Source organism: Psychrobacter halotolerans (assembly GCF_039680845.1).
Lineage (GTDB): Bacteria > Pseudomonadota > Gammaproteobacteria > Pseudomonadales > Moraxellaceae > Psychrobacter.
In genome coordinates this window covers 1-57,671 of the sequence record NZ_JBDKWD010000008.1, presented here as the reverse complement: position 1 = coordinate 57,671, position 57,671 = coordinate 1, and the positions used below count along the sequence as shown (strand labels likewise).

The following is a 57,671-nucleotide window of genomic DNA, read 5'->3' as shown; positions in this document are numbered from 1 at the left end:
CCTTGATCCGTTTCGGTATCGATGATCAGCGCCGTGTTTAGAGTATTAAAAACATCAGTCATAAAGTATGAACCATAAATAATCGCGCTTATGTTTAACAATCAAATTTATAAGAAACAATGCCATTATGGGGTTAAAACGCTGATATAACAATGCGATACATACGTAAGCCGTTAAGCCCCCTATACTAATATAAAGACCATATAACAAAAGTAAGAGGTATCGATGCAACCGAATATGAACAACCAGCCACCCCGTCCCACGTTTATAAGCCGTGTGCTCAGTGTGTTGATTAAGGCAGCTGTCCTCATGGCACTGTTGTTTGTATTCGATAAATTACTGCCCGATCTTAGCCAACAAACCCAAACGTTTGTGACCGCAAAATGGCAACAGTTAAGCCTATTACAACAAGAGCCACCCACAGAAAACAGCTTACCCAATCCGCTACCAGAACAGGGGTTGACTGATACATGGGGCGCTGCGCGTAGTCAAGGTCGCAGCCATGAAGGTATTGATATTTTTGCGCCGCGAGGCACGCCCATACAATCAACGACGCAAGGCATCGTCAGTAAAGTCGGTAACAATAATTTAGGCGGCCGCGTGGTGGTGGTGGTTGGGCCAGGTGGTGCAGGACACTACTATGCGCATTTAGAAGATTACGCCGATATCTCGCCCAATGACTGGGTCAATGCTGGTGATGTCATCGGCTACGTTGGTGATAGCGGTAACGCCAAGGGCACTCCGCCCCATCTACATTATGGAATTTATATTAATGGCAGCGCCGTCAACCCCTACCCATTGATGCAAAAAGACTAGCATTCAACAGGCTAACATCAAACAGGCTAGCATCAAACAGATTAGTATCTAGCAGGTCAAGTAGGCACAGATGAGCACACGCCCATATCCGTATTAGCCCGTAGATGCCGAGCGAACATAAGCCGCTGGAAACACCATACTGAATGTCGAACCGACGCCTTCTACCGACTCAATCTGTAAGTTGGCTTCGTGCTGATACAAGACGTGTTTGACAATAGCAAGCCCCAACCCTGTACCACCTGTGGCACGGCTGCGCCCTTTATCAATACGATAAAAACGTTCGGTCAAACGCGCAATATGCTCTGGTGCAATACCGATACCGTTATCTTCCACGGCAAATCGGCAGCCTTCTGCGGTTCTCGTCCAGCTAATGGCTATTTTGCCGCCTTTTGGGGTGTACTTGATGGCATTGATTACCAGATTGGATAACGCGCTATTTAGGTACATCTCTGAGCCATACAGCCCATCATAAGTGTCTATCTGCAAGTGAATGGTATGCTTGTATTCTTGGTTATAAGCTTGGGCATCATCATAGACATTGGTCAATAGACGGGTCATATCAATGTAGTTAAGCTCATGCGTCTCTTCGATCTCAATGCGCGACAATAATAATAAATCATTCACAATTCGATTCATGCGCGCAGTCTGCTGCGTCATCAGCTCAAAACCACGTCGCCAATGCGGCGGCATATCGGGTTGATCGGAGAAATTCTCCAGATAACCCATCATAACCGTCAATGGCGTGCGTAGTTCGTGCGAGACGTTTGCCACAAAGTCGCGGCGCATCTCTTCTAAATGCTGCAAGCGCGTCACATCATAAATAATCAACAACTTCTCATCGCCAAAGGGCGTGAGCTCACACTTTAAATAACGCTTAGGATCTTGCCACGACTCTATATGCACGCCATCGTTGAAGGCGGTTGTCGCATGATAATACTGACGAAACTCAGGCACTCGAATAAAGTCAAAAATGCTTTTACCAGCATCATCTCCTTGCAATGACAATAAATCTTGGGCAGCCTGATTCCACCACTCCACATTGTCATCTTCATTGAGCAAAATCACAGCGTCTCGTAGGGCCAATAAAGCACTTCTAATCTTGGTCAATTGGTCTGAGGCATCCTGATGAGAAACGGGTTCTGATTGATTTTGTTGATCCTGTTTTGTTGTCATTATTTTGCTCATTGATCATCCTTACCACTATTCGCTGTGTTACGTTAGGTTGCGACTGCCATGAGACTGCTTATTATCAATGTCATCAGTTACGTCAATTATATGGGTTCAACAAGACTGGAAAACCGGTAGCCTGTCCCGCGAACCGTTTGGATTAAGGTGTCACACTCATAAGGCCGCAGTAGTGTGCGCAAACGCTTAATATGTACATCAATGGTTCTGTCTTCGATATAAACATTGCCGCCCCACACTTGATCTAGCAGCTGTGTACGCGTATAAGCACGCTCTGGGTGACTCATAAAAAATGCCAACAATCGATATTCAGTAGGGCCAACCTCAACCACTTTACCAGCGGCGGTCACGCGTTGGCTTTTTGGGTCCAGACTAAGTTTGCCAATGTCGATAGACTTGTCACCGCTCAGCGCATTACTACGGCGTAGTACCGCTTTGATTCGTGATATCAATTCACGCGTCGAAAAAGGCTTGGTCATATAATCATCGGCACCGGCATCGAGACCATGAACCTTACTGTCTTCTTCGCTTTTGGCCGTCAGCATAATGACCGGTATTTCAGAGAGCAGCTCATCGTTCTTTAACATGCGGCAAAAATCCACGCCACTTTTGTCACCAGGCAACATCCAGTCTAATAAAATAAGCGCAGGTCTATGATCCACCACTTGTTGATGCGCCTCTGACACATCTGCTGCCTGTAGACTGTCAAATCCAGCCATCTCTAGGGTCATCACCACCATTTCACGAATCGCAGGTTCATCTTCAACAATTAAAATTTGCTCATGATACATAACGCATTCTCAGTCTTAGAGTACAAAGTTTGGCAGGTAAAAAAGGCGATAAACATTCGCCAGCCTTTACTCATTAAACGAATTAATTGTGACAACTTAATGACAGTCATCTATTAAATGTGACAAAGCTTACTGCACTTCTAACAAAAAGTTTAGTGGGCCATCATTGATACTTTCAACTTGCATATTAGCACCAAACTGACCAGTAGCAATAATCGGATACTGGGTTTTTGCATACTCGATCAACTGAGCAAACAATGCTTGCGCTGCCTCAGGTGCCATGGCGTCACCAAAGTCAGGACGACGGCCTTTGTCTGTCTTCGCCATCAACGTAAATTGAGAAACCAATAATAACCCACCTCCTATTTGCTGGACATTGTTATCCAGTTTGCCATATTTGGCCGGATCATCGTTATTTTCAAAAACACGGTACGTAAGGATTTTATCAATCAGGCGCTTAGCTGTTTGTAGATTGTCATCATGCCCTAAGCCAATATATGCCAGCAACCCCTGCTCGATGCGACCCACGCCCTGCTCATCAACGCTAACGCTGGCACTACGTACGCGTTGTATAAGTGCTCTCATTTATAGACTCCTTTTTATTTGTAAATGGCTTACAGATTATGGTCATACAATCGGATGCTGTCCATGATAAAATAGCGTTATACACTTGCCTATTTGTGAATGTGCAACACGCCCTATATTAAAACTTTTTTTGGTAGCCTTACTATGAATTTATTCACCACCTTACAACAGTTTGTCCCGCAGCAGCAGCTGAGTAAAGTCGCTGGTCGTTTGGCCGCCAGCCGTCATCCTTATGTCAAACGCACCTTTATTCGCAGCTTTGCCAAAGCCTATAACGTCAGCTTGGATGAGTATGAGCGCCAAAGCCTTAATGCCTATGAAAGCTTTAATGACTTCTTTACCCGTGAGCTAAAAGAAGACGCGCGTCCTATCGATACGACGACTAATGGCATTGTCAGTCCTGCTGATGGTGTTATCTCTCAGTTAGGTCAGATTAATGACCACAAAGTCCTGCAAGCAAAAGGTCGCCACTATGACGTTGGGCAATTACTTGCTGACAACGAAGAGGGTCGTTATTTTGCCGATGGTAGTTTTGCAACCGTTTATCTAGCGCCCAGTAACTACCACCGTGTGCACATGCCGTTCGCTGGCACATTGACCAAAACCCGCTACGTGCCTGGTACGCTATTTTCTGTCAATACGGTCACAGCAGCCAACGTGCCTGACTTGTTCGCGCGCAATGAGCGTCTCGTATGTATGTTCGATACGCAGTACGGCAAAGCAGCGGTCGTCATGGTTGGCGCGATGATTGTGGCTGGTATCGAAACCGTCGCGACTGGGAAAATTGCGCGCACAGAGGGCATACAAGAAGCAGAACATAATATGTCCTTTGAAAAAGGTGATGAGCTTGGCCGTTTTTATCTAGGATCTACTGCCATTATCGTCTTACCAAAAGCGGCAAAAGCTGACTGGGAAAATACCATGCAAGCCACTAGTTTTGTAAAAATGGGTCAGTTATTGGGTGTCACTAATCCGTAATAAGTCTCTGTCATAATAAAAAATAAAAGCCCAGTTAAACGTGAATGGTGACGATTAACTGGGCTTTTTGTTGGCTATTAATTTGCATAAAAAGAACGGCGTGATATAGTCGATTCATCCTAAAAAAGTACGGTTCTACGGGTGTGAATTTTGCGAAACCTCTGTCCCGCACCGAACAGCCAGCGAGGAAAATTTATACCCGTAGAACATGATGACTTTATGTACCACTTTTATTTTGGATTAATTATAACTATCACGGCTAGATGACGGACAGCAATTAATACCGATAATGACCTTTGATAGGATAAGTGTACAAGATATTTTCTTCTTGCGTGCCACTGCCAATATTATGAATAATCAACGGCGTACCATCAGCGGCAACTTTGTCAGAGACAATACCAATATGGGGTAAGTTGCCGTTCGGTAGTCGCCACGTCACCACATCCCCTGCTTGAAAACTGTCTTTATCCGTAATCGATAACGTTTTTCCATTCCGCGCAAAAAACACTTCAAGATTGGGTACACGGCGATGGTCGATGTTTTTGTCGGTTGATTTGAGTCCCCAGTTTTTGGGATAAGCCGACCAGTTAGACTTCATGTCATGATTGACCAGCTGCTGTAGATCGATATTTTGCAAGCGATAGGCGCGAATAATGACATCGGTACAGACGCCCGTTTCTATGGGTACATCGCCACGCGGAAACTCCAGCTTACGATAAGCAGGATCATAGCTTGTGGTGACCCCGATTTGTTTTTTAGCATCGTACGCCAATTTATCACCATCACTCATGGGCGTTTCAGCATGAGCAATGTGTGCCAAGCTTAGTACGCTCACAAGCAACAGCGACTTGTACCATGTCTTATAAGTTACGGACACTTTCATATAATACTCTCTCTTATTCAGTAACCGTCACAGCATTAGTGCAGGCACACTCAGTATACGCTATAAAATATCTATAAAAGCAAGCTGCTGTTTTATAAGTCAATCAACCACTCTTGCTGGGCGGCGTACTCAATATTTTTTGTCAGCCAGTCATGAATCGTAGGAAAGCTGTCCTTGATAAAGGCCAATGCCCCTGCCACTTGCGAGCGCGTGACATCCGACTCAATCCACGTTTTTCCCTCAGTATTTACATTGAGCAAAAACGGCAACAAACGATCAACCACTCTAAGCAATTGAGCCTCTTTGCTACTACCAGTTTCTTGCTCTTCCCAAATATCGCTCAAAGCCTTGATACCATTGCCCCGCTCCGCTTGCAATCGCGCGATACCTACCCGCTCTTCAACGTGCGCCGCGCTACGAGTGCTTGCGAATAAAAACGTATCGCCCGCATCAACCTCGCCCAAGTCATGCACTAGCGACATTTTTAGCAATTTTTCATGATTGACGTCCAATTCAAACAACTCAGCGATCGACCAACAGGCCATCGCCAAATGCCAAGAATGCTCGGCTGAGTTCTCGCGGCGTGTGGTCTGCGTCACATAACTGCGACGGTTCACGCGTTTGAGCGCATCGAGTTCTAATAAAAAATGAGTGACATCATCGATATCGATATTTTTGGCAAGCGCTGGGTTGGTCAATGGCGTTGAGGATAAGGGCGTGTTGAGGGACATAGTTCTCTCTGATAAAAAATAAGATAGCGCTTATTGTATAAAGCGCTATCTTTTAGAAATTTAGGTAATAGCATTAAAGCTTGCTCAAGATAAAACCGATGGATGGACAGGTACGTGCTACTGAGCTAATTTTTTATTGCATCAACTATTTAATCAAATTACTAATGGTCTTAAACGCAGGGTCTTGGCTGCTACGGCACAGCTCAAATAAGATAGACTCGACAGTAGTGATTACCCCGCCTGCCCGGCGGATACGGCGAATCGCTTGCTTTTTATCATAAGGATAACGCGAGCCGACCGCATCACCGATGATGACAGGCTGCATGCCATTATCGAGTAGATCAAGTGCCGTTTGCATCACGCAGACATGCACCTCAACCCCAAATAATAAAACGACGCTACGATTCTGCTGCGCCAAATGATGCCATGCTTCATCATTATCGCAAGCGCTAAAAGTGACTTTTTCAAAACTTTTGGTGTTGCTGTCATCTAATACCTCCCGAATTTCGGGTAAGGTATCGCCAAGCCCTTTCTTATATTGCTCATTGAGCATGATGGGAACATTCAGCGCTTGCAGTCCTTTGATTAAGGTGACGGTTTTTTTGACAATATTTTCATGGTCATAAATGTGCGGCGTTAAGCGCTCTTGGACATCAATGACCATCGCTTGGGTATTTTCGCGAGCAATTCGATAAGTACGATCGGTAATCATAGTAGACATGGCACACTCCTTGTACAACTGACGTTTATCATTAAAAACTATTGTGCATTTACCAATAGTATTATGGTTCCACTCACTCTTATTTAGTCATAGTTTGGTTGATGCGTCAATGGAGATAATTTTTTGTTAGGCCTTGAATCCGATTTTCCAGTACTGCCTTGATATGGATTTTTGATTGAAAGTAGCTGACCCCTATAGATTTTGGCGTCTAGCATTACGTAATAAAGACTGTTTTTGAGTCATAACCATGACCATACCGAAAACAACACCAAAACATAAGGTTAAAAGATAATACGCCATATAACTGAGCGTGTTTATGAAAGCAACAAACATACTGGATAAAAGTATGGTCAGTATGACAATCACGGTAGCACCATATATTTCTCTATATTTTTTATTAAAGATCTTATACGTAATCAACATCATCACAATACCAAACAAGCCAAATATAGCGCCCCAAGCACCCGCCATTTCCATATCATAATAGAAAACACCTAAAACATTAGAAAAGATTCCACATATAAAGAAGGAAATCGTAAAACGTATAGGACCTAAGACTTTTTCCAAAATAGAACCTACTGCAAATAGCATCCCCAGACTCATTGCTAGATGCATAATTCCTGCGTGTACAAAAAGTGATGTAACTACACGCCAATACTTACCAGCTTGCAACGCGTCCGTCGTCAACCCCCCTACTTTATTTACCTGCCTAGATAAAGGCATTATGATATCCATACCCATGAATATGGTGAGTATAAATGCGCTTATACAAGTCAGCATCAATACTAACGTTATAGGTTGTTTTTTATTACTTCTAAACAGAGCTACTAGACTTTTTGATGGATCACTCACTGGCGCTCGTTTTTTTACGTGCTTTTGTTTTTTGATAGGTATCTGTTTTCGTGTGCCCTTATTTTCTTGATTATCAATATCTGCTGCAAGAATAAGCAACAAGCACACACCTATACCAATAATAAATGAACCAAGCCCCCAGACGAAATCACGATCTAAGCTATCAGCAAGCAATCCTGTTTCTGGCTCTAATATCAAAGGTGGCAAATTAGATTGCCTATGAGCCGTAGAAATCGTGTGTAAGTAAGCACTTTTGCTATTTGATGATTTAAGTTTATTAAAGTATCTGATATTGGAGAAGTCTTTGGCTTCGTAACTATAGCGCGAGTCATTGATAAACGCTGCGTATTGACTGTCTTTAATACTTTGGTCTTCACGATTGTCGTAGCTGGTATGATATGAAGACCCTAACCAAATATTCTCGGCGGCTATAAATGGCGTAGTAATGTAATAATCAATATGCAATGTTGAGTCAAAATGTCGTCCACTGATTACTTGTGTTTCTATATAAGAAACCTGCTCTGATTTTAGGGGTTCAAAATCATTTACGCTAAAATATTTTTGCTTTGGATAGTGACGAATATCATTCAGATTATTTACTTCAATAACCTCATAAGCAGCTTTAGACAAATAGTTTTGACTGAGAACAAGCGGTACTACTAATGCTAAAACCATCGTTATAAAAAAGTAGCCTGAACTACTACGCTTAACCCACTTTAAGGTCAAAAGCTCGTACCTCGGCCACATCCAAATACTAACAACCAAGACGGATAAAAAACAAGGAATACCAAAATCCCAGTAGCTTTCTTTTAAAGGTAAAACGTCTAAATAAATATCAAATACCCAACGGAAAGCATTGAAAAGCAGAATGGTTAAAATACTTAAACCCAAATAAGGGAAAAATATCTGCTTTAGTTTTAATTTAGTCGATCCTTTAGTGCGTTGGGTTTTCTGCTCCTTATACCTAGTAATTTTACGCCTGTCCTGTTTGCCTACTCTATTTTTGCTTCTATTTTTATTCTTATACCTATACTGACTTTGCTTATTATTATCTCGCATGCACTTTCACCACCACTCTAACGCACCTTAAACTGTTGAAGTGCTTTTTTATCAATCTTTGCTTTTAAGATTAATAGTAAGCAAATAAACATACCAATGATAAAAAACCTAAAGAATTTTGCTAACTCTTTATCTGCTTTTTCCTTAAGTGTACCCAACTGAGATATAAGTATTATTGGGTCATTAATATATTGCTGACCTGACAATTTGATGGCTTCTAAATAACCCTGCTTAGTATCTGAGTTTTGCAATTTTTCAAAATAATCAGCAGTAGATATCTCTTTATTTGCATATTGTTGTGTAGATATCTTTATAAAACCTTCTATCTGTTGGATCTTCTCTTTTTCGACGAGATTATTATCAATAGTCTTAGTAAAAACCTGTCCCCACCAGATATCTTTATCTCCATAAAAAGGCGTAGCGGAATACAGGTCTATTTTTAACTCTTGTCTAGATTTTCCCATCTCTCTAGTACTGATGTGAGAAACAGTACCTTGCCTTTCAACGCTTTTGTTATCTACTTGGAAATACTTTTGTTTTGGATGCAATTTAATATCGCTTATGTTCCTTATACCAACCGTGTCATATATTGCTTTATACAAGTAAGATTGGCTGATTGATATAGACGGAAATAAAGCAAGTATCATCACCAAATAAAATATATTAGCGCTATTATCGGCAAACAATTCAAATCGTAGAAATTGAATCCTTGCTCGCATTATGACAAGTACCAAAATAATACTAATAATTATTGGAAGAATTAAATTCCAGACCGTATCTTTTAAAGGCCATATACCTAGATATATGTCCAGTATCCATCTTACTATGTTGTAGAATAAAATAGCGCCAATACTAAAACCTAAAAAGGGAAGAAAGACATAACGCAGTTTTAACTGAATCTCCTCTAATTCTAAGCTCCTCTTTTCTAAAGATTTATAATGTGGCATTTGCGCTCTACCCTTATTTTTATGATTTTAAACAAAAAAAACGCCTCTAACGTTAAGTTAGAGGCGCTTATTTTACAATATACTAAGATAAATAAATAAACAAATATCAGCTTTTAAAAACTTTTAAAACTTAAACACGCTCAATGACAGTGGCGATACCTTGACCAAGACCGATACACATCGTTGCTAGACCGATTTCAGTATCTGATTGCTCCATGGCATTTAGCAATGTCACGGTAATACGCGCACCTGAACATCCGAGTGGATGACCCAAGGCAATTGCGCCACCATTGATGTTGACGATGTCTTGCTTATCAGTCAAGTTCAATGCTTTTAGTACAGACAAGCCTTGCGCGGCGAATGCTTCGTTCAGCTCGATGGTTTGCATGTCATCGATGCTCATGCCAGCACGTTTTAGGGCTTTTTGCGTGGCAGGTACAGGACCGTAACCCATGATAGCGGCATCACAACCAGCAACAGCCATGCTACGAATACGAGCGCGTGGCTTTAGACCTAGGTCTTTGGCTTTTTGCGCGCTCATGACCAGCATTGCTGCTGCACCATCTGATAATGCTGATGAAGTAGCCGCCGTCACCGTGCCGCCTTTTGGATCAAAGGCTGGACGTAGATTTTGCATTTGCTCCATGGTCGCATCAGGACGAATCACTTCATCGACCGTACACAGTTGCAAGCGACCATTCGCATCATGGCCTTCGATACCGATGATTTCATTGTCAAAACGACCTTCAGTAGTCGCCGCCCAAGCACGGCGATGTGACTCGAGACCAAAAGCGTCTTGCTCTTCGCGCGTAATGCCATTCATGCGGCCTAGCATCTCAGCGGTCAAGCCCATCATGTTTGAAGCTTTGGCATAGTGCTTTGACGCTTCAGGGTTAAGATCAACGCCGTGCATCATACCCACATGACCCATATGCTCAACACCACCAATGACGAAAACTTCACCTTGGTTGGTCATGATTTGAGCAGCAGCGGTGTGTAGCGCCTGCATAGAAGAGCCGCACAGACGGTTGACGGTTTGGCCGCCAGCAGTTTTTGGAATACCCGCTAACAAACCGATGTTGCGACCAATGTTTAGGCCTTGCTCTAGCGTCTGATTGACACAGCCCCAGATAACGTCTTCTACGTCACGTGGGTCAAAGTCGTTACGTTCAACCAGCGCACGTACCAATTCAGCAGAGAGGCTATCAGCGCGAACATGGCGGAACATACCATTTTTAGATCTGCCCATCGCTGAGCGTACGCCATCTACGATGACCACATCTTTTGGACTTAAAGTTGTCATACTATCTTCCTTTTCAATTTTTATTGTCAGTGTCGCCAGCGCATCTCAATAGTGTTACATCATCAATTTTGCTTAACGGATAATATATCCACGCTCAATTTTCTTGTACTCATATCGAATTGAACTGGCTTTAATCGTACGTTCGCTATTGAAATCTATTGATAAAGCAGTGTCTATCATGATCAAAAGCAAACGTACTTCACTTCATCCTAGTAATGACTGCCCATTACGCAGTCGCGTAAAAGGTCTCGCCTGCTGCGGCCATATCGCGAATCTTTTGCGGGGCTTCATAGGCTTTGCCAAGGTATGCGTATTTTTCACACAGTGCCAAGTAGTTATCTAGACCCATCTGGTCGATATAACGGCAAGGGCCACCGCGGAATGGCGGGAAACCAACGCCCATAATCATCGCCATGTCGGCTTCGGCAGGTGTGCTTACGATGTTGTCTTCTAGGCAGCGAACGGTTTCGTTGCAGAATGCAATCATTGTGCGATCGATGATGGCTTGATCATCAAATTCCTGCTTGTCGCTATCCGTTGTGGTTTTTAGCAGCTCGTAAGTGGCTTCATCAGCGACTTTCTTTGGCTTGCCGCGCTTATCGGTTTCGTATTTGTAGAAACCAACGCCATTTTTCTGACCCAAACGCTCGTTCTCATAAAGATGCTGAATGGCGCCTTTATAGTCAGGCTTCATGCGATCAGGGAAACCTTCTGCCATCACTTCTGCACCATGAACCCCTGTGTCTAAACCGACAACGTCGATTAAGTAAGCAGGGCCCATTGGCCAGCCGAATTTTTCCATGACTTTATCGACATGAGCAAAGTCAGCACCTTGCTTAAGCAATAAATCAAATGCGCCAAAGTATGGGAACAAGACACGGTTCACAAGGAAACCTGGGCAGTCATTAACCACAACTGGTACTTTGCCCATTTTAGAGGCAAGCGCCACGGTGGTAGCAATCGCTTCTTCAGAAGATTTCTCTCCGCGGATCACTTCTACCAATGGCATACGGTGTACTGGGTTAAAGAAATGCATACCAACGAAGTTTTCTGGACGCTCAAGTGCTTCTGCTAAGAAAGTAATAGAAATGGTTGAGGTATTTGATGCCAGGATGCAATCATCCTTGACCAAACCTTCCACTTCTTTTAGTACGCTACGCTTAACGTTTGGATTTTCTACGACCGCTTCGATGACGATATCGGTTTCGCTAAATTCACCGTAGCTTAAAGTAGGACGGATGCGGCTTAACGTCTCACCCATTTTTGCTGGGGTCATTTTGCCCCGTTCGACCATTTTACCAAGCAATTTGCTGGCTTCGCCCATACCAAGGTCTAATTGCTCAGACTTGATGTCTTTCATGATGATTGGCAAGCCTTTGCTGGCTGCCTGATACGCGATACCGCCGCCCATGATACCAGCGCCTAGTACAGCCGCTTCATTGATGTCATGCGCCAGTTTGCTGTGTTTTTTCGCCAGTTTTTTGACCAACTGATCGTTTAAGAACAAACCAACCAAGCTCTCTGCTTGCGGGGTTTTCGCCGCTTTTGCAAAGCCGGCGGCTTCTACTTCAATCGCTTTATCGCGTGGCAAATTCACATGTTTTTCGATGGCTTCGATAGCAAGCGCTGGTGCTGGGTATTGCTTAGGATTGGCTTTGGCAAAGATCATGCCTTTTGCACTGTTAAACGCCATGGTCTGCTCAAGCTGATTTAGCTTAACCGGCACCAGTTTTTCTTCACGTTTGGCTTGCCAATCAAGCTCACCTGAGATACATTTTTTGACCAAATCAATGGCCGCATCTTGCAAGTCATCAGCCGGTACGGTTGCATCAACCAAGCCCAGTTTTAGCGCATCGAGTGGTTTTTTAGGTGTGCCCGTGGCGATAAGCTCAAGCGCATTGTCGATACCAATGATACGCGTACTACGAACCGTACCACCGAAACCTGGGAAGATACCCAATTGAGTTTCTGGCAGACCAATAGTCGCTTTGTCGCTCATGACACGGTATTCACACACCAACGTCATCTCACAACCGCCGCCCATTGCCGCACCATTAATGGCAGCAACTTTTGGGAATGGCAGATCTTCAAAACGATTGAAAGCGTCATTAACATGAACGACCCAGTCTTTGATCTCGCTTTCTGATTTTTTGAAAGAACCCACAAATTCTGTGATATCAGCACCAGCGATAAAGACGCCTTTGGCTGAGGTGACGATAAGACCTTTTACGTCGTCAGCTTTTTCTAATGCGCTGACGGCTTCGGCAAACTGTTTATTGGTTTCAGCATCAAACTTATTCACGCTCTCGTTTTCGGCGTTGTACTGCATGTTGGCGATGCCATCCTCTAGCATTGTCACCGTAATGCGATTTCCTTGGTATACCATTTGGAACTCCTTGCTATGTCATAAAGACTATGTAATAAAAGCTATGTGATAAGCATTACATTATAAAAACGAGGTTTTAGAATATAAAATACACAGCCCGTTATTGTTGGTAAAATGGTTTATAGCACTTTTAACCTGCGTTTTTATCACGGTGAGCACCGCCCACCATGATAAATGTTCGTCAGATTAGTCAGTGAAAATATCTTTATTATCCAGCGCTCATGATTTGTGTTAATTACCTTGTCTTGATGGCTTGGTATTCACTGCTATGTACGTGTTTTTCAGTTTTTCGCACAAAGTCATACGGCGCTTTATTTATATACTATTATTACTATCGATCTTAATATTGCAAACACAGATTGAGATTTGATCTGCTAAAGTGTTGGTTAATGTATGCATGCAAAACTCGCACTCTAAACCACTTTCACGCTATTTAGTGTAGGGGATTATGCCCCTGACTGTCACAAGCTAATACCATACTCGCAAGTCACTCTTAAATGGCCAGCAACCCTTTACCTCATTGCTTACGTCCTTTAAGTGGCTGTTTGTATCTAGTCAGGTCAAAATAAACGCTATGTTGGTATAAGGTTTTTTCTCTTCCATCTTTATCAAAGCACATTCAATCATCAAATTAAATCCCTAATACGTAACGAGGGCTTGTTGCATTATTGCATAGCATTGCATAGCGTTTTTAACATTAAACCGTTAAAAACAAGCCGTGGATCATACATGCCGCGTAAGGAATATAATCTATCATGCTACACTAACGATATTTTTATTATTCCTCTTATGTATGGTTCGGTTATGACTGTTTCTTCTATGCCTTCTTCTACGCTTTCTTCTACAATAGGTATTAAGTCCTCTAGCTTTATATCCTTTGATAATACCGAGCAGTTTCACAGCGCAGTACGCACCCAGCTGGCACGTGACATTGAGATGTTGTTTGCTTATGCCGAGCTGCCAAGCCCTCTGCTTGATGCCTGTCGCTATGTCATGACGGGTCAAGGCAAAATGGTGCGTCCGTTACTAGTGGCTAGCGCCTTTGCCAGTGTCAACAGTCAGCATAATATCGATAATGACAGTTTTGATAACGAAAGTATGGATAATGGCAGTCTTGATAATGAAAGTGCTGAAAGTCAGGATAGCATCAGTTTTGACGCTCTGTCTGATGAGGATTCAAACATCACGAATGATGAGTTCAGCGATGACTTGGCATCATTGTTAGAAACCGACTCAGATTATGATATGTGTCGCCGTGCCGCATTGGCGGTGGAGCTACTGCATACCTACTCACTCGTGCACGATGATTTGCCCTGTATGGATGATGATGAGCTGCGCCGTGGTCAACCGACCTGTCATATTGCTTTTGATGAAGCGACCGCCTTACTGGCAGGAGATGTGTTGCAGACCTTGGCGTTTGAGGTTTTGACCGCAGAGATACCGACTTTTGCGCCTTTTGACTCAGATATTGCAAGCCAGCTGTTCGCTATATTTGCCCCGCGTGCACGGCGTATGGTGGCGGGTCAAATGCTAGATCTGAATGCGGAAGCCAGTACGGATATTTCGCAAGAAACTCTAGAAGCCATCCACCGTGATAAAACAGGGGCGCTGATTGAAGCGGCCATGCTAATGGGCGGCATCTGTGCTGGCGCGACTGCGCTGCAACGTATTGCTTTGCAAGATTGCGCGCAGCATATTGGTCTTGCCTTTCAGGTTCAAGACGACGTATTGGACGTCACGATGTCGACCGATGCGCTTGGCAAACCTGCTGGTAGCGATGAAAAGCTGGACAAATCCACTTATGTAAAATTGATGGGTGTCGAGAATGCAACGGCGTACGCACAATCGCTGTTTAATGAAGGTCGCACCGCGATCATTCGTGAACTGGGTAGTGATAAAGAAAATGATGCACTGCTGGCACTGATTGAGTGGCTATGGTTACGTAAAAAGTAGCCAAAAGGAAATAGACTGATAGGCGCTACAATTGATCCTAAATAAAAGAATTACCATCATTAAAACGTACTGCTAGGACGATTTTCTTGCTTGCTGTGCCGTTGCAGACAGAGGCTGCGAAAAATCATCCTAGCAGCGCGGTATTCGCTTGGTAGTGAATGGACTATAAGCCTTTAAAAAGTAAAAAATAAACGCTAAAACTGAATCATTAAAAACAGCAATGAGTGGTCAACATGGACAGTACCCCCAGTAACTCTAGTACCTCTACCCCGCGTATTTATCTTGGCACTGGCGGCTATAGCGATACCGACCTGCTCGGCACGCTGTACCCAACGGGCACCAAAAAGACAGACTTTTTGCGTGAGTATGCCAAACAGTACGGCGCGGTAGAGATAAATAGCACCTTTTATGCGCCCATTGGTCAAAAAGCCTTTGCAGGCATGGTCGATAAAGCCTACGCGCAAGCCGACAGTCAGCTAAGATTTGCCGTTAAACTGCATCAAGATTTTACTCATGCGCGTAAAGGCACAAGCGAGCATGCCGAGGCCTTTCTTACCGCACTTACGCCACTTATCGAAGCGAATGCTTTAGCCCCTTTACTTTTACAGTTTCCGCACGGCTTTGACCGTACTCGCGAGCATCGTCTGTATCTTGCCAATCTTGTCAGTTGGTTTAAAGACTTTCCGCTTGCCGTTGAGTTTCGTCATAACGGCTGGCATACGCCGCAAGTGGTCGATAGCTTTCGCGAGCAAGGACTGATTTGGTGCAGCGTCGATTATCCAAAAGTGAGTGGACTACCGCCATCGCGCCTGATATTTACCGAGCGCACAGGGTATCTGCGCATGCATGGCAACAATCTGAACTGGTGGGATGCGATGAGCGCGAGTGACCGTCATGATTACCGCTATAACGAGGCGGAAATGCAGGACTGGGCGCAAGCGATTGCCAATCAGCGTCAGCATTTCGATACGCTCTATATCTTCTTCCAAAACACCGTCAATGCGCATGCGTATTATAATATTGCGATGCTGAGAGAAGCACTGGGCAAGTTTGGGTTTGAAGTGTTGTAGCTAAAAGAGTAATCCACTATGAAAAATTATCAAGAAACACAGAATGACATTGTATTAGCTATCCGAGAATTTACTCATTCAATTGATTCTAGTAACGATTATAGAGGGGACATGTCCTCGCTTATTCAAGCTACTTCAAACATGCCGTTGATAAAATTAGGTTACTGGGAACGTCTTATTCGTAGTGAACTTGATAATAATCTGCACGCTGCTACTCGTTCAATATGGGCGCGTTGGTTTCAACCTGCTCCAAAATTGACTTGGCTAGATATCGTCAATGCAAATGGGTATAAACGAGAAAACAGTCTACGCGCGCTATCAAAATACGGTGCACCAAATGCTTTTGCTATTGCTCTATCCGTGCGCAGATTGAATGATTGGGTGCCGCAAGTTCGCACTGCTGCAAAGGAAACGCTTCCTTCACTGCTTGCAAACACAAAACCTGAATACGTTGTTGAAGTATTAAGTATGCTTCTAATTGATTGGGATTCGTGGGGAAGAATTGAAGAAGCTGACAAGCAAATATTTTTAGATATGATTATTTCTGAAGAAATGGCCTTACTACTTAAAGCTCGTCTGATATTCTCGACATCAGGACCGATGCCATCATTACTTTCACAAATTGGTCGTACAGACATTCTCGATAATTATCTTAATGAGATTGCTAGCGATGCTGTCCAACCTTACGTTAGAGCAAAAGCCTATCGCAGCCTATTTGAAGGACGTGTGACGTGGTTTAAAGGCCGAGAATGGCAAAAGACTAGTAAAGCGTATGAGCCACAAAAGTTAGTACCCATTATTGCTGAAAGAAAAATTGAGGTACAACCCACTTTTATTGAACTATTGAATAGATCAGCTGCTGACCGCTCTCCTATTGTCAGACAAATTTCAGCCGAATTTCTTATTAGAAATATTGAAAGTTTAGGTATTCAGACAAGAGCTTTTGCAGAAAGATTTGCAGCCGATAAATCCGCTAACGTCGCAGAGCAAGGCAGATTTATATTAAAGAAGTTGGATGAGAAAACCACCAAGTAACAGTATAAAAAGTAAGTAATCAAACTAAACACGATAACGGAGAAAAACCTCATGACAACCCTAAAAAATAAAGTCGCCATAGTAACCGGCTCATCAAAAGGCATTGGTGCTCAAATAGCGATCCTACTGGCAGAAGCGGGCGCAAAAACGGTCATTAATTACGCGAACGATGACGCAGCTGCCAATGAGATTGTCGATAAAATCAAAGCGGCTGGCGGAGAAGCCATTGCCGTTCAGGCAGACGTCAGCGATACTCAGCAAGTCGAAACACTGTTTGACACCACCCTCAATGCGTTTGGCAAGCCAGATATTCTGGTGAACAATGCAGGCATTATCATGTACAAAAAAATTGCAGAAACCACAGATGAAGATTTTGACCGTATTTTTTCTATCAACGTAAAAGGTACGTTCAATACACTGCGCGAAGCCGCCACCAAACTTAACGACGGTGGTCGTGTGATCAACCTATCAAGCACGACCACTCGTATGATGTTGCCCACTTATGGCTCATATTGTGCGACCAAAGGTGCGGTAGAACAGCTAACCAGAATCTTCGCAAAAGAAGTTGGCGCACGTAACATCACTGTTAATGCGGTATCTCCCGGCCCTACTGACACCGAGCTGTTTCATCAAGGCAAAACGGATGAGACCGTAGAAAAACTTGCCAGCATGTCGGCGTTCAATCGTATTGGTGAACCAACCGATATTGCTCGTGTGGTGTTGTTCCTTGCTAGTGAAGAAGCGGCTTGGATCACAGGACAAAATATTGGTGCCAACGGCGGTGTGGCTTAATAGCATCCCTCCATTAATTATCCAACAGCAAAACGAAAAAAAGGACACCTCGAGGTGTCCTTTTTCTTAATCAAAAGCTTGGTTAAAGATTACTCTTCAACGCCAGCATCTTGACCTTTATATTTTGCGTTTGCGTAGTCCCAGTTCACTAGCTTGTCTAGGAAAGTGTCTACATAGTCAGGACGACGGTTGCGATAGTCAACATAGTACGCATGTTCCCATACATCACAGGTCAATACTGCTACTTGGTCATGTGCCAATGGCGTGTCAGCGTTGGCTGTTTTAGCGATTGACAGTTTGCCGCCAACTTTATCAGCAACAAGCCATGCCCAACCTGAACCGAACTGAGTCAATGCTGCGTTTTTGAACTCTTCACGGAACTTATCGTAGCTACCGAAGTCTTCTTCGATTTTGCCTTTTAGATCACCAGTAGGTTCGCCGCCGCCGTTGTTTGGCGTCATGCAGTTCCAGTAGAACGTGTGGTTCCATACTTGCGCTGCTTGGTTAAACAAGTTTTGCGTGCTGGTGCTTTTTGACGAAGCTTCGATAATTTCTGGCAACGTTTTGTCTTCTAGACCAGAACCTGGTAATAGCTCTTTTAGCTTGTTTACGTATGCTGCATGATGCTTATCATGATGATACTCTAGCGTCTCGGCACTGATATGCGGCTCTAGTGCATCTTTTGCATAAGGAAGATCTGGTAGTTTAATATTTGACATAATTATTTTATCCTTGCTGTTTTTGACCGTGGAATAATAGCAGCTATATTTTACACAGCGCTTACGCTACAAACTAGCGGTCTAAAGTGGCTGAGTTTATTGTTTGGATTGAAATTTGGTGCTTAATACCTATTATTTATCACTTGATACAATATCACGTATTATTATGAATCCAAAACTGACTTAATTGTTATTTTTCTGCCGTCAAGCCAAGTGTTTGACTTGATATGCGTTTATTAACTTAATATGCATAAGCCATAAGATATAATTCACTGTAGCTTGTGACCTAGTATAGCAACAGCGATTGAAAATATCAGTTACCAAATGTTATAGACCGTACACACTAGATAGCAGCAAACCCTCCTCCCCCATATAACGGAATGATACTATGAGCGCCTTCCACACCTCGATACCAACCAGCCAAGCACAATCTAATAATCAATGGGTACTCGCCAGCAATAATAAAGGCAAGTTGGCTGAGTTTCAAAGGTTGTTTGCCCAGGCAAACTTGAATGTGAGTATCGTACCGCAAGGTCAGCTGGGTATCGAAGATGCTATTGAAGATGGATTAAGCTTTGTCGAAAATGCCATTATCAAAGCACGCCATGCCAGCCGTATCAGCGGTTTACCTGCCATTGCTGACGATTCAGGCTTGTGCGTTCCTGTACTCGGCAATGCGCCCGGTATTTACTCTGCCCGCTATGCAGGCGAACATGGCAACGATGACAAAAACAATGCCAAGCTCGTCACCGATTTACAGTCTTTTCGAGGTGAGCAGCCTATTCAAGGCATGTTCGTTTGCGTCCTAGCCATGGTACGCCACGCTGATGATTCGCTACCAATTATTGCCCAAGGTCTATGGCAGGGTGAGATTTTAGAAGCACCGCACGGTGATGGCGGTTTTGGCTATGATCCGCTGTTTTGGCTACCTGACTTAGAGGCTACTGCTGCCAGCTTAAGCGCAGCTGATAAGAATCGCATCAGTCATCGTGGTCAGGCCATTAAACAGCTATTGGCGCAGCTGGCGTTATAGGTTTTTTCTGTTGGCTCTAATCAGTTCAAAGCAAAATCAATACGTTTCTGATCACGTGCTACTGATATAAATTTTCCTTGCTTGCTGCTAAACAGAGGCTACGAAAAATTCATCTCAGTAGCACGTCGTTAGCCTTAGAGTAAACTGACTGTATCTTGCCTGTCTACAAGCGATTCATATAAAAATAAAACGACTTTAAATCTGTTTCTGTTTTGAACCAATAATTTTGAACTGACCATAGCAAACAGATAATTTTTACTTTAATAAGCAGATAGATTATACTGTTCTACTTTTAAAATTTTGTTGAAAGCCGTGATTTGGCTGTATAATTCACCAAAAAACGTTATTATGCGGCTTATTAACGGTTTATTATTGATATTTGATAGCGCTTATCACATCGACAGTTTCGTACGTTAGTCATTGCCTAGTATAATTTTATTACCAGCAGCGATTGCGTTTGGCACTGAGATTCAGAGTGTGCGCTGTTGCTGTCCCCTATTTATTTCAAAGACAATCGCTCGTACAAACCCGTATTTTGAGGCGCGGTTGTTTATTATTATTTAACCCTAAGTACTATTTCATTAATCAAACGTACTACTTAATCCTAAAGGTGTAATGAACATGGCTACAGATTTACAAGTCACAACCAACAAGCTATCTAATAAAGAGACTCAGCTAACGGTTAAAGTTCCTGTTGAAAAAATTCAAAACAAAGTTGAAGGCCGTATCCGCCAAGTAGCGAAAACTGCCAAGATCGACGGTTTCCGTAAAGGCAACGTCCCTATGTCGCATATCCGCTCTCAGTACGGTGCTGGCATTCAACAAGAAGTGATCAACGACGTTATCCGTGATACCGTGTTTGAAGCGATCAAATCTGAAGACATCCGCGCCGTTGGCATGCCTAACATTGATGATGTGAAACTTGAAGACGATTTCTTGGTTTATCAAGCCACGGTCGAAATCTTCCCAGAAGTTGACGTACAAGGCATCGATGAAATCGAAGTTGAGCGTCACACGGCACAAGTCAGCGAAGAAGACGTTGACACCATGATCGAAAATCTTCAAAAGCAACGTGAAGAGTTCGTTGAGAAAAAAGGCATGGCGGCGAAAGACAACCAAGTGACTTTTGACTTTGAAGGTTCAATCGACGGCGAAAAATTCGAAGGCGGCTCTGCTGAAGACTTTAAACTAGTTATCGGTAGCAACCAGATGATCCCAGGCTTTGAAGCGGGCATCAAAGGCATGAAAGCTGGCGAAGAAAAAACCATTGACGTGACTTTCCCAGAAGATTATCAAGCTGAAAACTTGGCTGGTAAAGAAGCTCAGTTCAAAATCAACGTAAAATTGGTTGAAAAATCTAAGCTACCTGAAATCGATGATGCATTCCTTGAGCTATTCGGCGTGACCGAAGGCGGCGTTGAGAAGTTAAAAGAAGACGTACGCAAAAACATGGAACGCGAAATCAAAAACGCCGCGCGTAGCCAAGTGAAGCAAGCGACTTTTGATGCGTTGCTAGAAAAGAACGAGTTTGACGTACCAAACGCCATGCTAGAGCAAGAAATCGAGCGTCAACGCAACATGATGATGCAACGTTTTTCTCAGCAGTTCGGTGCAAATGCTGATAGCTTTGACAAAGATATGCTGCCAAATGAGCTATTTGAAGAGCAAGCGCTACGTGCGGCCCGTCTTGGCATCATCGTTGCCCGTGTTATCGACACCAAAGGTCTAGAAGTGGATCAAGAGCGCGTTGAAACCTTCATCAAAGAAGCCGCTGAAAACTACGAAGATCCAAACGAAGTCATCGAGTACTACACCAATGACAAGCAGCAACGCGCTAACATTGAATCTGTCGTACTAGAAGACCAAGTGGTAGATTATTTGATCAGCCAAGGCAAAGTTACTGATAAAGAAGTTAGCTACCAAGACTTGCTAGCCGCTCAGCAACAACAGCAGCAAGGCATGTAATTGATGCGACAAGCTGTCTTTTTAGAGACGCTTTAGTCTGTTATCAACACTAAAAAGCGTCCTCAATCTTTTGATTGGGGACGCTTTTTTATTGCATTTTAAAAACAAGGTTTATTTGTCAATGTTCAACATACGCTAAATACAACAAGCGTTTTATACCAAAACAGGTGCAAATACAGCACCGAGTCCGAGTAACACGAGTCCGCGCTGCAACCATAAATTGTCACCCAAACGCTGCTGTAATTGTTGACTGATTAATGCGCCCACTGTATATAGCGCCAGCATCGTGACTAACATACCCGTATAAAACCCTAACTGACTGCCTACTCCGGCATTCGCTGGCATTTCCATCGCATGTGCCAACCCATGAAAAATGGCCAAGCCACCAAAACCAAATAACGACAGCCGGCCTGCGGATCGAGTCTGAGCTGAAAATGACTCTTGTCTACTCAGTTCACTCATCAAAACAATCGCTAAGACTGCCACTGATAGTAATATTACGCCTTCAATCATTCCTGATGAAGCGGCGAACCCAGCACCAGCCACTAATGTACCAACAGTACCTAATATCGCGCCCAAAGATAACCCACCTGCCAATGACACCATCCCTAAGCGCTGCTTTTTTAATCCATAAAACAACATACCCATGCCCACTGCCAAAAACAGATGATCAAGGCCAGTCAATGGGTGTATGAGTCCTGCTTGCAGTGTCTCCAAAAACGTAGGCGCATGCGTGGTGGTTGAATGAATATGACCTGGGTGCGCCTGCGCTAAAGAGGGCAGCATCAGTAATGCTGCTAGTGCCGATGAGCCAATCGTCGTATTGCGGGGCGATAAAATCTGCGAAAACTGAGGCGGTTTTGTGCATTGTGTCATGGGGGTTTTTCCTTATTATGTGTGCGCTGATTGTCAATAATGGTCGGTGACTAAGCGAATAAACCGTGCTCTTTAATGAACGCGATAATTTCATCCAGTCCATCACCCGTTTTCATATTGCTGAATACAAAGGGTTTGTCGCCACGCATTTTTTTGGCATCGCGCTCCATCACGTCAAGCGAAGCGCCTACCATTGGGGCAAGATCGATTTTATTGATAATTAATAGATCAGATTTGGTAATACCAGGGCCACCCTTACGCGGTATCTTATCGCCTGCAGAGACATCAATGACATACAAGGTCAAATCAGACAGTTCTGGGCTAAAGGTCGCCGCCAAGTTGTCCCCACCTGATTCGATGATAATCATCTCCAAGCCTTCAAAGGTCGCTTGCAATTCAGCAATGGTTGTCAGGTTGATGGACGCATCTTCACGAATGGCAGTATGTGGGCAACCGCCCGTCTCCACGCCGCGAATACGCTCAGCTGGCATGGCATTGTTGCGGGTCAAAAACTGCGAGTCTTCTTTGGTATAAATGTCATTGGTCACGACGGCCATATTGACCGTGTCACGCAAGTTTTGGCACAGCCGTAAGGTCAAAGCCGTCTTGCCACTACCGACAGGTCCACCAATTCCAAGACGTAAGCAGGACAAAGAAGAAGGCTGGTTTGAGGACTGGTTTGAGTGCTCACTATCAATATGTGAGTCAGGTACAGATTGGGTGTTTTTTGGTTTAAGCGGGGTTAGAGACATCGTAAGCTCCTTAAATGGTTCATATAAGAATAATGATAAATAGGGATAAATGTAAATTATGAGCGAAACAGCCGGCTGTACTGCTCCTCATGCATACTCGAGAGGATCGCCAAATTGGGCAAATTATTAGAGATATTGAGTCTCTCATAGAGGTCTTGGCACAGCTGCTGACAATCTTGCTCTTCACTCTTATCTACAGCATCAGTGTTTAATGACGTAATTAACGTATCAAAGCCATGCTGCACGTTATCGCTCAGTGCATCAACCTGAGCGCTCAGATCACTTTGCAATTGCCACAAGATACGCTGACCCGCCATCTGCCCTAGCGGTACGGTCTTCACAGCGGCGAGCACCATATTCTCTAATTGCGCAAATCCATAAGTCGTCATCGACTGCGCCAGTGGTATTTGCCAGTGCTGGGCAATATGAGCGAATAACGGTAAGTAACCATCATCAGGTATTTCCGCAGGTATGCCAAGAGCAAGCACTTCATTAAGCCAAGATACCATCGCCTGTGCCAATTGCTGGGACTCAAGTACAAACTCTTTACTCTCTAGGCTGGCATGATAGTTGTGTGCCAGATGCGCCGCCAGTACGTCATAACCTTGATCAAGTGCTTGCATTATTAGCCCTAAAGTAGGTAGCTCGTAGCCAACAACTGCGAGCGCTAGATAGTCTTGCATAAACACCAGCGTGCTAGCTTCATCAGAGATAACCCCTGATTCAATCGCTGACTCCACCCCTTGAGAATAGGTATAGCTACCGATCGGTAAATTACTCGATGCCAGCATCAATAGCTGTCCAAGCTGGTCAGGCCGCATACCGGTCACAGTCGTCATTTAGACTGACCTATCCGCTTCATTATGGTGACTATGTCCATGGCTGTCATCATGGCTGTGGCTGTCATCATGACTATGGCCACTATGGCTGTGCGAATGTGCATGGGAATGAGCGTGACTGTGACTATGACTGTGCGAATGTCCTCCTTGTCCTGTCTGATAGGCACCCGTCTCAGGCTCGAATGGCACGGACGTTGACTCGGTATGTAGGCCCAAATTTTCTAGCATTTGTGCCAGCACATGATCGTTTTCAAAGTACAGCGCATACCCTGCATCATTATGGTCAAACATTAATGGTACATGACGGTTGCCCAAATGATACGCGCCTTTCATCAATAAAAAGTCATTATCAGCCGTCACTTTGGTCACCGCTTGCGGTTTGGCGATGACCTGCATCAGACTCCCTGCGGCATTGATAAGCACGTCATCTCCTTTTAAAACGCCTGTACGCGGCAGGTCAATACCGACTGCCTCACCTGAGACAGTCATCGCTCTAAAGCGAGAATGCTGACGGGTATCAAAGTCTAAAAGCAGATAGTCGTCCGCTTGATACTGTTCTGCTAATTGTGCTTTTTGAAGGTCGCTAAGGGTACTTAAACGAGTATTAAATATTTTCATAAAGATGATGCTCTTATTTTTAGGGCTCAAACGATTGATCAATCGTATTGATGGTAAATGTATTAAGAATAGGATTCAGATCTTAACTAAGTAATCAGCTGTTTAACGAGACTTGGCAAAATTCAGCCATCTTTGCGCCATTTCGTTGTGGTTCGGATTAAGGATACGCCTCCATCCTTAGAATAAAAAATAACGCTGTGCCATGGGTAACACGTCAGCTGGCTCACAAGTCAGCGTTTTGCCATCAGCGCGCACCTCATAGGTCTCAGGATTGATATCCATATCGGGGCAGTAGCTGTTAAAGCGCATATCGCTTTTGCGAATAGCGCGGATGCCATGTACTGGCTGAATGACCTTGGTCAATCCAAGCTGCTTATCCACTTGTTTGTCTATGGCTGCTTGTGACATAAAGGTGATACTGGTTTGGGCGACTGACTTTGGATATGACGCAAACATAGGACGATAATGCACAGGTTGAGGGGTGGGAATTGAGGCGTTGATATCGCCCATTGGTACTGCAGCGATGAGTCCACCTTTAATGATGCACTCAGGCTTCACCCCAAAAAACTTGGGCGACCAGAGCACCATATCTGCCCATTTACCCACTTCGATGGAGCCAACCATATCGCTAATGCCATGCGTGATCGCAGGATTGATCGTATATTTTGCGATATAGCGTTTAATACGAAAGTTGTCATTGTCCGCGCTTTGGTCATAGTCTGTCAGAGTAATGCGCTGCGCTTGATGCTCTGTATCCGCTGTCGTATCGGGGGCGAGATGACCGCGTTGGACTTTCATTTTGTGCGCGGTCTGCCATGTACGAATAACCACCTCGCCCACGCGACCCATCGCTTGTGAGTCACTACTCATCATCGATATTGCGCCCAAGTCATGCAAGATGTCTTCTGCGGCGATTGTTTCTTGGCGGATACGGCTTTCAGCAAAAGCCACATCTTCTGCGATAGCAGGACTCAAGTGATGACAAACCATCAACATGTCGAGATGCTCATCAATGGTATTGACGGTATATGGTCGGGTTGGGTTGGTTGAGGATGGTAGAACATGCGACTCGCCAATCGCCTTTAAAATGTCAGGCGCGTGACCACCGCCCGCGCCTTCCGTATGAAAGGTATGGATGCAGCGGTTCTTAAACGCGGCTAATGTGCTCTCAAGATAGCCACTTTCATTTAAGGTGTCGGTGTGGATAGCGACCTGTACATCATAGTCTTCAGCAACGCTCAGACAGTTATCGATGGCTTGCGGCGTCGTACCCCAATCTTCGTGAAGTTTGAGTCCCACTGCTCCTGCTTCGATTTGCTCAGCAATGGGCGTCGGCACACTCACATTGCCTTTGCCCAGCAGTCCAATATTCATGGGGATGCTGTCGGTAGACTTTAGCATTGAGGCAATATGATACGCCCCTGGTGTGCAAGTGGTGGCAAGCGTTCCTTGCGCAGGCCCTGTGCCGCCGCCAAGCATCGTGGTAACGCCTGACATCAGCGCCGTCTCGCACTGCTGCGGCGCGATAAAATGAATATGACTATCAACGCCACCTGCGGTTAGGATTTTACCTTCACCAGCAATGATTTCAGTCGCACCGCCAATAGGAATATTAATGGCAGGCTGAATATCAGGATTGCCCGCTTTACCAATGGCGCTGATACGACCATCTTTGATACCGATATCCGCTTTGTAAATGCCTGTATAGTCTACAATCAACGCATTGGTAATCACCGTATCAGCAACCTCAGCGCCCAGCAGTTGGCCTTGTCCCATGCCATCGCGAATGACTTTGCCGCCGCCAAATTTAACTTCATCCCCTTTAATTTCAGTGGTCTGGCTAAGACTTGCACCATTTTTCAGCTTATCTGTTTGGTCGGTGTCAGTATCTTTATGGCTGGTTAAATCCGCCTCAACCTGTAGCCAAAGCTCAGTATCAGCAAGGCGCACTTTATCACCTGTTGTCGGGCCAAAATGCTCTGCATAAATCTGCCGACTCACTCGCTTCTGTGAAGTAGCTTTTGGCTTTTCCTTATCAGCTTTATCCGATATCTCGTCTGACTGAACCGCGCCCATGACGCGCCCTGCAAAGCCATATACTTTCTGCTTGCCAGCGTAAGCCACCAACTCCACTTCTCGCGACTGACCCGGCTCAAAACGGACTGCCGTCCCCGAGATAATATTTAGACGAAAACCACGGGTTTGCTCCCTATCAAAACTCAAAGCATCATTGACCTCATAAAAGTGATAATGCGAGCCAATTTGAATCGGCCTGTCGCCCGTATTGCTGACACTGATGGTCTGTACTTGTCGCCCTTGGTTTAAGATAATATCGCCATCTTGGATATGATATTCGCCTGCTTGCATGGGAGCCGCCTTATATTATAGGTATTATTTTAGTGATAGCTTTCAGTGACAAACAGCGCTATACGATGGGATTGTGTACCGTGACCAGTTTGGTGCCATCGGGGAAAGTCGCTTCGATTTGCACCTCGTCTACCATCTCTGCCACCCCTTCCATAACGTCAACGGCAGACAGATACGTCGCCCCTTCACTCATCAATTCAGCGACTCTTTTGCCATCTCTAGCCCCTTCCATTAGCAGCATACTGATATAAGCGATGGCTTCAGGATAATTGAGCTTAACACCGCGATTTTTGCGGCGCTCAGCCACCATGCCAGCGGTAAACAGCATCAGTTTGTCTTTTTCTGTTGGGGTCAGATGCACGGTTATTCCTTATTGTATTTATAGCAAATTAGAAGGTTCTGTAGCGTTAGATATCGCCTAAAAACAGTCTTAATATCACGTCAATTTTAATCTTAAAAACGTAGGTTCAGGTATCCCAAATACGGGGGCGGCAAGGCGCAAGCTGCCACCAGTGCTCACGCAATACTTCTCTAAGTTGATAAAAAGCCTCAAAACAGCCGCGCACATCTGAACCAACATAACGGATATTAACCGCTTGAAAGTTGTGCGTGCAGTAGACTGGCAATCGAGCTTGGGCAATGATTTGACGTAACACCACGACGGTATTGTCTAGATAACGGGTTAATGCTTGTTTGGTCGTGGCGTGTGCCGTCTCGGTGGATTGTGTGGTTTGAGTGGATTGTGTGGTTTGAGATGCCGATAGCATGCGATTGTCATGCACATCGCTCAAACTGGGTACTGCCCAAAATGACCCATAAACATGCTGACCTGCCAGCCCCAAGTTTGATGTGAACCAGCGACTTTGTGCGGACTGAGCCACACGTTCAGACACGATGACTTGTCCCTCTCGATAGATATTCAAACCAGTATGGTAATGCCCTTGCAAAAACTGCTCATCGTATGCCTCTCGCCCAAATACGTTAATCTCCCATGTCAGCAGGCTGGACGACTCTGCCAAATCAAAGCGACTTACCGCGTGCATGTTGGCTTCATTATAAATAATACTCTCTTGCGGCAACCATTCTAAGCGTGCATCTGGCTTTAGCGTGGCTTGTAGGTGTTGACTTGCATACTCTGCCATCTCGTTTTGAGTCACGCTAAGTCGGTCACTACTATTATTGACGGGAGCCTTGTTCTCTGGAGCCTTGTTCTCTGGAGCATTGTTCTCTACGGAAGTATCAACCTCGATGTTGGCATGGATGTTGGCGTTGTAGTGTAAGTGCAATGGTGCATCTGATTGGTGGGACAACGCTTTGCTTCTTTGGCGAACACTGTTTTTGCCGTACCATTTACCCGCTCCTGGTGTGGTAACAAAAGCGTGACTACGACTCTCTAAATACAAGTTTATAGTCAGCGTATCGCCGCCCGCAATGCCTGCTGGCGGATAAAGCATCAATATATGACAAGTGCCTTGCTGACCCGTCGGCTCAGGATAAAAGGCACGCTGTACCATAAGCGCACCCGTATGCTTTCGGTGGTACAGACGAGTCTTAACGTCAGCGGTCTTACCTTCGCCAGTATTCGTGCCTTTAACCGTGTCAAAACGTAGTGCTAAGGAGGAAGCCCAACTCATTTTATATACTCATTTGCTCATTAGACATAATTCAGTGTTTTGCATGACCACCAACGCCGCCAACTTTACTATTACCGCTAACTTTACTATCAATAGTGTTTTTATTTATGTCATTGTCTATTATTCATACAATCATTGTGCCAGCTTGCAATCAGCCCATTATCAAACAACGTATATTTATGCGCTCAACAAGCTGATTTTGTGGTATTTTTTCACAATTAGTATGACTTGTTGGGCTGATAGCATTATTTTTTAAACAGAGTTTTTGCTCTCTGCACCCCCTCAATAACCAACTATTTGCACCAAACTATGCCATTTTATGGATAATGATGCACCATTTCCTAGCAGATACGTATTAATAATCCTTATCTGAGTACACTGCCTCACTGCCTCATTGAGCGTTTATTCGTCTTATTCGCCAACTGAGGGTTAACGCTCCCTGACCATATTTACCTTAATCGATTGTCTGATTAATAGAAAAATAGGCATGATAAAGCTTGATGAATCGTCATTTGTACGATTGACTGGCAAGATAGGTAGATTGTCAGACAGCTAATCAGGTATTCTATGTTAAAAAGTGAGAAGACATACGGCTCATAATACCGATATTGGGTCAGTTTTTTTATGCGTCTGATGACTTAATGACATTTTAGCCAGCCGTTTTCTCTTTGTAACCACAACTGCCATTCATACAGGCAAAATTGACAATAGTGGACGCTCAGTTTTTCATCTATTTTATGCACAAACGGGTTCTGTAGGCTTGAATAGTGAGCACAGTCCCCCTATAAACAATCCATTAGCTCAAAACCTACTAGACAATAAAATTATTTTATTTATTTTATACCTTTATCGATAGGATATTTCTATGACAGATTATGATCGCATCACTGCCAACCCACACTTTGACATGCTGATGAGTGCGCACAATGACGTGCAAGGCGCACAAAACACTCAGAGCGCTTTAGTCCCTATGGTTGTCGAACAATCATCGCGCGGCGAACGCTCGTTTGATATTTTTTCACGCCTATTGCGTGAGCGCGTGATCTTTTTGACCGGTCAAGTCGAAGACCACATGGCCAACTTAATTGTGGCGCAGTTGCTATTCTTAGAAGCTGAAAACCCAGACAAAGACATTCACTTGTATATCAACTCACCCGGCGGTTCAGTGAGTGCAGGTTTGGCTATTTTTGATACCATGAACTTCATCAAACCTGAAGTCTCTACCATCTGTATGGGCGGTGCTTATAGTATGGGTTCATTCTTATTGGCAGCGGGTCAAAAAGGCAAGCGCTATTCACTTGCCAATGCGCGCGTGATGATTCACCAGCCATCAGGCGGTGCGCAAGGTCAAGCGTCAGATATCGAAATCAATGCGCGTGAAATTCTAAAAACGCGTGCGCGCTTAAACCAAATCTTAGCTGAACGTACGGGTCAGCCAGTAGAAAAGATTGAAAAAGACGTTGAGCGTGATTTTTGGTTAGATGCCCAAGAAGCTAAAGAATATGGGTTGGTTGATGAAGTATTAGAGCGTCGTCCTGACTCATTATCATAAGATCGAAGATTTGATAAACATCGAATGCCCGAGCGCCATGCGTTTTGGCATCGATGCTCACCATTAGAATACTTATAAGCGTTAAATTTTAGGAGCGCCTTTTATGGCAGAAGACAACACCCCGCATTGCTCGTTTTGCGGCAAAGCCAAAAGTGATGTACAGCAGCTGATTGCCGCTGACGACGCCAATATCTGTAATGAATGTATTGAGCTGTGTACCGACTTAATTGCAGACAGTGCCGAAGACAATGACGACGATAGCGACATTGATACCTCTTGGGTCAATAAGAAGCTACCCACGCCAAAAGAGCTGCGCGCCAAGCTTGACGAATATGTCATTGGTCAAGATGCCGCCAAAAAAGCATTGGCCGTTGCTGTTTATAACCATTACAAGCGTCTAAAGGTGAGCCAAACCTTGGCCAGTGATAGCAAAAAAGCCAAGATCGGCGCTGACGATGCGATGGTCGAGTTGGCCAAAAGCAATATTTTGCTGATTGGCCCAACTGGTTCGGGTAAGACGTTACTGGCGCAAACCCTAGCGCGTTTGCTGGATGTGCCGTTTGCCATGGCTGATGCCACGACATTGACCGAAGCGGGTTATGTCGGTGAAGACGTTGAAAACATCGTCCAAAAATTGCTGCAAGCATCTGATTATGATGTGAGCAAAGCTGAGCAAGGCATCATCTATATTGATGAGATTGATAAAATCAGTAAAAAAGGCGATAACCCTTCTATCACGCGTGACGTGTCGGGCGAAGGCGTGCAGCAAGCCTTGCTAAAACTTATTGAAGGTACGGTTGCTGCCATTCCGCCGCATGGTGGTCGTAAGCACCCACAGCAAGAGCTGATCCAAGTGGATACCAGCAATATCCTCATCATCGTTGGTGGCGCGTTTGCCGGTCTTGATAAAGTGATTCAGCAGCGTACTGAAAAAGGCGGGATTGGCTTTAATGCTGATGTCAGCTCAAAAGACGACAGCCGTCGTAGCTCAGATTTGCTACAGCAAGTTGAGCCAGAGGATTTGATCAAATTTGGTTTGATTCCTGAGCTGATTGGTCGTTTACCTGTCCTTGCTGCCTTACAAGAGCTTGATGAAGAAGCTTTAGTCCAAATTCTTACTGAGCCAAAAAACGCGTTGGTGAAGCAATATAAGTATCTGTTTGATATGGAAGGCGCTGAAATTAGCTTTACAGACGAAGCGCTTGACGCCATTGCCAAAAAAGCCATGGAGCGTAAGACGGGAGCGCGTGGTTTGCGTTCTATCGTAGAAAACGCGTTACTAGAAACCATGTATGAGTTGCCGTCTATGACAGATGCCAAAACTGTCATGGTTGATGCTGATGTGATCAATGAAGGCAAGATTCCTAAGATTGCTTAATGTTGTCTACCGACACAGTGCGACTGAGGTAAATTTTTCGTAGCCTCTGTTTAGCAGCACGCAAGGAAAGTTTATATTAGTCGCATGTGTCAGCAGCGTCTCTATCTTATTTAGCATCGACTGGCTTATACAAAAAAGCGTCTGGCATTTTCTGCTAAGGCGCTTTTTTTATGTTCGTTTTAGCCGTTACTCATGGTACGACTTAAATGACAGCCGCGTTTATCAATCGTAAACCGTGCTACTCACAAATCATGCTAAGGTATATAGTCTATTCAACGCATCCTATTTATAGTCAGTCTTAAATAAAATAGGAACAAGTATGATAGCGCGTCACTAAGATAAATTTTTCTTGCTTACTGCGGTGTTACCGACAGAGGCTACGCAAAATTCATCTTAGTAACCATCCATTTATTTTATAGTGGCTTTGCTATATTGCTTACCAGTACCACTGACTTATTAGCTGTCTCTCATTCATTAAACAAAGGATTGTTTATTATGCTTAACAATATAACTACGATGGCGTCCTCATTACGTCAGCACCTGCCCTTTTATACCCCCAGCGATCAAGATAATGATCTTGCGCCTTATTTCTGTGACCATGTCGCCGCCATTACTGGCGCAGGTTCTGGTATGGGACGCGAGCTTGCGCTTCACTTAGCAAAAATGGGCTGTCATGTGGCGCTATCAGATATTAATGCCGAACAACTGGCACAAACCAAAGAGATGCTGGTTGGTTACGACATTACTACAACGACGACCGTGCTCGACGTGTCAGACAATCAAGCGGTACAAGCGTGGGCCGATAGCGTGATGAGCGATCATGGCAAAGTCAATTTTATCTTTAACAATGCAGGCGTGGCATTCTCTTCAACGATAGAGGGCGCTAGTATTGAAGAGCTTGAATGGGTAATGGATATCAATTTTTGGGGCGTGGTTTATGGCACCAAAGCGTTCTTGCCATTGATCAAAAATAGCGTTAAACAAAGCGAAGTGGCGAGTGCTAATCAAGACGATCAACCCCGCCAGTTTAAAGAACACGGTCATGTTATTAATATATCGAGCCTGTTTGGTTTGACCGCTCAGCCTTCATACTCTGCTTACAACGCCAGTAAATTTGCTGTGCGCGGCTTCACAGAGAGCTTGCGTCAAGAGCTCGACATCCAACGCTGCGGCGTTTCAGCGACCTGTATCCATCCAGGCGGTATCAAAACCAATATTGCCAATAGTGCGCGCGGTAATGATAGCGTTAGTGATGTTGGTATGCATACAGGCGAAAAGGCTATTAAAAACTTTAATAAGCTATTGAAATTCGATGCTAGCAAAGCCGCGTGGGTTATTTTGCGTGCCGTAGCGACCGATCAACGTCGTTGTCTGATTGGCAATGATGCCAAGGTGGTTGATGCGGTACAGCGTGTCTTCCCATCACATTACAGTCAGGTAATAAATGACATCACTCAGTTATCGCGTAAGTTAAAACCACGACGCAATAACAAGCGTAGTCATAAATCGAGTACCGCTTCGTAAATAACCTCGTTTGCTTGTCATGTCTTAAAACAATAAAGCCTCGCTGTTAAAAAAAGCCCCACTGTCAAAAATAGTGGGGCTTTTGCATAATAAGTTATCAATAATGATTGTTCAAATCAGACCACATATAGGCAAGCCATTATAAAATAAATACAGTGTTGCTACTAAGATAAATGTTGCATCGCCTTTGTCTGCGCAGGCACAGTCAGCAAGGAAAATTTATCTTAGTAGCGCGTTGCTATGTTTATAATGTTTGAATCATTTTATTTAGGACTGACCGTACCATACAGTTATTAAGGCAATTTCATATCGCCAACAACCAACCAGCCCAGACGGCGCATGATATAGGCGACCAAACCTGCAATCACAGCGGGCAAGACAAACATCAATAAAACAATGGCCATCCATAGCTGCGTTGTACTCATGATGCTTTGCGACGCTTCAATCACGCCGAACACACCAACCAAACCCGCAGTCCCCATACCCGCGCCCGTCGCCGTACAAGCCAAACCAAAACCGACGGTTGCAATAGGCCCAACGATGGCACTGGCAACCACCGCTGGTAATAGCACCAAAGGCTTTCTAAACACATTAGGAATCTGGAGCATACTGGTACCAAGACCTTGCGAGATGACCCCACTGAACCCATTGTCCTTAAAACTAGCAACAGCAAAGCCGACCATATGCGCGGCACAACCAACGACTGCCGCCCCGCCCGCCACACCGCCAAGTCCGATAGCAATACAAATGGCAGCACTCGACGTAGGCAATGTCAATAAAAGACCAACCACCACGGCAATGACAATGCCCATTAATAAGGGCTGCAATTCCGTAGCCGCCTGAATGCCTTGCCCGATGGCATTAACCGCTGCCACGATTGGCGGATTAAGTAGCATACAGACCAATAAAGCCACCGTACAAACCAATAACGGCACCAGTAAAATATCAAGCTTCGTCTTGCCAGCGACCCAAGTACCAGCTCGATACGCAAAGACAGACGCCAAATACGCGCCTATTGGGTTACCGGGCAATGCCACAAATGTTGCAGGTCCAGCCTCTTGCGGTATAAAGAGCGTCCCTGCCATCAGTGCCTCAGAGTGAGCACCAAGCATGCCCGCTACCAAGCAGCTGAGCATGACAAGCGTTGGTGCTTTTAGGTAATAAGCAATCCCCACACCGATACCAGCCCCCATCAAAACAGAAGCCAGTTTACCCACTGCTACTAAGGCTGGCATGGCTATCCAGCCACCGATTTGCGAGATGATTAGACCTGCAATCAAGGTGACAAATAGCCCCAGTGCCATACCAGTGAAGGCATCAATAAAATACTTCTGAAAAAATGCTTTGATAGTACCGATGGGCGGAGTTACTGAGTCAGATGCTGTCATGTCCATACTCTTTGTGAATGTTTAAATAAGATATAACCAACCAAAAAAACAAACTACTTTCTCTAAAAATAAGTCCTAAAAAAAGCGTCATTGCGACGCTTCTTTTATAATTAACCAACTATTAACTTCTCTATCGCCTAGCGGCGCTGTTCCACGATAATGGAATCGATACCGTTGTTTTGCAAACGCTGCTGAGCTGTGGCGACCGCTTGACGGTTATTCATTGGGCGCGAAATCACTTGGTAAATAGGCAAGCCATTACCTGTCGTATTTTTGACCACTCTGGCGTCGACACCAGCCATCAGCACTTGAGCACGGCGGCGATCGGCTTCATCAGCATCACCAAAGCTATTAATCTGTAAGATATAGGTCGCAGCAGGCTTGGCTGGTTGAACCGTTGCCGTACTGGCACCTGCAGTGTTTGCACGATTGCTAGTATTGCTGTTGTTATTAGACGCTGGCGCATCATCATAAGTCGCGTCTTCTTCAACCACGACGATATCATTACTACCACTACTGGTGGCGGCATTATTACCACGATTGGGCTCAGTTCCTGTATTTTCAGCAATACCGAAGTTACCCGCGTCATCATTAGGATTGGTGGTTGTACCGTCAGGTTGCGTCACGATGACATCAGGCTCAAATGCAGCGATATCGCCTATTCGATCGTTATCGCTTTCATCGATCTCTTCATCAGGAATGATGGCCATTTCTTGATTGGGTAGGATATCGTAGAACTCATAATCGCTGTTATCGGTATCAGTATCCACACGTGGCTGTACCTGCCGATCAGGATCATTCTCAGCGCTACTGTCAGCAGGACTGAAATTGAACAATGGCGATAGGTAAATAAACACCCCGATCATCAATGTCAAAATCGCCCCGACAAACATCCATAATAAGCCTGATACGCTACTTGACTTGCGCTTTTCAGTCGCACCTTTAGGTTTTTTGGCTAGCATGGATCTCGTTCTCCCTACTGATTCTATCTATCATCAATGTATTGCTATCATTCGTCTGTACTCATTCTACATGTTAGAAAATTATTACATGCTAGACGGTGCAGACAACCCCAACAAACTAAGGCCGTTGGCCAATACTTGTCGTACAGCTTTTGACAAACGCAGACGGGCTTGCATCAGCTCAATCTCATCTGTACTTGGCGTGTCCCCTGACGTCAAACTCACGGGCAAAATACGGTTGGTGTCATACCAGCCATGAAATAGGGCGGCCAACTCTTTTAAATAGTTGGTTAAGACATGAGGCTCATAGCCAGTCGCGGCACGTAATAAAGTTGCCGGATATCCTGCTAGCAGTTTAATTAACTCGTCTTCATTGGCTGCGCTAAGCAAGTTTTGCTGCGCTAAACCAATCGCATCGTCTACGACAAGACCACTGTTTTGCAGTTTCTCTAATACGCGGCAGACGCGAGCGTGTGCATACTGGATATAATAAACCTGATTGTCTTTGCTTTGTGATTTGGCAAGCTCTAGATCAAAATCAATATGCACTTCAGGCTTGCGGGCAACATAGTAGAATCGCGCCGCATCATTACCCACTTCTGCACGCAGATCACGCAAGGTAACGAATTGACCTGAGCGTGATGACATTTGTACTTTTTCACTACCGCGCCATAATGCCACAAACTGCACCAGCACCACGTCTAAACGCTCAGCATCGATGCCAAGCGCCAACAATGCCGCTTTGACGCGTGGCACATAACCATGGTGGTCTGCACCCCAAACGTTGATGACTTTATCAAATCCGCGATCAAACTTATTCTTATGATAAGCAATGTCAGAGGCAAAATATGTCGATTGACCATTAGCACGGCGGACAACACGGTCTTTTTCATCACCAAAATCGGTGGACTTAAACCAAATATTGCCGTCCTTTTCGTACAGATAGCCTTTTTCGTCTAAGGTTTGTAGTACCGGCTCAATTTCACTATCGATAGATCTTTCGCTAAACCAGCACTCATAACTCACACCAAAGTCGTTTAAGTCGTCTTTGATATCCGCCAAAATACTGCTCAATGCTGCGTTTAAAAACAGCTCGTAGCCATCGCCAAGTAAGGCTTTACTATTAACAATTAAGCCATCGATATGTGCTTCTTTATCGCCTGACACTAGTACTTTTTCGCCATCTGCGTTTGTCTCGTATTGCGCATCTGCTGGCACGTCTTTGGCAATGTCTGCAAAGCTATGAACGTAGCTATCGCCATGTTGTGTTTTTAGTGTCTGGGCGATATCACGAACATAATCACCGACATAAGCGTTTGATGGGAAAATAACGGTTTCGCCATTTACCTCTAGATAACGCAAATACGTACTGGTCGCTAAGATGTCCATTTGTCGACCGGCGTCATTGACATAGTACTCACGCGTGACGTCGTAACCAATCGCCTCGAGCAAATTTGCCACACTCATACCAAATGCCGCCCCGCGTCCGTGACCCACATGTAAGCTAGACGTTGGGTTGGCAGAGACAAACTCCACTTGTACTTTTTGCCCGTCAAACTGATTACTCAAACCAAAACGATCCTGCAAAGTAAAAATATCGTCTAACACAGCAAATTTGGCTTCAGCGTTCAAAAAAACGTTAATAAAGCCGGGGCCTGCGATTTCTACTTGGCGAATGTCTTGGTTTTTTGGCAGCGCACCGACGATCTTTTCGGCAAGCTGTCGCGGATTGGCTTTGGCCGCTTTGGCCGCTGTCAGCGCAATGTTGCTAGCAAAATCACCATGACTCAAATCTTTAGTACGAGTGATTTGGCTGTTGTTTTGCCAATCGCTGGGTAGCGTGCCATCAGCTTGTAGGGTTTGAATGGCATCATTAAATAGTGAGGCAAGTGTATCAATTTGGGTTTGTGACATAGGGTTTTGAACTCAGTTAAATAAACAACAAAAACAAGGCAAACATGGGGCGAATGCGCGCAATCGCTAACGGCTTATTATAATAGCGACCACATTGCAGGAGGTAAAAAATACAAAGAAATAAGTAACCTGTAAATATAGCAATCTTTACGCTTTATTGCATCATTTGCGCCAAAATTAGCACTAAAATCTTACTGTTATGACAAATAAACTTAATAACGTCTCAAGTTATAAGATTTTTTGAATTTTATACCATACTAATTCTGATTAAACCGTCCCAACCCAAGGGTATTTAAGACAAATACTACATAACTATCTGGACAAAGTGTAGCGTTCCTGTTTCCCAATACTGAGCAGTCGTTTATCCCTTTCTGTATCCGCGTTATAATAATGGTTTATATTGCGCTTCTAAGCCCTGTGAATGATAGAAGACGCGTTATTACTTTATAGGATTACGCCATGTTTGCTATTGCTGCCAGTACGGTCACTAATTGGGGACTGTACATTTTATTACCCATATTTATCGCGTTCTTATTTTTTATTGTGTGGGATATCTCCAAACAGTCTGAAGCGGGGCGCGCGGGTACTTTTTGGATATTTTTAGCATTAGGCGCAGGTTTTGTGGGCTTCTTAATCAAACTGTTGTTAGAAGTTGCGTTCAAAAGATGGTTCATATAACTCGCCATCTTTTGACTGTTATTCGCTTCTCATAGAACAAAAAGCCATTATGACTGACTGGCTTACTTTTTCATGCGTCAGTTATCTATTTCATGCTATCTTTTGGCAATCAAGGTCGCGCGCATCGGCGCAGGATAGCCTTCAATGGTCTTAGTCTCATCGTTGGTATCTAAAAAATCTGCTAGTGAGTGATACGTCATCCATTCGGTTTGACGCTGCTCATCAATCGACGTCACGGCCACATCAACGCAGCGAACGTCGGTGAACCCTACCTTTTCTAGCCAGCCGATTAACGCTGCAACTGAGGGTAAAAAATAGACGTTATTCATCTGCGCATAACGATCATGTGGCACCAGTACGGTATTGGCATCGCCTTCAATAACCAATGTCTCAAGCACCAGCTCACCGCCTTTGACGAGTTGCCCTCTTAGCTGCTGCAAGTGCTCAAACGGCGACTGACGATGATAGAGCACACCCATACTAAAGACGGTATCAAACAACTGACTGTGCTCTGGTAATGCTTCCAGTGGTACAGGAATATAATGGGTACGGTAGCGGCCAGTCTCATGAGCGTCAGCACTACCGACAAAATGACGAATCGCCATAAACTGATGGTAAAACAAGCAAGACGGATCAATGATAATGACAGTATCTGCCCCCGCGCCCGCCATACGCCAGCCGTGATAACCAGAGCCGCCGCCCACGTCTAATACGCGGCGACCGTCAAGTCTACCCAAATGCGGTGCGACCCGTTGCCACTTCCAATCACTGTGCCACTCAGTATCAATCAATATTGGCGCATTGGTATCGCTGTCATTTTGAGTCTCAACAGTTTGACTACTACCAATTTGAAAAGGCCCTTTGCGCCACGGCATCAGCTGCTTTAACAATGCCATCGTTTGCTTATGCTGAGAGTTACTGAGCGTTGTTTCAATCGTCAATGTATCACTGTCTAACCGCACCGCATCAACGTCTAAAATTGGCAAACGCGCCACCGAAGCTTGGTAAGCAGGGGCATGAGCATAGTTGGCTTTGTCTTTAATATCATTTAACCATGTTGGCAATCGCGTGAGCCACTCATACGCGCTTGGGTACTGCTGGGCGAGCTCTAATAGGGTTAAATACAGTTCGCGTTCGGCGTGCGTGATCGTGTCGTTAAGCATAAAAAGGGTTTACCGTGTGAATCAAAAGAGAGTTGTACCAAAGATGAGAGTTATTTAAACGCCACAATAGAGACAAAGTTTAAAAACTGAAACCATGTCAGATGACGCGCAAAGCTTACTTGATCTAACCTTGCATGATGCTCATCTAGCGTATCGGTAATCAGCACGTTCTCTAACGCATTACGTTTGCCGCTGATTTCCATTTCGGTATAACCATTCGCGCGTTTAAAGTCATAATAACGCTCAACCAACCACGCATCGTACTGCTCATCGAACGCATGGGTTTTTTCCGTCAATACCAATATGCCGCCTTCACTTAATGACGCATAAATTTTTTCTAAAACTGTAACTCTATCGTCTGCTGGCAAAAACTGTAACGTTAAATTTAAAATCACCATATCGCACGGCTCAAGCTCAATATCGCGAATATCTGCCGTGATGACTTCGATATCGTGCTCAGGATAATTATCCTTTAACAACGTCGTCGCTTCAGTCGTCATTGCAGGCGATATATCAATCGCTTTGATCTGCAAATCTTTTGCGTCAAACTCGCCTGCCAGCGTCATACTAGCCGCACCAAGTGAGCAACCCAAATCGTAAATACGGCTAACGCGCTGACCGTCGTCACTCTGCTGACGATATTTGCAGTGACGGCGGGCAAACAATGGCAACATCGCTAGCACCTGACCATAACCGGGCACGCTACGGCGGATCATATCGGGAAAACACGCCACCACTTGCTCATCAAAGGAAAAACGCGCCGCTTTATCCAGTGGCGTGGTAAATAGGATGTCGTGTTTAGTAGGATCAGGCTGGCTCATGAGGCAACTCTTTCTTTGATAATAAAACTTAAGTTAGAATGTGTTTGTGCGTTTTGCCAAAGCCGTTAATTGATAGTAGGCCAACGTAGCAAAAGCCCATTATAACATTACTGTTTGTTACTTATCGCGGCTAGATGCCCTGCTAAGCTAAATGCGTGTTACTGAGTGATTAGTTACTGAGTGACTGGCACTTGGCTCATACTTATAAAAATAAGGAAAAAATTATGCAAACCATAGTATTAGGTGGCGGTTGTTTTTGGTGCACCGAATCGGTATTTTTATCAATCAAGGGCGTACAATCTGTTGTTTCAGGCTATATGGGCGGCGATGCGGTTTCTGCCAACTATAGAGATGTCTGTAGTGGCAATACTGGACACGTCGAAGTCATCAAAGTCGAATTCGATGAGTCTGTCGTGCCATTAGAAGTCATACTTGATGTTTTCTTTGCCACCCATGATCCTACTTCAAAAGATCGTCAAGGTAACGATATTGGTAGCCAGTACCGCAGTGTGGTGTTTTACACAGATGAGGATCAAAAGCCAACGGTTGATCGTACCATTAGTAAATTGCGCGATATGGGTCTCAATATTGTCACAGAAGTGCATCCTGCTATTGAATTTTTTGAAGCAGAAGACGAGCATCAAGACTTCTTTAACAGAAACCCAGGCCAAGCGTATTGCAACTTTGCCATACCGCCAAAACTTGCCAAACTGCGTAAAGAGTTTAGTCAGTATATGACCAGCTAAAAGATTGTTAAAACCATAATATTCAATAATAGCCAAACGCTTATAACATAGGGGTTTGGCTTTTTATTGCTTGCTGTGCCTACGCCGACAGAGGCGGCAAAAAATTTATGCCGGCCACGCTGTATCTTTTTTATAGTGAGCTAACTATAGTGATATCAACACATACCGATAGACTTATATTATGAATCCTGAATTTTGGCAAAATCGCTGGCAAGAAAACCGCATCGGCTTTAATCAGTCTGACGTGAATCCACTACTCATAAAGTATTGGTCATCTTTAAATGTACCAACAGGTAGCCGCGTTTTTGTACCCTTATGTGGCAAATCGATTGATATGGTTTGGCTAGCGACGCAAGGTTATGACGTGGTCGGTGTTGAATTGGTGGAATCGGCTGCACAAGCCTTCTTTGCAGAACAAAATATTGTGCCTACCGTTTGTCAACACTCAGAGCATCTTGCAATTAAATGCTATCAAGGCAAGCTTGAAGATAATGGACGAACGATTACGCTGTGGGTCGCCGATATCTTTGCACTGACGGCTGAAGATATTGGAAACGTTAGTGCAGTTTATGACAAAGCGGCATTGATTGCTCTGCCAGCAAATATGCGTCCCGACTATAGCGAACAGATACGTAAAATGAGCGGCAATGCGCCACAATTTATAATTACGCTAAATTACGATCAAAATAAAAAGAATGGGCCACCATTTTCAGTGAGTGGCGAACAAGTGCAGCAATATTATGGCAGTCATTATCAAGTGACCGAGCTGGCAAGTAAACCTGCTTCTATCGGCTCAATGCCTGAGCTAACAGTGGTAGAGCAGATTTGGATGTTGGGTCATTAGCAGCTAGCACATTTGCTATTAGAGGATTCTTAAAAATTCATACTCATTACGTGTTCTCATCTCCAAACCCTCTTCTAACCTCACGCTAACGTCAGCTTATAGTAACTGAGTGCTGCGACACCTTTTCTTTGTTATTGAGATTGGTTACTCTAAGTCCATACTGTCTTTAACCGCTTTTTATCTCCATTCACGATTTCGATGCTTATAGGATATTTTCATGCGTTTGACTCCTTTCTCTACTTTATCGCTTCTTAGTATGGCAGTTGGCATTAGTCTTGCCAGCACTGCACAAGCGGCTCGTCCCGAAGCACCCAATTTATCAAACAGCGAATTCCAACAATGTTTGGATGGTCTAAAAAACTCAAGCAAATTTAGCGGTGTCGATAATTTTACATTCAACAACTATCGCCCAAGCCAGCCTGATCCAAGTGTGATTCAATCACTCAATTATCAGCCAGAGTTTCAAAAAGACGTGTGGGATTATTTATCAGCGCTGGTAGACAAAGAGCGTGTCGAAGATGGTATCCGTGCCAAGCGTCAATGGCGCGATACATTGCGCCAAATCGAATCACGTTATGGGGTAAAGGCTGAGCATGTATTGGGCGTCTGGGGTGTGGAGTCTAACTTTGGTCAGACACTAGGTAAAAAACCCTTATTTGAGTCTTTAGCGACTCTGTCTTGCTTTGATCGTCGTCAAAGTTACTTTCAAGGCGAGTATGCCAATGCGCTAAAAATTGTGCAAAACGGCGACATCGCACCGAATGATATGACCGGCTCTTGGGCAGGTGCATTTGGACAAACGCAGTTTATGCCAAGCACCTTTTTAGAATTGGCCGTTGATTTTGATGGTGATGGTCGTCGTGATTTGGTCAATAGCGTACCCGATGCACTGGCTTCTACCGCCAACTTCTTAGACAAACGCGGTTATCGTACAGGCGAGCCTTGGGGTTATGAAGTTAAGTTACCTAGCGGGTTTTGGGCCGCCTCTAACCGCAAAGACAAAAAGTCTATCAGCCATTGGCGCAATCAGGGCATCACGCTTGCCAACGGTAGCCCGCTGCCTTCTGACTTGAGTAGCGCGGGCTTATTATTACCAGCTGGTATGGAAGGCCCTGCGTTTTTGGTCGGTAAAAACTTTGATACCTTCTATTCATACAACGCGTCAGAAAACTACGCATTGGCCATCGCCCATTTATCAGATTTGATCACGCGCGAAGACAGCAGCAAAACCGACTTTGTGACTGCATGGCCTACCGATGACCCTGGTATCAGCCGCCAGCAGGCCAAAGATATTCAGCAAGCATTGATCAATGCAGGGTATGAGATTGGCGGTGTTGATGGCATCATCGGAGACGGTACGCGCACGGCGATTCAACAATACCAGTCCAGTCGTGGTATATTCCCAGCCGATGGCCGCGCAGGGCAAAAGTTCTATCATGCCATTGTAGGCAATACTGCACCTAGCGGCGCACCAGCAACCAATCAATACGGTCAACCATCAAACAGCCAACCCTTACAGCCTGCTTCTGGCGATCGTATGGGGCAATTGATTCAGCAACAGACCACCAGCCCTAATACTTACTCAACTCAGCCGTCAATTCAACCCTCAGCTCAACCATCGAGTACGGGTAAGACACGTTATCGCCGTGTCACCGATGCCAATGGTCGCACGACACTCGTTCGTATAGACGAAGGGTCATAGCATTGCACTGAGTAAACCAGTTAATTTGGTACAAAAAAAGCCACGCTATGATTAGCGTGGCCTTTTTTATATTTGCTTACTTTTAATCAAACTAATTTTTCGAAATAAATACTTATACAATTGGCGGCGAATTTGGTTTACCGTTGTCGCCGTTCCAGTTTTCACGGGCTTTTTCGTCTAGATCCGCTGGCGTTTTACGCTCCCACTTACCATTTTCTTTCCAAGTATCATCGCCCCAATCTTCGTCTTCTTCTCTATTATCTAATTCTTTATAGACTTGGCTAGGATCGATACCGCGACGCTTCATGTCCGCCACTTGCTCTTCTAGTGTATGAAACTTCTCAGCATCGTGCATAGACTGCTCTAAGCCATCTAGCTCTTTTTTCAACTCATCACTTTTAGAGTTACTCATGGTGTACGCTCCTTAAATAGTCTGTCTTGTTTGTGCGTTTATCTTTTTAATAATAATTTTGATCTGTCTTATTATTACTATTATCAAATCGATTCACAACTGCTGACTCGTATGCTTTGTATTACAAAACGTAGCCATAATGACAACTATATCCATATAATGACAATTTTCCGAACCAAAAAAGATAATGTTATCGCAAGTGTCAAACAAAGATAGCGCTACAGATCCTCGTTTCTTAACAGGTTCTTTGCGTAGGAGGTTAGTTTCCACAGCTCTTGGGTGACGCGAGTTCCGTAGGTGGTGATCTGTATCCAGTTTGCATCAACCAATTGGCGTTGCATTTGGTTTAAATCGTCTTGGAAAATCTGACAGCGCGATACCGCATGGACGTTTGGCATGTCTTTTTTGATGTCTCGCTCAGCTTTAGACGCTATCAAACGATTGATGACGTTTTGCAGACCATAGCTAGAAAAGGTTGTCGGTATTCTCATCAATATGACCAATACTTCCCGCCACGTTAATGTCATCGTTCTGATGACATCAGTGAGATTACCGCCTTCATATGCTTGAGCGCTGTAGCGAATGGGAAAACTCTCTAGTAAGGCGATAGGTTTCGCCACACTATCCGCATCTGCCAATATAGGTACATCAGCGTCTTCGGTTTTAATCAAGCCTTCTTCAACGCTACTACTTTTAAGAGTAAGGTCTTTAGCACTGCTCTCGTCAACACTGTCGCTTTTGGGTACGTTATCTTTATTGAGCTTTTTATTCATAGATAAGAGATCAGCAAACCTTTCAGACAATGTGAGTCTACTAAACTCAATCATCTCTTCACCGCCTCTTGCCCAGCCTCCTTCTACTTTGTGACTGCTCAACGTATTGTAATAAGCTTGCACCAGCAGCTGGTCGATATCCTCTTCTTTATCATAGTAATATATTTGATTGCCCTGCCGCATTACTAACTTTATAAATTCTTGCAGTTGACGACTGATATTGCCGTCTTGGTGATTTTTAATCAGGATAATGAGCGGTTTAAGTTTGGCTTTGGCATTCAAATAGCTCAAATGCATTTGACTAACGCCCGACTTTTGCACCGCACCATAGCTGTTGCCAATGAGCATTAAGGCATAATCACAAGAGTCAATACACTGACGACCATACAACGATGCTTTTGGCAGTTTACTTGACACATCGTAGGTCAAAAATGCACGAGCTTGAAAAAATATCGCCAAGCTGTCTAAGGCCAGTAATTGGTCGTTGTCAGCACATATAACATGAATGTGATATCGGCGGTTTGGCACAATTACCTCAGGGCTTAAGTCATGACACTATTCAATACGATAGTAAGCTAATACGATATAAGTCAAACAACAAATATCTTATTTTGCAGGGCACAGTATACTCTTATAAAAATGAATTTAAATTAATTTTACAAATTAATTCCATGATAGAAGTATTGATTTAAAAATCAATAGCGACAATTACTTAGAGTAATACTGTAATCTGATATTTTTGCCAAGTAAACGTTCTACTAAAGCAGTCAGTTTATCATCGTATTTAGTGGCATAAAAGATTAATGGGGGTTTAATATCAACTTTTGTTTCATTTTTTGTTTGGGAATGATAAATCTTTTCTTCATTATCCAACACTGCAGACAACTGGTTGGTAATTAATAATTGCTTAACGCGCTCTGCAATCGCTTGTCCAGAATCGACGACTTGCATTGGTAACTGCTTTTTATCAATCTCATCCAACAAAAACGTTTTAAAAAATGGATAGTGGGTGCAGCCGAGTACCAACTGATCGATTCCCTCTTTAGCGAACGCTTGTAATTGCTGACGTAACCTAACAGCCGTCTCATCTTGTTCGGGCATTCCTGCTTCTACCCACGGGACCAAATGCGGATCAAAATACTTGATAACCGATGTGTTATTAGGTTTAGCAATACTATTGATAACTTCATCGAGTAATGATCCATTTAGGGTGGCTTTGGTCGCCAATACAGCGACACACCTACTTTTGCTTGCCAGTACAGCTGGCTTTAAAGCAGGCACTAAACCCACAATAATCAACTGCGGATAATAGCGTCTTGCTTTTTCTAAAGCATAGGCTGATGCACTATTACAAGCGATGACAATCAGCTTGCAACCTTGCTGGCATAACCAGTCAACCGCCATTAAGGTTAATGCTTCGATATCTTTACTATCACGATTGCCGTAGGGCACATTTAATGTATCAGCGTAATATACATAACGTTCGGCAGGCAATTGCTGCGCTAGATGCAAATAGACGGACAAACCGCCAATACCAGAATCAAATAACCCGATAGGTGCATTACAATCAATACTATTCATAGCTTTATAGAGGTCAGTATCATTACTACCTGCATTATCAATTTCTAAAGTTTTTTTATTATCAAAAGCATTTACTTGTGTATCAAACCTATCTAATTGATTATTCATCATTATCACGATGCCATTTTTATACCCATATCGTCAGCTTTATCCCACTTATAATATTAGGGCGTGTCCTCATTTTAAAAATGAGGATAAAAATGAGATAGTTTATCGACATTCATGCTGATTGTTAAGAAAAATTATAAACGTTACTAAGCCGTTTTCTCAATCTAGATAATAAGCTTAGAACGAGTTAAAAATGACTAACTGTTTGTCAAACTGTGTTAAATAAACGCTAATAGTACTTCGACATTGTTTTTTGTGTTTTGCTTATATGACTACAGTTGTTTTCATTCTTATTGTTGCGGACCAAATGCAAGCTACCCGATTCACTCACAACTATCAAAAACTCTTGGTTAGCAATCATTAATTGGTTAGTAATCATTAAGTAGTTAATGGTCGTTGATCAGTTAGTAGGCATCGATAACTGATAATCATTTCCGCCACTATTCAAAGTTAAAATCGTATTACCGTCTTTTTCTGATAGCTCACCGATATCGATCAGATGATAAAAAGTATTGCGATTGATAAGTGCGGTCAAACCATTTCTAACCATCATATAAGGGCGTACGGAGGCATCACTTGCCAATTGATGGGGATTTTCAGTATTGGCATCGGTACTAGCAGAAGAAACAGCCACGTTTATCGCATCATTGTCATCAGAATTATAGGTCTTTAATGTAATCGAATGCTTATCGTCTAGGCGTACCACATCACCTGTCGTGGTGGTAAACTCCAACCAATTGCTATCATTTTCGTTAATGATACCAACGTCGGTAATGAATAATGGGGCGTCCTCTACTTGAATACGGATTTTTTGCACCGGGGTTTTTAAAAAGTATTCAGTAACGCCTTCGCTTTCTTCTTTCCATAAAATAGAAGCGAATAAACTAACCAATGACTCTCTAGTCACTTTACTGCCTTCATGCCACCATTCGCCATTTGCCTTTATCACTAAATCCATATCCGCCACATTTTGAGGGTTCCATTTTTCTAGTGGTGGTATGGCACGTCCTTCACGAACGCCAGCAGTGGTCTTTAGATACTGACTAAGGGCGTCCATATCATTCAGAGCGGACGGCACGCCATCTGTAGCCTTGGTTGTGGAGAGGTTGTTTTGAGCAGCATTGTTTTTATCATTATTCATCGTGGCATCCTTTACCGAGTATTCAAATATTGTAATATCTGTCATTATTATAAATTTTAGTTTGGATTATTATAACCCACCGTCATTTTAATACTTTGACTGATTCAAGTTTACCTTAACACCGTTACTCATAAATGCGTGTCGTGTTTGTAGGATTTTTCTTTTATAATGAGTAACCGTTTTTTATTGCAATGGTCGAATGGTGTTGTACTAATGACACGTTTTACGTTATGTATTGATATCCTTAGATAAAATGGTCTCGATAGCAATGTGATTGAATATGATTAATTAAAGTTATAAAGACCGTTTTATTAGGCCGCCATATGTCTGAGTAAAGTTAGCGCCGCAAGTCTATTATTCAAGTATTAAGCTAATGATGCCCTGAGATAAGCCACTAAAAGTTTAGGAGTAGGTATGCAAGAGCAAGACAATCAAAAGCCCGTCATTGATGGTGATACTGTGAATACTGATACACCAGTTGCGCCAGAGACGGTAAATCTAGGTAAAGCAGAGCAGACAGCTGCGGAAGAGCAAACAACTAAACCCGCCGCCATAGATGACGTAGAGCCTGTCGCTGCAGAACCTGAAATCGAGCGTGAATCAATGGAGTTCGACGTTATCGTCGTTGGTGGTGGACCAGCTGGTCTTTCTACTGCCATCCGTTTGCGTCAGCTGGCTATTGAAGCGGGCAATGATGAATTTATGGTTTGTGTGGTCGAAAAAGGCTCGGAATTTGGAGCCCATATCTTATCTGGCGCTGTCATTGAGCCACGGGCGTTGAATGAGCTGATACCAGATTGGAAAGAAAAAGGAGCACCTCTTAACGTACCAGCAAGCGAAGATCGCTTCTACTATCTAAATTCAGCCACGCGCTCTACCAAAGTACCTGATGCTCTGATTCCAGCACCAATGCACAACAATGGCAACTATATTGTATCGCTGGGCAACGTGGTTCGCTGGCTTGCCGCGCAAGCAGAAGAGCTTGAAGTTATGATGTTCCCAGGCTTCCCTGCCGATGACATTTTGTACAATGATGACGGTTCGGTACGTGGTATTTTGACTGGTGACATGGGTGTGGCTGCCAGTGGCGAAGCCAAGCCAAGCTTTGAGCCAGGTTACGAGCTTCTTGCCAAATACACCGTCTTTGCAGAAGGCAGTCGTGGTCATTTGGGTAAGCGTTTAATCAGTCGCTTTGGTCTTGATAAAGATTCAGATCCTCAACACTATGGCATTGGTTTAAAAGAGCTGTGGGAAGTTGCTCCAGAAAAACATGAGCAAGGCGTCGTCATGCATGGTCTTGGCTGGCCATTAACGGAAACTGGCTCAACTGGTGGCTGGTGGTTATACTTCGATGAAAACAACCAAGTCAGTTTTGGGTTAGTCGCCGATTTGTCTTATCACAACCCTTACATGTCACCGTTTGATGAGTTACAGCGCCTAAAAACGCATCCGGTCATCAAAAACGTCTTAGAAGGCGGCAAACGTATCTCTTATGGCGCGCGTGCATTGACCAAAGGTGGGCTGAATTCACTACCAAAGTTCACCTTCCCAGGCGGTGTGTTAGTCGGTGATGAGGCAGGCTTCTTAAATCCTGCCAAAATTAAAGGTACCCATACCTCAATGAAGTCAGGTATGCTAGCGGCCGAAGCAATTTTTGAGGCGCTACAAGCCGATCGTCAGCATGACGAAGTCGTGGCGTATAGCACCATGTATAAAGAGTCTTGGCTCTATCAAGACAATTACGAGTCGCGTAACTTCTCACCAGCGATGCATCGTATGGGTCAGTTTATGGGCGGTGCTTTTATCTTTATCGAGCACAATTTATTAAAGGGTAAAATGCCATTTACCATCCATGACAACCTCCCAGATTATGATCAGTTGGAGCGTGCCAATCATGCTTACAAGCCAACTTATCTTAAGCCTGATGGCAAGTTGGTATTCGATAAATTGTCGTCGGTGTTTATCTCAAACACCAACCATGCCGAAGATCAGCCGACCCATTTGAAATTGACCGATCCAACCGTGCCCGTGTCAATCAATCTTCCTTTATATGCCGAGCCTGCGCGTTTGTACTGTCCAGCTGGCGTTTATGAAGTTGTAAAAGATGCTGAAGGCGCAAAATTTGTGATCAATGCCCAAAACTGTGTGCACTGTAAAACGTGCGATATCAAAGACCCCTCGCAGAACATCACTTGGGTAACGCCTGAAGGTGGCGGTGGCCCTAACTATCCCAACATGTAAATCATCATCAGAATGGTTTTGGTACTGATACGTTAATCACCTACTAATAAAAAACCGCCCTTTTGAGGGCGGTTTTTTTATGCTTATGTTTTTATACTTATATAGCCGATTTACTTTAACAATAATACCTTTGCTAAATAATTTTTGATTTTTAAATAACCCTATTAGATAGATGATATTAAACAAATAGTACTAAATAAACCGTATTAATCCGTCCACGCATCACGGTTGGCTTCATCTTTTAGCTTGACAAAATCATTAGGATTAAACTTGATCTGTTCACCTGTTTTGCCTTCTTTGACTTGACGTTCGTAGTCACGTAATACCCTTAGTGCGACAGGAGACAGCATTAAAATAGCAAATAAGTTGACCAAGGCCATCAGACCCATTGATAAATCAGCGAAGTTCCAAATTGCTGGTAAGCTGGCAATCGCACCGACAAACACCATACCTAAAACCATAAAGCGGAATACCATGATCATAACTTTGGCGTTTTTGGCACCAGAGATAAATTCAAGGTTCGACTCGCCATAACTATAGTTGGCAATAATGGAGGTGAAAGAGAAGAAGAAAATCGCAATGGCGACAAACGTAACCCCCAGATCACCAACATATTGCGACAAGGCCAACTGAGTCAACTGAATACCTTCTTGCTCAACATTCGGATCAACCACGCCAGACAATATAATAATTGAAGCGGTTGCGGTACAGATAACCAGCGTATCTAGAAAAACGCCCAGCATTTGCATAAACCCTTGTACTGCTGGATGATCAGGATGGCTTTTTGCAGTTGCCGCTGCGTTCGGTGCTGACCCCATACCCGCTTCGTTCGAAAACAAACCACGCTTGATACCGTTGATCATGGCCTGAGCAATACCATAACCAATCACCCCGCCTGCGGCTTGTTCAAAACCAAATGCGGATTTTACGATCAAAGCAATTGCGGGTGGGAACTGACTAAAATTGGTGACGATAATAAATAGTGCCAATAAAATATATAAGATAGCCATGACAGGTACGATCTTACCTGCGATACGAGCCACTGAACGTAAACCGCCAAACACCACTGGCGCCACCAAAACCACCAATATCAATCCCGTCATCCACGTCGGCACACCGAATGCCTCATTGGTGGCTTGAGCAATGGTATTCGACTGAACGCCATTGAACGCCAGACCAAAAGCGACCAGCAGACATAGCGAGAAAAATATCGCTAGCCAGCGCATACCCAGACCTTTCTCAATATAGTAAGCAGGTCCACCGCGATATACATTGTCATTATGCGGTACTTTATAAGCTTGCGCTAAGGTTGATTCAATGAAGCTTGTCGACATACCGACGATCGCTGTCATCCACATCCAAAATACTGCGCCTGGGCCGCCCAAATAAATGGCGATCGCAACCCCAGCCAAGTTACCAGTACCAACGCGTGCGGCCAATGAAGTCATTAACGCTTCAAATGAGCTAATGCCACCATCTTTACGGCCTTGGTTTGAGACGCGCAATAATTGCCACATATGTCCAAAATGACGAAACTGAATAAAACGTGTGGCGATGGTGAAATAAAGACCTGCCCCAATTAATACGAACATCAATAGTCCGTACCAGGGATTGCTAGCAATCAGCCAATCATTATTTCCCCAAATAATACTGACACCATAATTTACGATGTTATTAAACCAACCTGCTATCCCTTCGGTCATACAATCTCCTCATGTCCACTTTATCAAACGTATTTGACTATCGTATTGATGTTGTTCTCGATTCATCCGAGTTTCATTTGTCTTTCATTAAATGCTGGGTTTTAAAACGACGTAAGCATTCTATAGACATTCTTCGGACTATAATCATCATATTTACTTATTGGTACATTAATTTTATTTTTAAAATAAATGTTATTTACACTTGATATCCTATAGAATGTATTGCGTAACAATTTAACACCGTATATTAAGTCATTACCCCACTGTGTCAGTAACGTTAGCCATTGGTAGAAACCTTACCATACTAATTTTTATACTATTAACTAAAGTCTATAAATAATTATTTATAGTGGCCTTTATTTAATATTGGTAAACTAAACTTGATTTATAAAATTTATGCATATTCAGTAATCTGCATAAATAGTTAAATTAGTACAAATTTTAAGCGCTTGTCAGGAAGACGAGATTGTGTAAAAGACAGCGGACTGTCCTGCCTCCTCTTTCTTCCTCGATACACTTTGTTTTTCTCATAGATCTTTTTTCTTATAGAAAAGTTTTATTCAAAGTGACCTATGCGATACGTAATAATTTAGTGATGATCTTTAGTTGAACCGTTTTTAGGTAAACAGTTTTAAGTAAATAATTTTTATTAATTATAAATGTTATTACGCACTATAAATCTCATTGTTAAAAATTCTCATTTTATAAAACAGTCTATCTCTATTGTTTGTAGCACATTAAGCCATAGAAGCTAGATAGCGTCTTTCTCATAATAGTATTTGCATTAGTAATTTTGACAGCGTTGATAGTCGTTATCTATTCAGTAAATATTTTATAGATTTAACGTCACTGCCATCAATAAATGCAAGACTATTATGTGATATTAGGATGAGACCAACAATAATATTTTAGGTAAGACAAAAGGAGTTGCTCTATGGAAAACCACAACGATTCATCCGGTTATTGGCGTGCCAATGTCCGTCTCATTTTAGGTTGCCTAGTCATTTGGGCACTATGCTCTTATGGTTTTGGTATCTTATTACGTCCTCTCTTAGCAGGTATTAAAGTCGGCGGTACTGATCTGGGCTTTTGGTTTGCTCAGCAAGGCGCGATTATAGTATTTATGATCTTAATTTTCTTTTACGCCTGGCGTATGAATAAATTAGATAAACAATATGGCGTAGATGAGGAATAATGCTATGAGTCAATTTGTAATTAATATTATTTTTGTGGGTCTGTCCTTCGCTCTATACTTCGGTATTGCAATCTGGGCGCGCGCTGGTTCAACCAGTGAATTCTATGTCGCAGGTGGTGGTGTCCATCCCGTCGTCAACGGTATGGCAACCGCCGCTGACTGGATGAGTGCTGCATCATTTATTTCAATGGCAGGTATTCTTGCCGCTGGTGGCTATGGTGCCTCAACGTATCTAATGGGCTGGACTGGGGGTTATGTACTTCTAGCGATGCTGCTAGCGCCATACTTACGCAAATTTGGTAAATTCACGGTTCCTGATTTTATTGGGGACCGTTTTTACTCTAAGACAGCCGCTATGATCGCTGTCGTGTGTTTGATTATTGCGTCGACTACTTACGTTATTGGTCAGATGACAGGGGCTGGCGTCGCATTCTCACGTTTCTTAGAAGTCGACAATACAACTGGCCTTCTTATTGCTGCTGTGGTTGTTTTCTTTTATGCCGTACTAGGTGGTATGAAAGGTATTACCTACACGCAGGTTGCACAGTATGTCGTTCTAATCATTGCTTATACTATCCCTGCGGTATTTATCTCACTTGAGCTGACGGGTAACCCAATTCCAGGTCTTGGTTTATTCTCAACTCATACCGAATCAGGTATACCTTTATTGACTAAGCTTGATCAGGTAGTAACCGACTTAGGATTTACTGCTTATACCGCTGATGTTCCAAACAAGCTAAACATGGTGCTATTTACCTTATCACTCATGATCGGTACAGCTGGTCTACCACACGTTATTATCCGCTTTTTCACAGTACCTAAAGTATCTGATGCGCGTTGGTCAGCAGGTTGGGCACTAGTATTCATTGCATTACTTTACTTCACTGCTCCTGCAGTAGGTGCGATGGCGCGTTTGAACCTGATTGATACTATCTATCCACAAGGTGTTGAAGCAGAGTCTATCACCTATGATCAACGTCCAGATTGGATGAGAACATGGGAAGAGACTGGCCTCATTAAGTATAATGATCTCAATAATGATGGCCGTATCCAGATGTACAGCGATAGTGGACTTGGTGCCGCTCAATTGGCGTTAAATACTGCTGAAACTGATGGTGGCGATGTTGCCGCTGCAACTGCTGCAGTCGATACAGCTCGTACTGCACACGATTTAGAAGTCGATGGTCGCTTTTCCAATGCAGGTTGGGCAGGTAACGAACTGGATGTAAACAATGACATTCTAGTACTAGCTAACCCAGAAATTGCACAGCTTCCACCATGGGTTATTGGTCTTATTGCCGCAGGTGGTTTGGCTGCCGCACTATCAACTGCCGCAGGTCTACTATTGGCTATCTCATCAGCGATCAGTCATGACTTGATCAAACGTAACTTAAACCCAAATATTAGTGATAAAGGCGAGTTAAAAGTAGCGCGTATCACTATGGGTATTGCGATTGTAGTAGCAACATGGTTGGGTATCAATCCACCGGGTTTTGCCGCACAGGTGGTGGCACTAGCCTTTGGTATTGCGGGAGCTTCACTATTCCCAGTACTGATGATGGGTATTTTCTCTAAACGTATTAATAGCCTTGGCGCTATCTCTGGTATGTTAACGGGTTTGATTAGTATCCTAGTTTATATCTTTGTCTTCAAAGGTTGGTTCTTCATCAGTGGTACTGCAAGTTTTCCTGATACAGAAGAGTATTGGCTGTTTGGTATCTCGCCATTATCATTTGGTGCGGTTGGTGCCATGCTCAACTTCATCGTAGCATTTGTTGTCTCATATGCGACACCAGCACCACCATTATATATTCAAGAACTGGTTGAAAGTGTTCGCTCTCCACGCGGTGCTGGCGGTGCAGTCGACCACTAAGCGCACGACTGAGGATATATTTTGCGTTAATATATCACTCACAGGCAGTTGCTGCTTGTGAGTGATTTTTTTATCTTATATTTATTATAAATTTTTAGATACTCGCTTTATTATAGATGCTTTACGACAGACACTTGGTTTAACCTACTTAGTTAAAAGCATTCTACGGAAAGTATCTTATTAAAAGTACTTACGCATTAAGGAAGATTTTATGCTTTACGAGTTTATCGCTACCATAGCTGCTGGATTTGGTTTGGCTGGGATAGCACTGATCATAACTCACCTCAGCAAACTGGCAGGTAAAAAAGCACCAAAATGGCTTATTCCATTATTTGCTGCCATCGGTATATTTGGCTTCCAAATTCAACAAGAGTATAGCTGGTTTGATCAACAGGTTACGCAACTTCCTGAAGGCGTACAAGTCGTTAAAAAAATTGAAGAAAGTACATGGTTTCGCCCTTGGACTTACGTGAAACCGCAAATACTACGATTTATAGCCGCCGATATTGGCAATGCGACTGTACAAGTGGATAACCCAGATGTATATTTGGTCAATTTATACTTATTTGAAAGAAGAAGAAACGTGCAAAAAGTCCCGCAAGTGATAAATTGTAATGCGCCTGCGCGTGCAGATTATGTGTTACCAGCAAAAGACAGCACGCTGACGATTGATGAACACGTCAAACAAACCACCGCATGGCGAGCGTTGGCAACTGATGATCCATTATTCACCAGTATTTGTACAAATCAAGGTTAACCTTAACGGTCTAACCCATTTTTTACCTTCTCTCTAATAACGCTGAGCCGTTGCTGAATACGTGTGCTTTGAGTTGGCACCCAATAGCAAACCTGCACATAAGCCTCCAAAATGCGCCGCAAACGAGATACCTTGTTGCGGCATCAATCCTTGCTTGATCGTCAGCCAATAACCTGTTCCCATAACAATACAAGCGAGCAAATATCCCCAACGCCGCGCAAACACTGCCCCGCCAATCATATAACCGAGCATGGCAAAACACAGCCCTGAAGCGCCAATGTGAATGGACGATGGCGAGCCAATAATCCAAGTAACCAAACCTGAGGCGACAATCAGTTTGAGCACAGTGCGATAGGCATTTTTTTCAAACAAGCCAAATAAAAACAGAATCTGTAATAACGTTAATGTATTACCAAGCAAATGTGAAAAATTCCCGTGCATCGTCCATGACGCAAACACGCCTATCATACTGCCCACATCAAAGGCACGCGGAACGATCCCAAAGATATTCCACATACCAAACAGCAATACTTCATTTAAAAAAAACATGCCCCACATCGGTATGAGTACAAAGGCGTATAAACCAATAACCTGCTTGAGCCGTATCATGATTAAGTTGAGCAATTGCTGCCACTTCATAGAATGTCTTATCCTTTTAAACTGAATGGTAGAAACTTATTAATGGTGCACGATAAATCCTGAGCGCTCTACCGGCTTAAAAGACAACAATGCCGCATCTTTGTCGCTTGTTAAATAACTGTCACCATGTAGTAATGAGGTTGAGTGATAAGGCACTAATGCGGTGGGAATAAAATCACGCGCCGCATCGATATGCTTGATTGAATCATCAAAGAAGATATGGGGTGCAAATGTTCTCAGCACCGCCGTTTTTTCCAAACCGCCTAAGAAAAACGCCATATCGACGTTGACACCCCACTCTCGCAGCGTCTTGATCGCCCGCAAGTCAGCAGGTGCGTTACGCGCCGTTACTAAGGCAATTTTTATCGGCGAGTATTTGAGACCAACTGGCAGACGCTCTTGTAAGTTTGACAGCTTAATCAACAATTCAGCATAAGGGCCTTTTTCGATCGGCAAATCACGCATCTGTTTTTCACGATCATGAAAAGCACGTAAGCCTTTTTGTTTATAGAGCAGCTCTCCTGAATCGTCAAACAGTACCGCGTCCCCATCAAACGCAATACGCAGCTGATGGGTATCAAGCTCATAAGTATTGACAGGCGTCGCATCTAAAATCGCACAAGCACAGATATTGGCATCAGCGACTTGCTGCGCATCCTCACGATTGGTCGTTAAAAACAAATCAACATTGAAGTCTTTGATATAAGGAGCAATAGGACTGCCTGAAATAAATGCAGAGCGTGAGATATTGAGACCATGCTCACGAATGGCATTGAGCACTTGAATACCCGTGTCTGGACTGCTTTTTGAGACGATCACCACTTCTACTAATGGTGCTTCAATTTCTGACTCTACAACATTCTCATCGCGGCTATAGTCATTCAGATTTAATAAGGCTTTGATCAATGGATAACCTGCCCCAATGCTTAAAGGATCATTCTCACGTTCAGTCATGTAATCACGAAAGGTTTTAATAGCGCTCTCTGGTTGCTCTGCCAATAGTTGTACTAAATAACTTTCGGATTCGGTTAAGTCAAAAAGTGCGGTTGCGGAAATTGCGACTATTAGCGTGTTACTAAAATCGATTGCCATGAAACTCTCTACTTATAAAATAATCAATATGGAAATATCAACCAGTTTACTACATTCGCTAGGGGTTAGAATGATAAGAAAAGTTATCGTTAAGCCACGTACGTTATAGACAGTTCTAAATAAAATGTATAAAAATATTTTAACATGTCACTGGATATAGATTTTCCTTGCTGGCTGTGCCTGCATAAACAGAGACTGCGTACAATTTATCTTAGTAATATGATATTTAATTTGTAGTGGAGCAAATATATATAGGAGTAAAAGGGCTTCATAAATTAAGTAGTGAAAATAGTAAATAGTAGTTGGAGCTATTTTTACTATGTCTATGAGATTAAGCGTACTTTAGCCATTTAACTTTTACTAGTGAAAAGCCCCTAACTTGGTTATGAAGAACTTTAGCGAATAAGAAGCAAATATTTAGTGTGGACCTTACAGATATTACTTACTTAGATTAAAAATCAGGTCAAAGAATCTTGAATGAGAAGTATAATGCTACAATGAAGGTTGTTTAGAATAGCACGCAAAGAAAAGCCCCTTGATACGTTAGTATCAAGGGGCTAGTCAGGAATAGAGAGCTGACGATGACCTGAGCGC

The 57,671-nt window shown here is 43.6% G+C and carries 50 protein-coding genes (1 of these 50 running past the window's edge); 19 read left to right on the top strand and 31 right to left on the bottom strand.

The features are described 5' to 3' along the window. Positions 1–62 carry the 5' portion of a putative quorum-sensing-regulated virulence factor gene (locus AAJP47_RS13160; protein ID WP_346718360.1) on the bottom strand. Its footprint begins 637 nt before the window's first position, so the window shows 62 of its 699 coding nt (coding positions 1–62); its start codon is at positions 60–62; its stop codon lies off the left edge, out of view. Between the two features lie 163 nt (positions 63–225). Here AAJP47_RS13160 and AAJP47_RS13155 point away from each other — a divergent pair, with 163 nt between their 5' ends. Then, positions 226–816 (top strand): M23 family metallopeptidase, encoded by a 591-nt coding sequence (locus AAJP47_RS13155; protein WP_346718359.1) that lies wholly within the window; start codon positions 226–228, stop codon positions 814–816. Positions 817–909: 93 nt separating this feature from the next. On the opposite strand, the gene phoR is transcribed toward AAJP47_RS13155, so the two are convergent. The 3 genes from phoR to dtd form a co-directional block, all read right to left on the bottom strand. Continuing rightward, positions 910–1,989 (bottom strand): phosphate regulon sensor histidine kinase PhoR, encoded by a 1,080-nt coding sequence (gene phoR / locus AAJP47_RS13150; RefSeq protein WP_346718358.1) that lies wholly within the window; start codon positions 1,987–1,989, stop codon positions 910–912. 98 nt (positions 1,990–2,087) lie between these two features. Then, a complete protein-coding gene (phoB, locus tag AAJP47_RS13145; protein WP_346718357.1) occupies positions 2,088–2,792 on the bottom strand; it encodes a phosphate regulon transcriptional regulator PhoB in 705 nt (234 codons plus the stop codon). Between the two features lie 129 nt (positions 2,793–2,921). Then, positions 2,922–3,377, bottom strand: coding sequence for a D-aminoacyl-tRNA deacylase (gene dtd / locus AAJP47_RS13140; protein WP_346718356.1), 456 nt, complete (start codon positions 3,375–3,377; stop codon positions 2,922–2,924). 144 nt (positions 3,378–3,521) lie between these two features. On the opposite strand from dtd, the gene asd reads away from it, so the two are divergent. Next, positions 3,522–4,355 (top strand): archaetidylserine decarboxylase, encoded by an 834-nt coding sequence (gene asd / locus AAJP47_RS13135; RefSeq protein WP_346718355.1) that lies wholly within the window; start codon positions 3,522–3,524, stop codon positions 4,353–4,355. A gap of 277 nt (positions 4,356–4,632) precedes the next feature. On the opposite strand, the gene AAJP47_RS13130 is transcribed toward asd, so the two are convergent. From AAJP47_RS13130 to fadB, 7 genes are all read right to left on the bottom strand, one after another. Further along, positions 4,633–5,238 carry a DUF1287 domain-containing protein gene (locus AAJP47_RS13130; protein ID WP_346718354.1) on the bottom strand — a complete coding sequence of 202 codons (606 nt, stop codon included), beginning with the start codon at positions 5,236–5,238 and terminating at the stop codon, positions 4,633–4,635. Positions 5,239–5,330: 92 nt separating this feature from the next. Next, a complete protein-coding gene (locus AAJP47_RS13125; RefSeq protein WP_346718353.1) occupies positions 5,331–5,969 on the bottom strand; it encodes an HD domain-containing protein in 639 nt (212 codons plus the stop codon). 145 nt (positions 5,970–6,114) lie between these two features. Next, entirely contained in the window at positions 6,115–6,690 is a 576-nt protein-coding gene (locus tag AAJP47_RS13120) for an isochorismatase family protein (RefSeq protein WP_346718352.1), read from the bottom strand. Positions 6,691–6,882: 192 nt separating this feature from the next. After that, the gene (locus AAJP47_RS13115; protein WP_346718351.1) at positions 6,883–8,601 is read right to left on the bottom strand and encodes a rhomboid family intramembrane serine protease; all 1,719 of its coding nucleotides are present in this window, start codon (positions 8,599–8,601) and stop codon (positions 6,883–6,885) included. Between the two features lie 17 nt (positions 8,602–8,618). Next, positions 8,619–9,548 carry a hypothetical protein gene (locus tag AAJP47_RS13110; RefSeq protein ID WP_346718350.1) on the bottom strand — a complete coding sequence of 310 codons (930 nt, stop codon included), beginning with the start codon at positions 9,546–9,548 and terminating at the stop codon, positions 8,619–8,621. Positions 9,549–9,678: 130 nt separating this feature from the next. Further along, a complete protein-coding gene (gene fadA, locus AAJP47_RS13105; protein WP_346718349.1) occupies positions 9,679–10,851 on the bottom strand; it encodes an acetyl-CoA C-acyltransferase FadA in 1,173 nt (390 codons plus the stop codon). A gap of 226 nt (positions 10,852–11,077) precedes the next feature. Next, entirely contained in the window at positions 11,078–13,237 is a 2,160-nt protein-coding gene (gene fadB, locus AAJP47_RS13100; RefSeq protein ID WP_346718348.1) for a fatty acid oxidation complex subunit alpha FadB, read from the bottom strand. Positions 13,238–14,041: 804 nt separating this feature from the next. Between fadB and AAJP47_RS13095 the strand changes: the two genes are divergently transcribed. From AAJP47_RS13095 to AAJP47_RS13080, 4 genes are all read left to right on the top strand, one after another. Beyond that, entirely contained in the window at positions 14,042–15,190 is a 1,149-nt protein-coding gene (locus AAJP47_RS13095) for a polyprenyl synthetase family protein (protein ID WP_346718347.1), read from the top strand. 233 nt (positions 15,191–15,423) lie between these two features. Further along, on the top strand, positions 15,424–16,260 hold the full coding sequence (locus AAJP47_RS13090; RefSeq protein ID WP_346718346.1) for a DUF72 domain-containing protein: 837 nt from the start codon (positions 15,424–15,426) through the stop codon (positions 16,258–16,260). A gap of 18 nt (positions 16,261–16,278) precedes the next feature. Continuing rightward, the gene (locus tag AAJP47_RS13085) at positions 16,279–17,295 is read left to right on the top strand and encodes a hypothetical protein (RefSeq protein WP_346718345.1); all 1,017 of its coding nucleotides are present in this window, start codon (positions 16,279–16,281) and stop codon (positions 17,293–17,295) included. A gap of 51 nt (positions 17,296–17,346) precedes the next feature. Then, positions 17,347–18,087 carry an SDR family oxidoreductase gene (locus AAJP47_RS13080; RefSeq protein WP_346718344.1) on the top strand — a complete coding sequence of 247 codons (741 nt, stop codon included), beginning with the start codon at positions 17,347–17,349 and terminating at the stop codon, positions 18,085–18,087. 89 nt (positions 18,088–18,176) lie between these two features. Here AAJP47_RS13080 and AAJP47_RS13075 read toward each other — a convergent pair whose 3' ends face one another. Further along, on the bottom strand, positions 18,177–18,806 hold the full coding sequence (locus AAJP47_RS13075; RefSeq protein WP_346718343.1) for a superoxide dismutase: 630 nt from the start codon (positions 18,804–18,806) through the stop codon (positions 18,177–18,179). A gap of 388 nt (positions 18,807–19,194) precedes the next feature. Between AAJP47_RS13075 and rdgB the strand changes: the two genes are divergently transcribed. Next, entirely contained in the window at positions 19,195–19,839 is a 645-nt protein-coding gene (rdgB, locus tag AAJP47_RS13070; RefSeq protein ID WP_346718342.1) for an RdgB/HAM1 family non-canonical purine NTP pyrophosphatase, read from the top strand. A gap of 621 nt (positions 19,840–20,460) precedes the next feature. Beyond that, positions 20,461–21,804: a trigger factor gene (tig, locus tag AAJP47_RS13065; protein WP_346718341.1), complete on the top strand. Its 1,344-nt coding sequence runs from the start codon at positions 20,461–20,463 to the stop codon at positions 21,802–21,804. A 153-nt stretch (positions 21,805–21,957) separates the two neighbouring features. Here tig and AAJP47_RS13060 read toward each other — a convergent pair whose 3' ends face one another. The 7 genes from AAJP47_RS13060 to AAJP47_RS13030 form a co-directional block, all read right to left on the bottom strand. Further along, on the bottom strand, positions 21,958–22,680 hold the full coding sequence (locus AAJP47_RS13060) for a HupE/UreJ family protein (protein ID WP_346718340.1): 723 nt from the start codon (positions 22,678–22,680) through the stop codon (positions 21,958–21,960). A gap of 50 nt (positions 22,681–22,730) precedes the next feature. Next, positions 22,731–23,432, bottom strand: a complete 702-nt coding sequence (gene ureG / locus AAJP47_RS13055) for an urease accessory protein UreG (RefSeq protein WP_346718339.1) — start codon at positions 23,430–23,432, stop codon at positions 22,731–22,733. Between the two features lie 56 nt (positions 23,433–23,488). Continuing rightward, a complete protein-coding gene (locus AAJP47_RS13050; protein WP_346718338.1) occupies positions 23,489–24,271 on the bottom strand; it encodes an urease accessory protein UreF in 783 nt (260 codons plus the stop codon). Beyond that, positions 24,272–24,889 (bottom strand): urease accessory protein UreE, encoded by a 618-nt coding sequence (gene ureE, locus AAJP47_RS13045; protein WP_346718337.1) that lies wholly within the window; start codon positions 24,887–24,889, stop codon positions 24,272–24,274. 177 nt (positions 24,890–25,066) lie between these two features. Then, positions 25,067–27,256: an urease subunit alpha gene (gene ureC, locus AAJP47_RS13040; protein ID WP_346718336.1), complete on the bottom strand. Its 2,190-nt coding sequence runs from the start codon at positions 27,254–27,256 to the stop codon at positions 25,067–25,069. A 58-nt stretch (positions 27,257–27,314) separates the two neighbouring features. Continuing rightward, positions 27,315–27,617 (bottom strand): urease subunit gamma, encoded by a 303-nt coding sequence (gene ureA / locus AAJP47_RS13035; protein WP_346718335.1) that lies wholly within the window; start codon positions 27,615–27,617, stop codon positions 27,315–27,317. Positions 27,618–27,723: 106 nt separating this feature from the next. Then, positions 27,724–28,890, bottom strand: a complete 1,167-nt coding sequence (locus AAJP47_RS13030; RefSeq protein WP_346718334.1) for an urease accessory protein UreD — start codon at positions 28,888–28,890, stop codon at positions 27,724–27,726. Between the two features lie 913 nt (positions 28,891–29,803). On the opposite strand from AAJP47_RS13030, the gene clpP reads away from it, so the two are divergent. From clpP to AAJP47_RS13015, 3 genes are all read left to right on the top strand, one after another. Continuing rightward, on the top strand, positions 29,804–30,442 hold the full coding sequence (clpP, locus tag AAJP47_RS13025; protein ID WP_346718388.1) for an ATP-dependent Clp endopeptidase proteolytic subunit ClpP: 639 nt from the start codon (positions 29,804–29,806) through the stop codon (positions 30,440–30,442). Positions 30,443–30,545: 103 nt separating this feature from the next. Then, complete coding sequence (clpX, locus tag AAJP47_RS13020; RefSeq protein WP_346718333.1) at positions 30,546–31,820, top strand: ATP-dependent protease ATP-binding subunit ClpX; 1,275 nt, start codon at positions 30,546–30,548, stop codon at positions 31,818–31,820. 495 nt (positions 31,821–32,315) lie between these two features. Next, the gene (locus tag AAJP47_RS13015; RefSeq protein ID WP_346718332.1) at positions 32,316–33,344 is read left to right on the top strand and encodes an SDR family NAD(P)-dependent oxidoreductase; all 1,029 of its coding nucleotides are present in this window, start codon (positions 32,316–32,318) and stop codon (positions 33,342–33,344) included. Between the two features lie 293 nt (positions 33,345–33,637). Here AAJP47_RS13015 and AAJP47_RS13010 read toward each other — a convergent pair whose 3' ends face one another. The 3 genes from AAJP47_RS13010 to argS form a co-directional block, all read right to left on the bottom strand. Beyond that, positions 33,638–34,732, bottom strand: a complete 1,095-nt coding sequence (locus AAJP47_RS13010) for a PTS sugar transporter subunit IIC (protein ID WP_346718331.1) — start codon at positions 34,730–34,732, stop codon at positions 33,638–33,640. A 137-nt stretch (positions 34,733–34,869) separates the two neighbouring features. Further along, positions 34,870–35,694 (bottom strand): SPOR domain-containing protein, encoded by an 825-nt coding sequence (locus tag AAJP47_RS13005; protein WP_346718330.1) that lies wholly within the window; start codon positions 35,692–35,694, stop codon positions 34,870–34,872. An 84-nt stretch (positions 35,695–35,778) separates the two neighbouring features. Further along, the gene (argS, locus tag AAJP47_RS13000; protein WP_346718329.1) at positions 35,779–37,608 is read right to left on the bottom strand and encodes an arginine--tRNA ligase; all 1,830 of its coding nucleotides are present in this window, start codon (positions 37,606–37,608) and stop codon (positions 35,779–35,781) included. A 459-nt stretch (positions 37,609–38,067) separates the two neighbouring features. Here argS and AAJP47_RS12995 point away from each other — a divergent pair, with 459 nt between their 5' ends. After that, positions 38,068–38,286, top strand: coding sequence for a DUF2788 domain-containing protein (locus tag AAJP47_RS12995; RefSeq protein WP_346718328.1), 219 nt, complete (start codon positions 38,068–38,070; stop codon positions 38,284–38,286). Positions 38,287–38,381: 95 nt separating this feature from the next. Here the strand turns inward: AAJP47_RS12995 and cmoB are convergent, their stop codons facing one another. Together cmoB and cmoA are read right to left on the bottom strand one after the other, a co-directional pair. Next, the gene (gene cmoB, locus AAJP47_RS12990; protein WP_346718327.1) at positions 38,382–39,449 is read right to left on the bottom strand and encodes a tRNA 5-methoxyuridine(34)/uridine 5-oxyacetic acid(34) synthase CmoB; all 1,068 of its coding nucleotides are present in this window, start codon (positions 39,447–39,449) and stop codon (positions 38,382–38,384) included. A gap of 50 nt (positions 39,450–39,499) precedes the next feature. After that, positions 39,500–40,270 (bottom strand): carboxy-S-adenosyl-L-methionine synthase CmoA, encoded by a 771-nt coding sequence (gene cmoA, locus AAJP47_RS12985; RefSeq protein WP_346718326.1) that lies wholly within the window; start codon positions 40,268–40,270, stop codon positions 39,500–39,502. Between the two features lie 224 nt (positions 40,271–40,494). On the opposite strand from cmoA, the gene msrA reads away from it, so the two are divergent. The 3 genes from msrA (at position 40,495) to AAJP47_RS12970 (ending at position 43,562) form a co-directional block, all read left to right on the top strand. Continuing rightward, positions 40,495–41,016, top strand: a complete 522-nt coding sequence (gene msrA / locus AAJP47_RS12980; protein WP_346718325.1) for a peptide-methionine (S)-S-oxide reductase MsrA — start codon at positions 40,495–40,497, stop codon at positions 41,014–41,016. A gap of 181 nt (positions 41,017–41,197) precedes the next feature. Further along, positions 41,198–41,860, top strand: coding sequence for a thiopurine S-methyltransferase (gene tmpT / locus AAJP47_RS12975; RefSeq protein WP_346718324.1), 663 nt, complete (start codon positions 41,198–41,200; stop codon positions 41,858–41,860). A 217-nt stretch (positions 41,861–42,077) separates the two neighbouring features. Next, positions 42,078–43,562: a lytic murein transglycosylase gene (locus AAJP47_RS12970; protein WP_346718323.1), complete on the top strand. Its 1,485-nt coding sequence runs from the start codon at positions 42,078–42,080 to the stop codon at positions 43,560–43,562. A gap of 112 nt (positions 43,563–43,674) precedes the next feature. Here AAJP47_RS12970 and AAJP47_RS12965 read toward each other — a convergent pair whose 3' ends face one another. The 4 genes from AAJP47_RS12965 to AAJP47_RS12950 all read right to left on the bottom strand — a co-directional run bounded on the left by AAJP47_RS12965 (position 43,675) and on the right by AAJP47_RS12950 (position 47,577). Continuing rightward, positions 43,675–43,974: a hypothetical protein gene (locus tag AAJP47_RS12965; protein ID WP_346718322.1), complete on the bottom strand. Its 300-nt coding sequence runs from the start codon at positions 43,972–43,974 to the stop codon at positions 43,675–43,677. A gap of 218 nt (positions 43,975–44,192) precedes the next feature. Beyond that, the gene (locus tag AAJP47_RS12960) at positions 44,193–45,275 is read right to left on the bottom strand and encodes a DUF4062 domain-containing protein (protein WP_346718321.1); all 1,083 of its coding nucleotides are present in this window, start codon (positions 45,273–45,275) and stop codon (positions 44,193–44,195) included. Positions 45,276–45,455: 180 nt separating this feature from the next. Next, on the bottom strand, positions 45,456–46,328 hold the full coding sequence (gene murI / locus AAJP47_RS12955) for a glutamate racemase (protein WP_346718387.1): 873 nt from the start codon (positions 46,326–46,328) through the stop codon (positions 45,456–45,458). 508 nt (positions 46,329–46,836) lie between these two features. Then, positions 46,837–47,577: a DUF1285 domain-containing protein gene (locus AAJP47_RS12950; RefSeq protein ID WP_346718320.1), complete on the bottom strand. Its 741-nt coding sequence runs from the start codon at positions 47,575–47,577 to the stop codon at positions 46,837–46,839. A 603-nt stretch (positions 47,578–48,180) separates the two neighbouring features. Here AAJP47_RS12950 and AAJP47_RS12945 point away from each other — a divergent pair. Continuing rightward, complete coding sequence (locus tag AAJP47_RS12945) at positions 48,181–49,818, top strand: electron transfer flavoprotein-ubiquinone oxidoreductase (protein WP_346718386.1); 1,638 nt, start codon at positions 48,181–48,183, stop codon at positions 49,816–49,818. Between the two features lie 206 nt (positions 49,819–50,024). Here the strand turns inward: AAJP47_RS12945 and AAJP47_RS12940 are convergent, their stop codons facing one another. Further along, positions 50,025–51,521 carry an alanine/glycine:cation symporter family protein gene (locus tag AAJP47_RS12940; protein WP_346718319.1) on the bottom strand — a complete coding sequence of 499 codons (1,497 nt, stop codon included), beginning with the start codon at positions 51,519–51,521 and terminating at the stop codon, positions 50,025–50,027. Positions 51,522–52,455: 934 nt separating this feature from the next. On the opposite strand from AAJP47_RS12940, the gene AAJP47_RS12935 reads away from it, so the two are divergent. The 3 genes from AAJP47_RS12935 to AAJP47_RS12925 all read left to right on the top strand — a co-directional run bounded on the left by AAJP47_RS12935 (position 52,456) and on the right by AAJP47_RS12925 (position 55,346). Then, entirely contained in the window at positions 52,456–52,716 is a 261-nt protein-coding gene (locus AAJP47_RS12935; protein ID WP_346718318.1) for a DUF4212 domain-containing protein, read from the top strand. Positions 52,717–52,720: 4 nt separating this feature from the next. Then, on the top strand, positions 52,721–54,589 hold the full coding sequence (locus tag AAJP47_RS12930; protein WP_346718317.1) for a sodium:solute symporter family protein: 1,869 nt from the start codon (positions 52,721–52,723) through the stop codon (positions 54,587–54,589). Between the two features lie 211 nt (positions 54,590–54,800). Next, positions 54,801–55,346, top strand: coding sequence for a hypothetical protein (locus tag AAJP47_RS12925; protein WP_346718316.1), 546 nt, complete (start codon positions 54,801–54,803; stop codon positions 55,344–55,346). Positions 55,347–55,379: 33 nt separating this feature from the next. On the opposite strand, the gene AAJP47_RS12920 is transcribed toward AAJP47_RS12925, so the two are convergent. Beyond that, positions 55,380–55,985, bottom strand: coding sequence for a rhomboid family intramembrane serine protease (locus AAJP47_RS12920; protein ID WP_346718315.1), 606 nt, complete (start codon positions 55,983–55,985; stop codon positions 55,380–55,382). Between the two features lie 39 nt (positions 55,986–56,024). Then, positions 56,025–57,077 (bottom strand): 5'-nucleotidase, encoded by a 1,053-nt coding sequence (locus tag AAJP47_RS12915; RefSeq protein ID WP_346718314.1) that lies wholly within the window; start codon positions 57,075–57,077, stop codon positions 56,025–56,027. Between the last annotated feature and the right edge of the window lie 594 nt (positions 57,078–57,671).

What these genes read in the sequence shown, in the direction of transcription:
- AAJP47_RS13075 (WP_346718343.1), bottom strand. Translation starts at nt 18,806, where the DNA reads ATGTCAAATATTAAACTACCAGATCTTCCTTATGCAAAAGATGCACTA.
- AAJP47_RS13120 (WP_346718352.1), bottom strand. Translation starts at nt 6,690, where the DNA reads ATGTCTACTATGATTACCGATCGTACTTATCGAATTGCTCGCGAAAAT.
- clpX (WP_346718333.1), top strand. Translation starts at nt 30,546, where the DNA reads ATGGCAGAAGACAACACCCCGCATTGCTCGTTTTGCGGCAAAGCCAAA.
- clpP (WP_346718388.1), top strand. Translation starts at nt 29,804, where the DNA reads ATGAGTGCGCACAATGACGTGCAAGGCGCACAAAACACTCAGAGCGCT.
- msrA (WP_346718325.1), top strand. Translation starts at nt 40,495, where the DNA reads ATGCAAACCATAGTATTAGGTGGCGGTTGTTTTTGGTGCACCGAATCG.
- AAJP47_RS13125 (WP_346718353.1), bottom strand. Translation starts at nt 5,969, where the DNA reads ATGTCCCTCAACACGCCCTTATCCTCAACGCCATTGACCAACCCAGCG.
- fadB (WP_346718348.1), bottom strand. Translation starts at nt 13,237, where the DNA reads ATGGTATACCAAGGAAATCGCATTACGGTGACAATGCTAGAGGATGGC.
- AAJP47_RS13050 (WP_346718338.1), bottom strand. Translation starts at nt 24,271, where the DNA reads ATGACGACTGTGACCGGTATGCGGCCTGACCAGCTTGGACAGCTATTG.
- AAJP47_RS13015 (WP_346718332.1), top strand. Translation starts at nt 32,316, where the DNA reads ATGCTTAACAATATAACTACGATGGCGTCCTCATTACGTCAGCACCTG.
- AAJP47_RS12995 (WP_346718328.1), top strand. Translation starts at nt 38,068, where the DNA reads ATGTTTGCTATTGCTGCCAGTACGGTCACTAATTGGGGACTGTACATT.
- AAJP47_RS12930 (WP_346718317.1), top strand. Translation starts at nt 52,721, where the DNA reads ATGAGTCAATTTGTAATTAATATTATTTTTGTGGGTCTGTCCTTCGCT.
- AAJP47_RS13090 (WP_346718346.1), top strand. Translation starts at nt 15,424, where the DNA reads ATGGACAGTACCCCCAGTAACTCTAGTACCTCTACCCCGCGTATTTAT.
- AAJP47_RS13115 (WP_346718351.1), bottom strand. Translation starts at nt 8,601, where the DNA reads ATGCGAGATAATAATAAGCAAAGTCAGTATAGGTATAAGAATAAAAAT.
- AAJP47_RS13030 (WP_346718334.1), bottom strand. Translation starts at nt 28,890, where the DNA reads ATGAGTTGGGCTTCCTCCTTAGCACTACGTTTTGACACGGTTAAAGGC.
- murI (WP_346718387.1), bottom strand. Translation starts at nt 46,328, where the DNA reads ATGAATAGTATTGATTGTAATGCACCTATCGGGTTATTTGATTCTGGT.
- AAJP47_RS12965 (WP_346718322.1), bottom strand. Translation starts at nt 43,974, where the DNA reads ATGAGTAACTCTAAAAGTGATGAGTTGAAAAAAGAGCTAGATGGCTTA.
- AAJP47_RS12935 (WP_346718318.1), top strand. Translation starts at nt 52,456, where the DNA reads ATGGAAAACCACAACGATTCATCCGGTTATTGGCGTGCCAATGTCCGT.
- argS (WP_346718329.1), bottom strand. Translation starts at nt 37,608, where the DNA reads ATGTCACAAACCCAAATTGATACACTTGCCTCACTATTTAATGATGCC.
- tig (WP_346718341.1), top strand. Translation starts at nt 20,461, where the DNA reads ATGGCTACAGATTTACAAGTCACAACCAACAAGCTATCTAATAAAGAG.
- cmoB (WP_346718327.1), bottom strand. Translation starts at nt 39,449, where the DNA reads ATGCTTAACGACACGATCACGCACGCCGAACGCGAACTGTATTTAACC.
- AAJP47_RS13060 (WP_346718340.1), bottom strand. Translation starts at nt 22,680, where the DNA reads ATGACACAATGCACAAAACCGCCTCAGTTTTCGCAGATTTTATCGCCC.
- phoR (WP_346718358.1), bottom strand. Translation starts at nt 1,989, where the DNA reads ATGACAACAAAACAGGATCAACAAAATCAATCAGAACCCGTTTCTCAT.
- cmoA (WP_346718326.1), bottom strand. Translation starts at nt 40,270, where the DNA reads ATGAGCCAGCCTGATCCTACTAAACACGACATCCTATTTACCACGCCA.
- AAJP47_RS12950 (WP_346718320.1), bottom strand. Translation starts at nt 47,577, where the DNA reads ATGAATAATGATAAAAACAATGCTGCTCAAAACAACCTCTCCACAACC.
- AAJP47_RS13110 (WP_346718350.1), bottom strand. Translation starts at nt 9,548, where the DNA reads ATGCCACATTATAAATCTTTAGAAAAGAGGAGCTTAGAATTAGAGGAG.
- AAJP47_RS12915 (WP_346718314.1), bottom strand. Translation starts at nt 57,077, where the DNA reads ATGGCAATCGATTTTAGTAACACGCTAATAGTCGCAATTTCCGCAACC.
- dtd (WP_346718356.1), bottom strand. Translation starts at nt 3,377, where the DNA reads ATGAGAGCACTTATACAACGCGTACGTAGTGCCAGCGTTAGCGTTGAT.
- asd (WP_346718355.1), top strand. Translation starts at nt 3,522, where the DNA reads ATGAATTTATTCACCACCTTACAACAGTTTGTCCCGCAGCAGCAGCTG.
- AAJP47_RS12940 (WP_346718319.1), bottom strand. Translation starts at nt 51,521, where the DNA reads ATGACCGAAGGGATAGCAGGTTGGTTTAATAACATCGTAAATTATGGT.
- AAJP47_RS12945 (WP_346718386.1), top strand. Translation starts at nt 48,181, where the DNA reads ATGGAGTTCGACGTTATCGTCGTTGGTGGTGGACCAGCTGGTCTTTCT.
- AAJP47_RS13085 (WP_346718345.1), top strand. Translation starts at nt 16,279, where the DNA reads ATGAAAAATTATCAAGAAACACAGAATGACATTGTATTAGCTATCCGA.
- ureG (WP_346718339.1), bottom strand. Translation starts at nt 23,432, where the DNA reads ATGTCTCTAACCCCGCTTAAACCAAAAAACACCCAATCTGTACCTGAC.
- AAJP47_RS13130 (WP_346718354.1), bottom strand. Translation starts at nt 5,238, where the DNA reads ATGAAAGTGTCCGTAACTTATAAGACATGGTACAAGTCGCTGTTGCTT.
- phoB (WP_346718357.1), bottom strand. Translation starts at nt 2,792, where the DNA reads ATGTATCATGAGCAAATTTTAATTGTTGAAGATGAACCTGCGATTCGT.
- tmpT (WP_346718324.1), top strand. Translation starts at nt 41,198, where the DNA reads ATGAATCCTGAATTTTGGCAAAATCGCTGGCAAGAAAACCGCATCGGC.
- AAJP47_RS13005 (WP_346718330.1), bottom strand. Translation starts at nt 35,694, where the DNA reads ATGCTAGCCAAAAAACCTAAAGGTGCGACTGAAAAGCGCAAGTCAAGT.
- AAJP47_RS12925 (WP_346718316.1), top strand. Translation starts at nt 54,801, where the DNA reads ATGCTTTACGAGTTTATCGCTACCATAGCTGCTGGATTTGGTTTGGCT.
- AAJP47_RS13155 (WP_346718359.1), top strand. Translation starts at nt 226, where the DNA reads ATGCAACCGAATATGAACAACCAGCCACCCCGTCCCACGTTTATAAGC.
- fadA (WP_346718349.1), bottom strand. Translation starts at nt 10,851, where the DNA reads ATGACAACTTTAAGTCCAAAAGATGTGGTCATCGTAGATGGCGTACGC.
- AAJP47_RS13095 (WP_346718347.1), top strand. Translation starts at nt 14,042, where the DNA reads ATGACTGTTTCTTCTATGCCTTCTTCTACGCTTTCTTCTACAATAGGT.
- AAJP47_RS13010 (WP_346718331.1), bottom strand. Translation starts at nt 34,732, where the DNA reads ATGACAGCATCTGACTCAGTAACTCCGCCCATCGGTACTATCAAAGCA.
- ureE (WP_346718337.1), bottom strand. Translation starts at nt 24,889, where the DNA reads ATGAAAATATTTAATACTCGTTTAAGTACCCTTAGCGACCTTCAAAAA.
- rdgB (WP_346718342.1), top strand. Translation starts at nt 19,195, where the DNA reads ATGAGCGCCTTCCACACCTCGATACCAACCAGCCAAGCACAATCTAAT.
- AAJP47_RS13080 (WP_346718344.1), top strand. Translation starts at nt 17,347, where the DNA reads ATGACAACCCTAAAAAATAAAGTCGCCATAGTAACCGGCTCATCAAAA.
- AAJP47_RS12970 (WP_346718323.1), top strand. Translation starts at nt 42,078, where the DNA reads ATGCGTTTGACTCCTTTCTCTACTTTATCGCTTCTTAGTATGGCAGTT.
- ureC (WP_346718336.1), bottom strand. Translation starts at nt 27,256, where the DNA reads ATGCAAGCAGGCGAATATCATATCCAAGATGGCGATATTATCTTAAAC.
- AAJP47_RS12920 (WP_346718315.1), bottom strand. Translation starts at nt 55,985, where the DNA reads ATGAAGTGGCAGCAATTGCTCAACTTAATCATGATACGGCTCAAGCAG.